Source organism: Pradoshia sp. Z3_51, assembly GCF_058215915.1.
In genome coordinates, this window is sequence record NZ_JBZAJC010000001.1 from 173,014 (window position 1) to 230,684 (window position 57,671).

55 protein-coding genes and 2 pseudogenes (2 of these 57 only partly in view) are annotated in these 57,671 nt (G+C 36.3%); 12 read left to right on the forward strand and 45 right to left on the reverse strand.

Annotation, left to right across the window (positions count from 1 at the left end):
• The 6 genes from AC4BHA_RS00770 to htpG all read right to left on the reverse strand — a co-directional run.
• Window positions 1-308, reverse strand: partial view of an alpha-mannosidase gene (locus AC4BHA_RS00770; protein ID WP_139891902.1) — the start only. The gene continues 2,800 nt to the left of window position 1, outside the view; only the first 308 of its 3,108 coding nucleotides appear in the window; the start codon lies at window positions 306-308; its stop codon lies off the left edge, out of view.
• A 17-nt stretch (window positions 309-325) separates the two neighbouring features.
• The gene (locus tag AC4BHA_RS00775; RefSeq protein ID WP_066103704.1) at window positions 326-2,206 is read right to left on the reverse strand and encodes a beta-N-acetylhexosaminidase; all 1,881 of its coding nucleotides are present in this window, start codon (window positions 2,204-2,206) and stop codon (window positions 326-328) included.
• Between the two features lie 26 nt (window positions 2,207-2,232).
• Window positions 2,233-2,862, reverse strand: coding sequence for a YesL family protein (locus AC4BHA_RS00780; protein ID WP_139891901.1), 630 nt, complete (start codon window positions 2,860-2,862; stop codon window positions 2,233-2,235).
• A gap of 39 nt (window positions 2,863-2,901) precedes the next feature.
• Window positions 2,902-4,218 carry a glycoside hydrolase family 125 protein gene (locus tag AC4BHA_RS00785; protein WP_066103700.1) on the reverse strand — a complete coding sequence of 439 codons (1,317 nt, stop codon included), beginning with the start codon at window positions 4,216-4,218 and terminating at the stop codon, window positions 2,902-2,904.
• 11 nt (window positions 4,219-4,229) lie between these two features.
• Window positions 4,230-6,929 (reverse strand): alpha-mannosidase, encoded by a 2,700-nt coding sequence (locus AC4BHA_RS00790; RefSeq protein ID WP_490557975.1) that lies wholly within the window; start codon window positions 6,927-6,929, stop codon window positions 4,230-4,232.
• A gap of 525 nt (window positions 6,930-7,454) precedes the next feature.
• Window positions 7,455-9,335 (reverse strand): molecular chaperone HtpG, encoded by a 1,881-nt coding sequence (gene htpG, locus AC4BHA_RS00795; RefSeq protein ID WP_490557976.1) that lies wholly within the window; start codon window positions 9,333-9,335, stop codon window positions 7,455-7,457.
• A gap of 255 nt (window positions 9,336-9,590) precedes the next feature.
• Here htpG and AC4BHA_RS00800 point away from each other — a divergent pair, with 255 nt between their 5' ends.
• Both AC4BHA_RS00800 and AC4BHA_RS00805 read left to right on the forward strand, forming a co-directional pair.
• Entirely contained in the window at window positions 9,591-9,773 is a 183-nt protein-coding gene (locus AC4BHA_RS00800; RefSeq protein ID WP_066103696.1) for a hypothetical protein, read from the forward strand.
• A gap of 14 nt (window positions 9,774-9,787) precedes the next feature.
• Complete coding sequence (locus AC4BHA_RS00805; RefSeq protein ID WP_066103694.1) at window positions 9,788-10,036, forward strand: spore coat protein; 249 nt, start codon at window positions 9,788-9,790, stop codon at window positions 10,034-10,036.
• A 226-nt stretch (window positions 10,037-10,262) separates the two neighbouring features.
• Here AC4BHA_RS00805 and AC4BHA_RS00810 read toward each other — a convergent pair whose 3' ends face one another.
• The 10 genes from AC4BHA_RS00810 to AC4BHA_RS00855 form a co-directional block, all read right to left on the reverse strand.
• Window positions 10,263-11,372 (reverse strand): site-specific integrase, encoded by a 1,110-nt coding sequence (locus AC4BHA_RS00810; protein WP_490557977.1) that lies wholly within the window; start codon window positions 11,370-11,372, stop codon window positions 10,263-10,265.
• 99 nt (window positions 11,373-11,471) lie between these two features.
• Window positions 11,472-11,894 (reverse strand): hypothetical protein, encoded by a 423-nt coding sequence (locus AC4BHA_RS00815; protein WP_490557978.1) that lies wholly within the window; start codon window positions 11,892-11,894, stop codon window positions 11,472-11,474.
• A complete protein-coding gene (locus tag AC4BHA_RS00820; protein ID WP_490557979.1) occupies window positions 11,884-12,519 on the reverse strand; it encodes a hypothetical protein in 636 nt (211 codons plus the stop codon). Before AC4BHA_RS00820 ends, AC4BHA_RS00815 begins: the two co-directional genes overlap by 11 nt.
• An 80-nt stretch (window positions 12,520-12,599) precedes the next feature.
• A complete protein-coding gene (locus AC4BHA_RS00825) occupies window positions 12,600-13,709 on the reverse strand; it encodes a site-specific integrase (RefSeq protein ID WP_490557980.1) in 1,110 nt (369 codons plus the stop codon).
• A 13-nt stretch (window positions 13,710-13,722) separates the two neighbouring features.
• A complete protein-coding gene (locus AC4BHA_RS00830; protein WP_490557981.1) occupies window positions 13,723-13,908 on the reverse strand; it encodes a helix-turn-helix domain-containing protein in 186 nt (61 codons plus the stop codon).
• 226 nt (window positions 13,909-14,134) lie between these two features.
• Window positions 14,135-15,595 carry a recombinase family protein gene (locus tag AC4BHA_RS00835; RefSeq protein WP_490557982.1) on the reverse strand — a complete coding sequence of 487 codons (1,461 nt, stop codon included), beginning with the start codon at window positions 15,593-15,595 and terminating at the stop codon, window positions 14,135-14,137.
• Window positions 15,586-16,998, reverse strand: a complete 1,413-nt coding sequence (locus AC4BHA_RS00840) for a recombinase family protein (RefSeq protein ID WP_490557983.1) — start codon at window positions 16,996-16,998, stop codon at window positions 15,586-15,588. Before AC4BHA_RS00840 ends, AC4BHA_RS00835 begins: the two co-directional genes overlap by 10 nt.
• Entirely contained in the window at window positions 16,995-17,177 is a 183-nt protein-coding gene (locus AC4BHA_RS00845; RefSeq protein WP_490557984.1) for a hypothetical protein, read from the reverse strand. The genes AC4BHA_RS00840 and AC4BHA_RS00845 overlap by 4 nt, the downstream gene beginning before the upstream one ends.
• 171 nt (window positions 17,178-17,348) lie before the next feature.
• Window positions 17,349-17,507 (reverse strand): hypothetical protein, encoded by a 159-nt coding sequence (locus tag AC4BHA_RS00850; protein WP_490557985.1) that lies wholly within the window; start codon window positions 17,505-17,507, stop codon window positions 17,349-17,351.
• Window positions 17,508-17,841: 334 nt separating this feature from the next.
• On the reverse strand, window positions 17,842-18,051 hold the full coding sequence (locus AC4BHA_RS00855; protein WP_490557986.1) for a hypothetical protein: 210 nt from the start codon (window positions 18,049-18,051) through the stop codon (window positions 17,842-17,844).
• A gap of 389 nt (window positions 18,052-18,440) precedes the next feature.
• On the opposite strand from AC4BHA_RS00855, the gene AC4BHA_RS00860 reads away from it, so the two are divergent.
• The 3 genes from AC4BHA_RS00860 to AC4BHA_RS00870 are packed head-to-tail and all read left to right on the forward strand — an operon-like array spanning window position 18,441 to window position 20,617.
• Window positions 18,441-19,571 carry an ImmA/IrrE family metallo-endopeptidase gene (locus AC4BHA_RS00860; RefSeq protein ID WP_490557987.1) on the forward strand — a complete coding sequence of 377 codons (1,131 nt, stop codon included), beginning with the start codon at window positions 18,441-18,443 and terminating at the stop codon, window positions 19,569-19,571.
• Between the two features lie 9 nt (window positions 19,572-19,580).
• Window positions 19,581-20,069 carry a DUF4411 family protein gene (locus AC4BHA_RS00865; RefSeq protein ID WP_490557988.1) on the forward strand — a complete coding sequence of 163 codons (489 nt, stop codon included), beginning with the start codon at window positions 19,581-19,583 and terminating at the stop codon, window positions 20,067-20,069.
• 29 nt (window positions 20,070-20,098) lie between these two features.
• Entirely contained in the window at window positions 20,099-20,617 is a 519-nt protein-coding gene (locus AC4BHA_RS00870; RefSeq protein WP_490557989.1) for a hypothetical protein, read from the forward strand.
• A gap of 310 nt (window positions 20,618-20,927) precedes the next feature.
• On the opposite strand, the gene AC4BHA_RS00875 is transcribed toward AC4BHA_RS00870, so the two are convergent.
• Both AC4BHA_RS00875 and AC4BHA_RS00880 read right to left on the reverse strand, forming a co-directional pair.
• On the reverse strand, window positions 20,928-21,140 hold the full coding sequence (locus AC4BHA_RS00875) for a DUF3006 domain-containing protein (protein ID WP_490557990.1): 213 nt from the start codon (window positions 21,138-21,140) through the stop codon (window positions 20,928-20,930).
• Window positions 21,141-21,761: 621 nt separating this feature from the next.
• A pseudogene (locus AC4BHA_RS00880) lies at window positions 21,762-22,580 on the reverse strand (ComEC/Rec2 family competence protein); the annotation flags it as partial.
• Window positions 22,581-23,066: 486 nt separating this feature from the next.
• On the opposite strand from AC4BHA_RS00880, the gene AC4BHA_RS00885 reads away from it, so the two are divergent.
• Complete coding sequence (locus AC4BHA_RS00885; protein WP_490557991.1) at window positions 23,067-23,300, forward strand: hypothetical protein; 234 nt, start codon at window positions 23,067-23,069, stop codon at window positions 23,298-23,300.
• A 283-nt stretch (window positions 23,301-23,583) separates the two neighbouring features.
• On the opposite strand, the pseudogene AC4BHA_RS00890 reads toward AC4BHA_RS00885, so the two are convergent.
• The 4 genes and pseudogenes from AC4BHA_RS00890 to AC4BHA_RS00905 form a co-directional block, all read right to left on the reverse strand.
• A pseudogene (locus AC4BHA_RS00890) lies at window positions 23,584-23,681 on the reverse strand (Arm DNA-binding domain-containing protein); the annotation flags it as partial.
• 407 nt (window positions 23,682-24,088) lie between these two features.
• A complete protein-coding gene (locus tag AC4BHA_RS00895) occupies window positions 24,089-24,577 on the reverse strand; it encodes a prolyl-tRNA synthetase associated domain-containing protein (RefSeq protein ID WP_066103692.1) in 489 nt (162 codons plus the stop codon).
• Between the two features lie 309 nt (window positions 24,578-24,886).
• Complete coding sequence (locus tag AC4BHA_RS00900; RefSeq protein WP_490557992.1) at window positions 24,887-25,306, reverse strand: hypothetical protein; 420 nt, start codon at window positions 25,304-25,306, stop codon at window positions 24,887-24,889.
• A 206-nt stretch (window positions 25,307-25,512) separates the two neighbouring features.
• Window positions 25,513-25,959 (reverse strand): DUF6376 family protein, encoded by a 447-nt coding sequence (locus AC4BHA_RS00905; protein WP_066103687.1) that lies wholly within the window; start codon window positions 25,957-25,959, stop codon window positions 25,513-25,515.
• Window positions 25,960-26,342: 383 nt separating this feature from the next.
• Between AC4BHA_RS00905 and AC4BHA_RS00910 the strand changes: the two genes are divergently transcribed.
• The 4 genes from AC4BHA_RS00910 (at window position 26,343) to AC4BHA_RS00925 (ending at window position 29,514) form a co-directional block, all read left to right on the forward strand.
• The gene (locus AC4BHA_RS00910) at window positions 26,343-26,765 is read left to right on the forward strand and encodes a hypothetical protein (RefSeq protein ID WP_066103686.1); all 423 of its coding nucleotides are present in this window, start codon (window positions 26,343-26,345) and stop codon (window positions 26,763-26,765) included.
• A gap of 556 nt (window positions 26,766-27,321) precedes the next feature.
• Entirely contained in the window at window positions 27,322-28,218 is an 897-nt protein-coding gene (locus AC4BHA_RS00915) for a sulfurtransferase (protein ID WP_490557993.1), read from the forward strand.
• A gap of 224 nt (window positions 28,219-28,442) precedes the next feature.
• Window positions 28,443-28,664 (forward strand): hypothetical protein, encoded by a 222-nt coding sequence (locus AC4BHA_RS00920; protein WP_490557994.1) that lies wholly within the window; start codon window positions 28,443-28,445, stop codon window positions 28,662-28,664.
• Entirely contained in the window at window positions 28,594-29,514 is a 921-nt protein-coding gene (locus AC4BHA_RS00925) for an aldo/keto reductase (protein ID WP_490557995.1), read from the forward strand. Before AC4BHA_RS00920 ends, AC4BHA_RS00925 begins: the two co-directional genes overlap by 71 nt.
• Window positions 29,515-29,575: 61 nt before the next feature.
• On the opposite strand, the gene AC4BHA_RS00930 is transcribed toward AC4BHA_RS00925, so the two are convergent.
• The 16 genes from AC4BHA_RS00930 to AC4BHA_RS01005 all read right to left on the reverse strand — a co-directional run bounded on the left by AC4BHA_RS00930 (window position 29,576) and on the right by AC4BHA_RS01005 (window position 46,582).
• A complete protein-coding gene (locus AC4BHA_RS00930; RefSeq protein ID WP_490557996.1) occupies window positions 29,576-30,730 on the reverse strand; it encodes a thiolase family protein in 1,155 nt (384 codons plus the stop codon).
• 65 nt (window positions 30,731-30,795) lie between these two features.
• Entirely contained in the window at window positions 30,796-31,767 is a 972-nt protein-coding gene (locus tag AC4BHA_RS00935) for an NAD(P)H-dependent flavin oxidoreductase (RefSeq protein ID WP_490557997.1), read from the reverse strand.
• A gap of 1,094 nt (window positions 31,768-32,861) precedes the next feature.
• Entirely contained in the window at window positions 32,862-35,456 is a 2,595-nt protein-coding gene (locus AC4BHA_RS00940) for an ABC transporter permease (protein WP_490557998.1), read from the reverse strand.
• Window positions 35,453-36,136 (reverse strand): ABC transporter ATP-binding protein, encoded by a 684-nt coding sequence (locus tag AC4BHA_RS00945; protein WP_490557999.1) that lies wholly within the window; start codon window positions 36,134-36,136, stop codon window positions 35,453-35,455. Before AC4BHA_RS00945 ends, AC4BHA_RS00940 begins: the two co-directional genes overlap by 4 nt.
• Window positions 36,137-36,237: 101 nt before the next feature.
• Complete coding sequence (locus tag AC4BHA_RS00950) at window positions 36,238-37,230, reverse strand: sensor histidine kinase (protein WP_490558000.1); 993 nt, start codon at window positions 37,228-37,230, stop codon at window positions 36,238-36,240.
• A gap of 1 nt (window position 37,231) precedes the next feature.
• Complete coding sequence (locus AC4BHA_RS00955) at window positions 37,232-37,915, reverse strand: response regulator transcription factor (protein ID WP_490558001.1); 684 nt, start codon at window positions 37,913-37,915, stop codon at window positions 37,232-37,234.
• Between the two features lie 496 nt (window positions 37,916-38,411).
• Window positions 38,412-38,867: a HutP family protein gene (locus AC4BHA_RS00960; protein ID WP_066103676.1), complete on the reverse strand. Its 456-nt coding sequence runs from the start codon at window positions 38,865-38,867 to the stop codon at window positions 38,412-38,414.
• A 357-nt stretch (window positions 38,868-39,224) separates the two neighbouring features.
• On the reverse strand, window positions 39,225-39,605 hold the full coding sequence (locus AC4BHA_RS00965; RefSeq protein WP_490558002.1) for a Replication termination protein: 381 nt from the start codon (window positions 39,603-39,605) through the stop codon (window positions 39,225-39,227).
• 355 nt (window positions 39,606-39,960) lie between these two features.
• Window positions 39,961-40,602: a GntR family transcriptional regulator gene (locus AC4BHA_RS00970; protein WP_490558003.1), complete on the reverse strand. Its 642-nt coding sequence runs from the start codon at window positions 40,600-40,602 to the stop codon at window positions 39,961-39,963.
• A 112-nt stretch (window positions 40,603-40,714) separates the two neighbouring features.
• Entirely contained in the window at window positions 40,715-41,998 is a 1,284-nt protein-coding gene (locus AC4BHA_RS00975; RefSeq protein ID WP_490558004.1) for a TRAP transporter large permease, read from the reverse strand.
• Window positions 41,999-42,015: 17 nt separating this feature from the next.
• Window positions 42,016-42,507, reverse strand: coding sequence for a TRAP transporter small permease (locus tag AC4BHA_RS00980; protein WP_490558005.1), 492 nt, complete (start codon window positions 42,505-42,507; stop codon window positions 42,016-42,018).
• A 124-nt stretch (window positions 42,508-42,631) separates the two neighbouring features.
• Window positions 42,632-43,636, reverse strand: a complete 1,005-nt coding sequence (locus AC4BHA_RS00985; protein WP_490558006.1) for a TRAP transporter substrate-binding protein — start codon at window positions 43,634-43,636, stop codon at window positions 42,632-42,634.
• A 103-nt stretch (window positions 43,637-43,739) separates the two neighbouring features.
• A complete protein-coding gene (locus tag AC4BHA_RS00990) occupies window positions 43,740-44,120 on the reverse strand; it encodes a RidA family protein (RefSeq protein WP_490558007.1) in 381 nt (126 codons plus the stop codon).
• Between the two features lie 10 nt (window positions 44,121-44,130).
• Window positions 44,131-44,838 (reverse strand): 4-carboxy-4-hydroxy-2-oxoadipate aldolase/oxaloacetate decarboxylase, encoded by a 708-nt coding sequence (locus AC4BHA_RS00995; RefSeq protein WP_490558008.1) that lies wholly within the window; start codon window positions 44,836-44,838, stop codon window positions 44,131-44,133.
• Window positions 44,838-45,569 carry a PIG-L deacetylase family protein gene (locus AC4BHA_RS01000; protein ID WP_490558009.1) on the reverse strand — a complete coding sequence of 244 codons (732 nt, stop codon included), beginning with the start codon at window positions 45,567-45,569 and terminating at the stop codon, window positions 44,838-44,840. The genes AC4BHA_RS00995 and AC4BHA_RS01000 overlap by 1 nt, the downstream gene beginning before the upstream one ends.
• Before the next feature lie 35 nt (window positions 45,570-45,604).
• Window positions 45,605-46,582 carry a VOC family protein gene (locus AC4BHA_RS01005; protein WP_490558010.1) on the reverse strand — a complete coding sequence of 326 codons (978 nt, stop codon included), beginning with the start codon at window positions 46,580-46,582 and terminating at the stop codon, window positions 45,605-45,607.
• A gap of 261 nt (window positions 46,583-46,843) precedes the next feature.
• Between AC4BHA_RS01005 and AC4BHA_RS01010 the strand changes: the two genes are divergently transcribed.
• Entirely contained in the window at window positions 46,844-48,001 is a 1,158-nt protein-coding gene (locus AC4BHA_RS01010) for an MFS transporter (protein ID WP_490558011.1), read from the forward strand.
• Between the two features lie 105 nt (window positions 48,002-48,106).
• Here the strand turns inward: AC4BHA_RS01010 and AC4BHA_RS01015 are convergent, their stop codons facing one another.
• The 7 genes from AC4BHA_RS01015 to AC4BHA_RS01045 all read right to left on the reverse strand — a co-directional run bounded on the left by AC4BHA_RS01015 (window position 48,107) and on the right by AC4BHA_RS01045 (window position 56,599).
• Window positions 48,107-49,855, reverse strand: coding sequence for a glycoside hydrolase family 3 protein (locus AC4BHA_RS01015; RefSeq protein WP_490558012.1), 1,749 nt, complete (start codon window positions 49,853-49,855; stop codon window positions 48,107-48,109).
• Between the two features lie 18 nt (window positions 49,856-49,873).
• Window positions 49,874-50,716: an HAD family hydrolase gene (locus AC4BHA_RS01020; RefSeq protein WP_066103672.1), complete on the reverse strand. Its 843-nt coding sequence runs from the start codon at window positions 50,714-50,716 to the stop codon at window positions 49,874-49,876.
• Window positions 50,717-50,792: 76 nt separating this feature from the next.
• On the reverse strand, window positions 50,793-51,839 hold the full coding sequence (gene uxuA, locus AC4BHA_RS01025; protein ID WP_066103670.1) for a mannonate dehydratase: 1,047 nt from the start codon (window positions 51,837-51,839) through the stop codon (window positions 50,793-50,795).
• Between the two features lie 20 nt (window positions 51,840-51,859).
• Window positions 51,860-53,278: a glucuronate isomerase gene (uxaC, locus tag AC4BHA_RS01030; protein ID WP_066103668.1), complete on the reverse strand. Its 1,419-nt coding sequence runs from the start codon at window positions 53,276-53,278 to the stop codon at window positions 51,860-51,862.
• 33 nt (window positions 53,279-53,311) lie between these two features.
• Window positions 53,312-53,956 carry a bifunctional 2-keto-4-hydroxyglutarate aldolase/2-keto-3-deoxy-6-phosphogluconate aldolase gene (locus AC4BHA_RS01035; protein ID WP_066103666.1) on the reverse strand — a complete coding sequence of 215 codons (645 nt, stop codon included), beginning with the start codon at window positions 53,954-53,956 and terminating at the stop codon, window positions 53,312-53,314.
• An 88-nt stretch (window positions 53,957-54,044) separates the two neighbouring features.
• Window positions 54,045-54,905: an SDR family oxidoreductase gene (locus tag AC4BHA_RS01040; RefSeq protein ID WP_066103664.1), complete on the reverse strand. Its 861-nt coding sequence runs from the start codon at window positions 54,903-54,905 to the stop codon at window positions 54,045-54,047.
• A 284-nt stretch (window positions 54,906-55,189) separates the two neighbouring features.
• Window positions 55,190-56,599 carry an MFS transporter gene (locus AC4BHA_RS01045; protein WP_066103662.1) on the reverse strand — a complete coding sequence of 470 codons (1,410 nt, stop codon included), beginning with the start codon at window positions 56,597-56,599 and terminating at the stop codon, window positions 55,190-55,192.
• 767 nt (window positions 56,600-57,366) lie between these two features.
• Here AC4BHA_RS01045 and AC4BHA_RS01050 point away from each other — a divergent pair.
• Window positions 57,367-57,671 carry the 5' portion of a CidA/LrgA family protein gene (locus AC4BHA_RS01050; RefSeq protein WP_490558013.1) on the forward strand. 85 nt of this gene lie beyond the right edge of the window, so only the first 305 of its 390 coding nucleotides appear in the window; the start codon lies at window positions 57,367-57,369; its stop codon lies off the right edge, out of view.

The following is a 57,671-nucleotide window of genomic DNA, read 5'->3' on the forward strand; positions in this document are numbered from 1 at the left end:
AATAAGGACTCAAAACCAGAGTTATTTCCTCCTCCTGTTTTCCCAAAAGAAAATAGTCCGACAATTTGTTTATTATTATATGGGAGGTGGCTATCGACATTAGCATGTATCCACATGTAACGATCTCGTCCCTTCCAATAGTTGCCTAACCTCATTTGATGATGTTCATCGTATTCCAATGGTGGAAAGGCACCAATCCTACCATTGTCACTGCAGGTGTTAAATTGAGGAATATCATAGCAGTCACGGTAACGATACTCCCCTAGTTCTTGAATACGTGCTTCAAACTTTCTTTCGGTTAAAAACATGTTTTCACTCCTATGTTTTAGATTGAAAAATTACCAGCAGTGACAATTCGATGATATATATTCCCACCTACTAATCCATCTACAATCTCCCAAGGTCCATCGTGAAGCAGTCGTTTTTCATCTAATTCATTAATTTGATCAATTCTTCCATCAAGCCACTCATTGAGACGATATTTTATGGTGTCAATTCTTGTAATAACCCCCCCATAGCGGATATCAATAACTTCCCAACCGAATGGTTTATAGGCTGTAAACCAAATATCACGATGTTTTTGACGGAGCAGGTCCACGTTAGTTTGAATCCAATCGAGTTTAGGTAAGAATGAACGGATCTGTTCAACATCCTTTTTGTCATAAAGCTCCTTTAACTGAAGGCCTATTTCCGCCTTCACACTCAACACTCTAGCCAGCTGCCCATAAAAGTCGAATAAATGCTCCCAATCAGGATTATGAAGTTTAGCCTTTTCAATCTCATAAACTAGCTTATTATAATGTTCGCCAAGCCCTAAACCTCGAACATTCTCATCATAGAGACCGATTAAAATATCTTGATACAATAATATCTTCGAAGTCATGGATGTGTTCATATTATTCTCCATGACTCCTGGCGTTTCATCCAAGTGTTTCAAAATCATAAAATCTTCAAAGTGTCCTTGACAGCAAAATGCAAAGCGGTCGCCGACTTGTTCATTCGTTACTACTTGGTGATAGGTATGTTCAGCAAATAATTGAAGGATCGGATAAGCCGTTGAGAAAGGTGTCTCTGCTCCATTATCACCCCAGAGTGTAACAAAGACTTCCTTAACTCCTTCTTTTTTACATGCGGCCATAGCTGCTTCAGTAGTAGCAATTGCTTTTCCGTAATTCGGTGCAATTCCATTCCATGTCCATGCACCGCCAGCGAAAATTGGTAGGCGACCTAGATCTTTATGATGTTGGATATATTCTTCATATACCTCCTGCTCTTTACGATAATAATTCCAATAGACAAGGTCTACATCCGGAATTCCACCTAAAATTTCTTCGCTAATATGACCTTTTTCATCATGGTATTTACTATCCTTGGAGAATAGAGGGAAATACATATCACTCCATATCATTGGTTTATAGCCATACTTTTCGGTAATTGCTACAACCTTTTGTATGTGGCGGTTCATAATTTCAATATGATTCACATAACCGTGGTTTTCCAAATACCTTCCAAGTCCTAACTGGAAAGTTTCATCCATTCCAATATGAATACGTTTCGTATGGAAAGCTTCAGAAACGGCTTTAATACAGTTCTCCAAAAATTCATAGGTCTTCGGCTCATCCACCAATAGGATATCATCGGTATCTCTAAATTCAGAAGCATAGTTCCACTTCAGCGCTTCCCGTAAATGCCCTAATGTTTGGATACATGGAATCATTTCAATTCCAAGTTTATTGGCATAATTATCACATGCTTTTAGCTCTTCAATTGTGTATCGTCCTCGCATATAACCAAAATAAGGATGCTCCTTAACTTCATAAGTGTCCTCTGTGTAAAGCATCAATGTGTTAAGTCCCATAATTGCCATTTTTTGCAGCAGCTTTTCCAATTCAGTAACTGTTGGGACGGCATTCCTTGAGGCATCAAGCATTACACCACTCATTTCAAAATTCGGGTCTTCTGATATATCAAATTCATGGTTTTTCTGATAATTCTCAATCCACAAACCTAAAGCACGAAAAAAATGTACCGGCTGATCATAGCTAATTTCCCCGCTACCGTTTTGATTAGCAACCCTAAGCTGTCCACTTTCATTTTTCACCTGAATGGGATGCCCTTCCGTGGAAAGCTCTATATTTAGATGCTTAGACAGAATCTCTATACCATTTTGTACTGAATTTACATCTCCCTTAATATGCAATTTCAAAATAAACTCCTCCTTAAAGATTGTTTTTAGTAACCTTTATTGCTACTTACTTGACTATCTAAAGCTGTAAATCGGCTAAGACAGATTCTCATCATCCAAAAGGCAGGCGCAACTGCAGACACAAATAGAATAAGACCTGGATACTCATTAATCATATAGCCAATCAGGATAAGGCCAATCAAAATGAGTATAGTAGAAGGCAAGCTGGTCGCTGCAAACAGAAATGACTGTTTAATGTAATCCCTATTTGGTAGTTCATAATGAGCATAGATTGCAAAAAAGTACCCAATCGCTAAAAATAACACGCATACAAGAATGTATAAGAAGATAGAAAGAAAACTAGCCAAAAAGCCTGTCATCACTTGGTCAACTATTCGAATATCAATAAACAGGAAAAGTCCGATGCCATAGAAAATCAAGCCATTTACATTACTTCTTCTCCATTCTTGAAAATAAATCTGCTTAAATGTTTTTAAAACAGGTACATCCGTTTCGTTTCTAATCCATTTTCTTAATATCGTAAATAAAGCCACCGACGCAGGGAAAAATCCGAATATGCCTAATCCAAGGATAGTAAACGCAAACCAACACCAATTGACTAAAATCACTCTCCAAATCCACTCACAAACACCAATGATCCATGGCACTTTTTTCATTGCTTCATCCCCTCAAATGAAAATTCTCCTTCAAGATACTTATTGATTTTTAATCAATTGGTGATAAAGCGGGCTTCCTTTTACCGCTTTCCCCGTTAAACTTAATACAAATTCACTAAACATTGTGTTAGCCCAAGCAAACCAATCTCTTGTAAATTCTTCTGGGCAATCGGCGTTAAAGCCCTCATGCATATACGCCGTTCCGCCATCAGTTGTTTTAAAATAGTCTAGTATCATTTGTTTTTCGCCTTCAACCGTTGTCGTCATTCCTTGAATTGCAAGTGCAATATGCCAGATATAATGATCAGGTGTATGTGGACTTCCGATTCCATTTGCAAATTTCCCTTCATAATAATATGGATTATCCCTACTTAATATAAATTGGCGTGTATTCGCATATACTTGATCTTCATATGGCATGTATCCTAAATAAGGAGCAGCCAGCAGGCTTGGAACATTCGCATCATCCATTAAATTGACCCTGCCCTCACCATCCGTTTCATATACATACATGTCACCGTTAATTGGGTGAGAGAACTTGGCAAAAGTTTCGATTCCTTGTTTTATTTCATTGCGAAGATTCAGACATTCTTTGCTTAATATTGGTAGGTTCAATACTTGATTGCTGATTTCAGCTGCATATTCAAGTACTACCACTGCAAACATATTAGAGGGCACTAAATACCCGTAAGTACAAGCGTCATCACTTGGACGGAAGGCACTCCATGTCATTCCGGTCGGTACAACATGTCCTCCTTTTCCATGACGTATTAATGTGTCGGACTGACGAACTTCTGCACGTTCAAACCGGTATGGTGAATGATTTTCATGATCCTGCTCCGTTCTCCATACATGAAGAATTGTTTTCATAACATCCTGGAACGATTCTTGTAAAAACGCAGTACGTCCTGTAGACTTCCAAAATAGGTAAGCCAGTTGGATTGGATAGCACAAAGAATCAATTTCATATTTTCGTTCCCAAATATGTGGGGTCATCGTTGTTATGTCGGTTTGATAACCTTTGCCGTTGGCACTTTCATTAAAAGCATTAGCATACGGATCATGAAGTATAAAAGAAAACTGTTGGCGAATTACTCCTTCGATTAAATCCGCTAATTCTTCATCTTCTTCTGCTGCCAGTAAATAGGGCCTTACTTGTGCAGCTGAATCGCGGAGCCACATTGCCGGAATATCACCGGTAATTACGAAGGTTTTGCCATCTTCCTGTTTTTTTAAAGTCGTTGTAAACGTATTAACAAAACATTGCTCAAACATTCTTTGTAATTTTGCGTCTTCCGGAAAAAAGTCATTTACATGTTTGATAAGTCTCTGCATTGATTTAGGAATAGTTATCATCAATTCACACCCTATCCTTTTCTTTTAAATCCAAGTGTAATGATTTCTGCATTTCCTGCTTCATATTGATTTTCTGTCAAAGTTGTTGAATCTTCCAAGATATTACTCTTGTAGGATTGATAATCTTTGATAGATGCTTTTAAAATCGCATTCTTTTCACCAGGATTAAACCAGCGAATCATGATATCATCACGATCTTCCGCTACTTTCATAGAGGACCATGCTAGTCCCTTGTCTTCAGATTGTACAAATTGATGTATTGGTGGCCTTGTACCTTTATGTATAGTTGGTTGAACAATAACAAGAGGTACTTTAAATTGGTAAGCATCAACAAAAGCTTGTGATTTAATCACATCTTTTTCATGTGACAGTACTTGCCACTCTGCTGTCTGGATTCCTAAGCATTGTGCTTCAGGTGTCGAAAAATATCCCCAGTCTCCGAGCTCAGCTACCGAACGGAGAACAGTAATTGCGATCGTACCGTCTTCTGGCAGGATTTCATATTCTTGAAGACCATGGGTTGCCACGGTTAAGCCCATTTGCTCATCTGCTATACTGCTAAATCGCTGCTGATGGTGACAAAAGCTAGGATTATCCCATTCTTTTTCTGGTTTATTGGGACGAGTAACAATTTCAAATATACTATCTGCTTTGTGAGTTTCTGTCTTTAAACCAGTTGGGAAAAGCACACGGAGACGATGGTCTGTTGCTTGATTATCAATGGTCAGCGTAAAAACCGGACCTTTCATTCCTTTTGCCAGTGTGACAACAGTTCGTAAAGTAATTGTTGTCATTTCATCAGATCTACCTGCCTCCCGTTCTTTATGCCAAACTAATTGGTTCCTTTCTAAGGCTAATCGCTCATCCGCACATGCTGGAATTGATAACGTATGAGTATACTGGAGTACAGTTTTGAGTTTACTTTGTTCCAACCATGAAAATTCGGCTGCTATCCCCTTTGTATTGATGGAGGCATGCCCCTCTGTTTCCTTAAACATATATTCGTTTCCAATATCACCAGTGTCTTCATATATACCAAGATGATGAAATACTTCTTCCGTTAGTTTATTCATTAAATCAAAGCTTCCATCTCCATGAAAATGTAAATGAACATACTCATTTTCCATTTCAAATCTATCATTCTCAGTTTCTCTTGTTTCAGCTAGATGTGCTGGAACCTTTTCTGGTAAAAGGTAGAACGTTTTATAGCCAAATGAAGGAATTCCTTCAGCGAAGAATGATAGCTTAGCCCGTTTAGCAAAAAACGGCTGTCGAAATTGATCGTCTGGTAAATCATATCCAAATTCAATAACAGGTTTTTCAAGGTAATAATCTATTGCCTTTCCTTGATTATCTACGAGTTTATAATAAGGTAATTCTCTTTCCTTAAGATAATTTGGTATTTCTTTAAAATCCATTTGAGAAAAAAATATTTTATCCAGATCGATTTCTTTTATGACTACTTCATTTTTCTCCCAACCGGTTGTATTAATTACAAGGAGTGGGATCCCGCCATCCGGTGTTTCAGATGTATCAATTCTTTCAGCAATCTCAGCAGCAAGTTCCTTAACAAATACATCTCCCATCTGCGAAACTGTTTCAAAACGTGTGACCATTTCACGATGGACTTCATCTACACTGCAGCCACAAATGCTATCATGTGGGTGATTCTTCATCAGTGTTTTCCACATAAAACGGATATATTCTCTCGGGTAATCCCCTCCGGCCAAAAGGTTAATAGCTGCAAGTGGTTCCACGACTTTTTCCAGCAATATTTGACACCTCGTATTCCATTGCTTTAAATAAATACGGCTTGATGCCGTGTTGACAAGGGTAGACCAGCCATCTGTTCGCTGGTTGCGAAGCTCACCTTCAATGATTTGCAGGTTATTGGGAAGTGAGACTTTTAATGCTTGTATATATTCAGCAAAGCTGGAGTGTTTAAATGTATAATCTGGATATAGAGCACCGGCTGTTTCAATTGCTTGCGGTATTGTTTTTTGCAATGGCTGATGGTCGCAGCCGTTCATGAATAATAATTGATTAGTCGAGGCATATTTCTCTGCATCCTGGATTTTTTTATCCCAAAATACCTTTGCTTCTTCCAAATCAATTGGTATTTCATTCCCATTCGAATACCAATTCGCAAAAAGAATACCTAAAACACTAGAACCGTCTGGCGATTTCCAAACAATCTCGGAAAAAGGAGATTCAAAGTTTGGTGTATCCGATACTGTATTATTAAAGCCAGTAGGCTTAACACCTCGCCCAAATGCTGCTGTATCAATGCCCGCCTGTTTCAGAATTTGAGGTGCCTGTCCATAAATCCCGAATGTATCCGGAAAATAGCCAATCTTTGAAGCATGGCCATAGACCTTCGTATCATACAAACCAATCTGCAAGTTCCTGATATTAGCTTCAGAACTGGTTAAGAAAGCATCCTGCAACACATACCAAGGACCAATATAAAGTTTTTTATCTTCAATCAATTGTTTTACGATTTCAAAATTTTCAGGGTGGACTGCAAAATAGTCCTCTAAAAGGATTGTCTGGCCGTCAAGATGAAACGATTTAAATGTATTACCATCCTTCTTAAATTGCTCAATGATATTATTCATGAGTTTGATAAAGTAAAAACGATGTTTTTCAAAAGGTAAATACCACTCTCTGTCCCAGTGAGAATGAGAAATTATATGGGCAGTCTTATTCATAAAGACTTTTCCTCCTTTGGTGATTTACACTCAACAAGAAAGCGCTGTCATTTTTTTGTAAATAGATTCCTTCAATATCTACAATAAAAAAACCAAGTTCTTCTAGCAATAGAATAGAGGAAAGTCATAAAGTTATTACAGTAGATATTAAATTAGTCCAGTGAATTTGTTATGTAGTTTAACTTTATCTTTTAGATACAATTTCTTTGGATTATTAAAATGCATTATTCATACCTTCCTGTATAAAGAAAATTACAATTATGAAAATGATGGAAATCATCCAAAATGCAAAGGCCTAATCTTCTATAATGAATGGTACAGAGAATATTTATACGATGGTTATCTTAACTGCTGTATACGCTCCTTCCTCTACTTGTCCTTCTGTATCATCACATCTACAATGTGCTTATACGAACAAAAATTTATTCTAATATCCTATATATAATAGAACTGGAAAAGATGCTATATATATAAAAGCATCAGTCTACCCATCTCCTAGGGTAGACTGATGCTTTAAGGTTATGATTAAACCATTACTTTACAAATATTATTTGTAAACTCAACTGGGTCATTGATTGGCAGTCCTTCTATTAATAAGGCCTGGTTATACAATAGCTCAGTATATAAATCCAGCTTGGATTTATCCTGTTCATAAGCTGCTTTTAAAGATTGGAAGACTTCATGATTTGTGTTGATTTCCAATACTTTATCTGCCTTCACATTTTGATTATCAGGCATAGCATTCAAGATTTTTTCCATTTCAATCGTGATTTCTCCATCAGCGGATAAACAAACAGGGTGTGTTTTTAAACGTTTGGAAGCCCGGACATCCTTCACTTTGTTTGTAAGTAATTCCTTCATATAATTGAATATCTCAGTATTTTCATCTTCTTGTTCATCTGTTTGCTTGTCAGAAGAATTACGGTCAATACCAAGATCTCCGCTGGAGACAGATTTAAATTCCTTCTCTTTATAATTCATGATCATTTTTACGGCGAACTCATCAATATCTTCAGTGAAGTATAGGATTTCATACCCTTCATCTAAAACAAGCTCTGTTTGAGGAAGCTTTTCTATTCTTTCATATGAATCACCGGTTGCATAATAAATGTATTTTTGATCCTCTGGCATTCTCGACACATACTCATCAAGAGTCACCAATTTCTTCTCTTTGGAAGAGTAGAACATTAGCAGATCCTGTAAAGCTTCTTTATTTGCTCCAAAATCACTATACACGCCAAATTTAATTTGACGGCCGAAGGATTTGTAGAATGAATCGTATTTCTCACGGTTATTTTTTAATAATGATTGAAGCTCACTCTTAATTTTTTTCGAAATATTTTTTGCAATAAGCTTTAATTGTCGGTCATGCTGCAGCATTTCCCTTGAAATATTCAGTGATAGATCCTCTGAATCGACCATCCCTTTCACAAAGCTGAAATGGTCAGGAAGTAAATCAGCACATTTCTCCATGATCAGAACACCGTTTGAATACAGCTCCAGCCCTTTTTCAAACTCCTTGGAGTAATAATCGAAAGGAATATTCTCAGGGATGTAAAGAATTGCATTATAACGGATTGTTCCGTCTACATTGATATGCAAGTGTTTAAGCGGCTTATCAAAGCCGTAATGCTTTTCATGATAGAAGCTTTCATAATCTTCATCCGTTAATTCACTTTTATTCTTTTTCCAAATCGGAACCATACTATTGATGGTTTGTTCCTCAATAATATTTTCATATTCATCTTCGCTGCCCTCAATTAGGTGCTTCTCTACGGTATCCATTTTGATTGGATAGCGAATGAAATCGGAATATTTCTTGATAATGGATTTTAATTTATATTCATCTAAATATTGATCGAAATCTTCTTCCTCTGAATTTTCTTTAATCGTAAGAATGATTTCAGTACCGATTGTTTCCTTTTCGCATGGAACAATCGTATATCCTTCCGTACCTTCTGATTCCCATTTATACGCGGTATCAGAATCAAGCGCTTTACTGATTACTGTCACTTTATCAGCTACCATAAACGCTGCATAAAAACCAACGCCGAATTGTCCGATAATATCATGGCCATCTTTTGATTCATTTTCACTTTTAAAAGCTAAAGATCCACTTCTAGCTATCGTACCAAGGTTATTTTCAAGTTCTTCTTTGGTCATCCCAATACCAGTATCCAAGATGGATAAGGTTCTATTTTCTTTGTCTGCACTTACTTTTATGTAATAACTTTCTTTATTAAATGTTAAGGACTCATCTGTTAATGCCTTGTAGTAAAGTTTATCAATCGCATCACTGGCATTTGAAATAAGTTCACGCAAAAACACCTCGCGCTGAGAATAAATTGAGTTAATCATCATTTCCAATAATCGTTTGGATTCTGCTTTAAATTGCTGTTTTTCCATTTTCGTCTTTTCCCCTCCATCGTGTTCTGTAAAGAAAGAATATCCGGCAATTAGCACTCATGAATATCGAGTGCTAATTGCTATCTATTTTTAATTATTCACAATTTTAATATGGTGTCAATATTTGTAGGATAACTTGTTCGTGTAAAAGTAAAGTGAAGTGATTCACTGATAAGATCAACAACCTTTTAGAAATGCATATTTTATGTGGTTTTAGCAGATAGTAGGAGTGTATTTTTATTGAGGAGTGATAATATGCCAAACTTAAATGAATTAGAACTTCAGAACCTGCGTCATATGATCGGCTCGCATGGCACCCTAGCCACTAAGCTTGATTATTATGCACAGCAATGTACAGACCCAGAAATCATACAACAGCTACAAAAAGATGCTCAAGACGCAAGAAATCATAAAGAAGACCTAATGAAATTTTTATAAAAGGAGGATTTGTCATGCAGGAAAAAGAAATGATTAATGATTATTTATCAGGATTAAACAGTAGTCTTACAGGTTATGCGTCTATTATTGCACAGACAGAAAATCAGGAATTAAGACAAAAGGTTCAAGATATGAGAAATCAAGATGAACAAAGACAATATCAAGTCTATTTACTGGCTAAGCAAAGAGGCTATTATAAACCAGCACAGCCTGCAACCGAAGATGAAATCATGACCGTCAAGAATGAATTATCGCAGGGATAACAGACAGGTCTTTATTTAACCCTCTTCTTGACAGGGTGGGGGTCGCTGGTTCGAACCCAGTCGGGATCATACATTTTAAGAAGGCTTAAACCTAAGTGTATCAAGGGTTTGAGCCTTTTTTCTATTATTGAGTAAAAGCCCGATTTCGCCTGTATATTTATAAATTGCACAAATACTGCACAGAAGCTGCACACGACCCTGCACGAGCCCAGAGTTTCCAATGGGTTCAGCTGTCTCCATTATTTCCGTTAAATCCAAAATGTTCACCAAACCGATCCGCTGTTCGCTTCTGCATTTCCTCATTAGTATGGGAATAGATATCGAGTGTAATCCCGACCCTGGCATGTCCAAGCCGCTCACTAACGACTTTAGGATTCTCTCCCATCCGCATAAGTATCGTTGCATGAGTATGCCTAAGATTGTGGAATGGCATATACGGCACCTTCGCCAGTTTGATTAAACGCTGATATTTTCTCAGAAGATTGCGTGGCTCCATATACGTACCAACAGAAGAGGAAATCACAATTCCCAACTCATTCAGTTTCTGCCTCTTCTTATATTCTATTAATGCATCTCGTACACTAGGAGATAGAAAAACCTCTCGTACAGAATGAGCTGTTTTCACTTCTTTCACATATAAGCCCTTAGCTTTCGTCCTCACCAATGATTCAACCACATGAATCACACCATTCTCCAAATCGATATTATTCCATCGAAGTGCCAATAGCTCTCCACGCCTCATTCCAGTGAAGATGGCCAGCAAGAAGGGAATCAATTCACCCTCTCGCTCACAGACTTCCAGGAATGTTTTCGCTTCTTCCACCGTCCATATTTGCATACGCTGTTTATGGACCTTCGGTGGTGTGGCATCACGGGCAGTATTACTCTTAATCAATCCCCACTTCACTGCTTTCTGCAGAGCTTTGGAGAGAAGGTTATGCATCTTCCTCACCGTTGCATTTGACAATCCTTCCTGAAGCTTGGCAGCATAAAACTGATCAATGTCATAGGTTGTAATTTTGGATAACAACGTTGATTTAAAGTACGGAACCAAATGATATCTTACTATTGGCTCTGCTTTCTCATATGTCGGCAGTTGGACTTCATGCTTATACGTCTTATGAAGCCAGGACTCTATATATTCATTAAAGAGCGTCTTCTCAGGCTCTGTATATTCTCCAGTACTGATTTGTAATTGAAGCTTCGCCTTCTCTTCCAACGCTTCACGTTTAGTTTTAAAACCACTGCGATAAATCTGCTTTCTCTTGCCGGTGCGTGAGTCTACACCAGCATCAATTCGAAATGACCATACCTTACCAACTTTCTTAACTGACAATAAAAGACCTCCATTTTAGTGGATGGAGGTAGGGTTGGTAATAGTATGGACATTTTTACAAAAATATTACCTTTTCATTAAAAACTGTCGAATGCCTAACTATGCTTGTTCGACATCTGTTTTACTCTTACTAGAATTAACATTTTGGTATTCTATATTTCCATAAACTTTTTGGATTAATTCTCGATAAGACCGTCTCTTTTCAGCTTCTGAAAAATTGCCTTCGTCTAATATTTTTTGCAATGTATTTAGTTCAGTCATAACTTCAGAATTTAGACTTTCTTTCTTGAATAAGATATCAAGTCTGACCAAAAATATACCAGCAAAAAACCAAAGTAAATCATAAACATTTTTTATTGCATTTGAAATTTTTTGCAATTCTAATCCTATTAAAAATTGTTTTACACCTATTAAAAAAAACCCAGCAACCACTCCATATGATGTTCTCTCTGGATTTTTCATAAACAAAGTATCCAAAGCTTTATATCCATATTCAGTAATTTTATCAAAATTATCCTTCATTCCACTCTTCCTTTAATTGAAGCGATTTTCTAAAACCACTAATAACTTCTGGGACATTCTCTTTAAAGAAAATTCCATCTCCATTTCCATCAAACTTATCCCTATTTTGATAAATGAACTCAATCATTTCTTTAGCTTCATACTTGTTTGATCCAAAAAATCCATATTTAACTCTAAAACTGATAATCATTTGATATAAAAATAATAATATAGAAATAAATACAATGCCCACTATAAATGCCTTAGATAAAGAGAGTAATACCGTTAATAAAGTTAACAATATTATTGAAAAAAATAGAATGATATATGTTCTATAAATATTTTTTAACTTTTGCTCTAAAAATATCGATGAAACTTTGACTCCTTTAATCCTTTGACTGATATCTTTTTTATCATTTTTTTCATTAATATTAATTATTAAAGTGCTCATGATTGTGTTGATGTTACGATTTAATAACCTTTCGAAAAATCTACTAGTTTCTAACTTTTCGTGTCTTTTTTGCAGGAGAATAAATAGTTCTTCATATTTGTCACTTAAATCTTCATACGACTCATCAACTTCTGACATTTTTTTAATTTTCTCGAATTTATTAAAAACTTCCGAAAAATCATCTTTATCTGGCATGACCGACCTCCTAAATATCTAATAATGATAGTTAAATTTTAACACAAAACGTTCGTTCTAAGGGAATATTTTCCTTTTATTTATAGTATTTTTTCAAATTTTTTTACTACATCTCTTTGCATCTCTACATCCATATGTGAGTATATATCCAATGTAATCCCCACATTAGCATGTCCCAACCTCTCACTAACAATTTTGGGATTTATACCTTCTTTCATTAATATTGTTGCATTGGTATGTCTCATTCCATGTAATGAAATCCGTTTAACTCCTGCCTTTTTTATCAAATTATCAAATGTTCTAGCCAGATTCCTTGGATGAAGTGGTTTCCCATCCACTGTACTAACTACTAAATTGAAAGATTGATAGGCCTGACCCATGCGCAGCTTCATTTTCTTTTGCTCAATTTTTAGTTCTTTCATTAACCTAATCAAACTGTTTGGAAGAAGAACTTCACGAAATGAATTGGAGGTTTTTGGAGTGGAGAAGAAGAGACCTTCTGATTTTGTATAAGCCAGTGATTCTTTCACTTTAATGACGGCATTCTCAAAATCTACATTCTCCCACTTTAGCCCAAGTATTTCTCCTCTCCTCATTCCAGTGTGAAGTGCCAGTGAAAAAGCCACCTTCCATCTTAATTCGTCACAGGCTTCCAAGAATCTTTTCGCTTCCTCTGCTGTCCAAATTTCTTTTTCCTTCTTAACAATAGACGGTAATTTTACTTTTTCAATCGGATTTTTTAATATCAGTTCCCAATCTATGGCTGTTTGAAATGCCTTGCTTAACACATTTTTGATTTTTTTTATCATAGATGGTGACAGTCCGCTCTTCGTTTTTTCTGAGAAGAACTTCTGGATATCGTATGGCTTAATAGAATTCACTTCTCTCTTGCCAAACACTGGCATAATATGAACCCGTACCACACATTCTGCTTTCTCAAAAGTTGTCGACTTGACCTCATGTTTATATACTGTTTCCATCCACTTTTTCAAGAAAATCTCCATTGTTTCTCTCTTCGACTGAAGATAACCTTCTGTTTTAATTCTTATCATAAAATCTGCCTGTGCCTGTTCAGCTTCTTTCTTGGTCCGAAATCCACTTTGATATTTCTGTCTGCGTTTTCCGGTTTGAGGATCTCTGCCTACATCAATTCTGAACGACCAACTACTTCCTACTTTCTTAACTGACAAACCATTCTCCCCCTTATAGCGCTATCTTGTTTGTATTATTTTTAAGCCATTCCATAAACTCATGTGCCATTACCCGTTTGTTCCTACCAATTCGAATAGTAGGGAAATCTGTTCTTTCCATTAATTCATATGCAGAAGCACGCGATATTTTTAAGAAAGCTGCAATCTCGACAGCTGTTAAAACCTCAAAGTTATTCATGTATATTTCTCCTCGTTTATAATGGTTTAAAATTTCGGTTATCTGTCCAAACTAATAGTTATAGTTCGGTTATTTATCTGTATTGGTATACCAGTATGGATGAAATATCGAAACGATAGCTATGAAATGCTTGATATTCATAAGCATTTTCGTTAGCGTTTTAGCAAAGTCTGCAACACTGCTATTTCCTTTCGATACTTCGTCCAATTACCATCGTAAGTTTCGGTTATTCATCTTGATCATCGAAAATATCTCGGAGAATATCCGTTGTGGGGATAATAATCGGTGGTTTTGATGGGGAAACTATAATGGTTTCAATGAAATATAAGATGATTAATCTCAGCTCATTATTAGCTAGTGAATAATCAAAGAGATCGAAACGCTTCAGGAAAGTTCTATTCTTTAAACTGTCTATCATCGACTCAGTAAGCTCTTGTTTTGACCAAAGAAGGACTCTGTTTTCGACAAGTGAATCTCTTTTTTGGATAATGATATTCATTATTTCTCTTTTGTTATTGTTTTCTGCATACTCGGCTTTGCTTACTAATTTATTTAACTTTTCTTCAATGGTAGCTAGCTCAGAATCAATAAACTCAAGATGGTGATGAAGACTTTTATCCACCTTTTTTTGTATTTCCTCAGATTCTAGAATGCGCTGTACTAGCTCACTGATTTCTGAGTAGATCATTGTATGAATATCACCTATTTCGATTTTGTAAGCACATTTTTTACATACATAATACCTGTAATCATATTTTTTACCGTTACGGTGAGTTGAAGAGTTTCTGGCCTGCAGCATTTCTGAACAGCATTCACACTTCAATTTATTTAGGAGCAAAAATGGAGTATCCAAACGTCCATATCGCTTTTGCAAATCCGTATTTAGGCGAATTAAATTGACCACTTCTTTTGGTACAATTGATGGGTGCGAGTTAGGGTATAAATAGGCTTGCGACACATTCCCTTTGTGAATATGCCAATGCAGATTCCCCAAATAGATAGGATTTTTTAAAATGGTCTCTATCGTACTCACTCCCCATTCTCCCTTTTTAGGAGACGGAATTTGTTGATGATTCAATATAGCAGCAATCTTTTTCATGGATACACCCCAACTGTGCAAATAGAATATGAAAGATACAACTTCAGCATTCTGGTCGAGTTCAAGTTTCTGCTGGGTCTGTTTATATCCATACGGAACTTTTGAACCTGGACGATGACCATCGGTATTCTGTAAATAATCCTTTAAAGCACCCACAGCTCTTTCAGATTTAATTTCTGATTCTTGGCGGTATTGTAATAGCTTAAATTGAACACTCATATCATTTGGGTCCCAAACCTTTTCTGATTCAGTCGTATAAATATGGATGTCTCCAAAATGTTCATATAAGGGACTATAAAAATCCAACACAAAGGTATAGCCCGTACGATCCATACGAGACTCCTCATTAAAAATGATGGTATTAATCCCTGTTTCTATCATCTGGTTGCGCAGAAACATCAGCATTTTTCGTTGGGCTGCTGCTTTGGTATAGGCACTGGTCACATCCTCAATGACTATATATTCTTCTGGAATGTGGATGTTTTTTCTTTGAGCGAATTCTAGAATACGGCTCTTTTGGATTTCAACACTGTTATTTTCCTGTTGTTTATATGATGAGCGGCGAATATACGCAAACGCTAGCTGCATGACTTTTCTCCTTCATTTAAGTAGATTTCTTTGTCCATTCCCTTTAAATAATCAAATTTATAGAGTTTTACATGTATGCTGTTTTCAAAGAGATAGATTTCATCAATGAGGAGATCCTTCAACAAATTGATATTGATAAGCGCTTGATCCTTTAAAGCATTTTTAACCAATTCATCAAGATATTTATTCTCCATTAATATTCTCTGCTTATCCATCATTCTTTGCTGCAGTTGTCCGTATTGACTTCTCAATTCCATTAATGCTTGATATTGTGGAAGTTGAGTCCAATCTGAATCAAGCTCATTCGAAAATAATAATTCTTCTTGAAGTTCATCCATCATAACGTCCAGTTTCTTAAGCTCTTTCTTGATTTCACTCTCTATTAACCGCATTTGTTTCTTTGAATCTTTAACCAGTCTCTCTGAATCCAAGTGAACAATGGCATCATTCACCACAATATCTAGGGTTTCGACCAACTCATCCATTGTCCAGGAGACCCTTTTCTTTTTATGAGATGATACGCAAGAGAATGAAGAATGGGTCCTGTCTGGGTTCACTTTCAGCTTTAATGTTCGACTGCAAATGCCGCATCTAGGCATCTTCACAAATTCCATTTTTAATTTCGCTAGATCATTGGCATAGTTTACTACCAGCGGTTTAATTCTTTTTTGTATTTCGTAATAGTCTTCCTTTGTCAGGTAAGAATCGACATGCGGCAAATCAAATTCCCTCTCATATAAATCCATACCGGCATAGAAAGGATCAGTAGCAATTTTTATCACTTTCTCATCATCGATTTTTAATGCCTTCCGGTAAAAAAGAATGAATTCTTTCATTTCGTCAAAGTTCTGAACCTCATGTAAATCAGCAAAAAACTTCTTTAGCAAAACTTTCAGTTCCTCATGCTGTGTATATGTTTTTGTCTCTTTATTTTTGACAAAACCAAACTTTTTTGGCGGATATCTGCGATAAGACTCCTGTGTTCTTCTCGTTATATTTTTCCCTTCCATCTCGCCAAAGATATTTAGTATCCCCTCTACTAACAGGTCATTTGAATAAGCTAAATGGCCATTTGCCGATGAGGTATAAATGATATTTATACCGTATTTTTTGCATAAGTCGATAAAAAGCATAGCCTCATAGTAATTCCGAAAAGAACGCGTCCGGTCATATAAATAAACTGTTGAAACCTTATTATCCTCAACTAATTTAATCAATTCCTGCATTTTCGGACGCTCTTTAATAGATAGCTTCAAGGCAGATAAACCATGCTCTTCAATAATGTATATTTCCTCTTCTTGCAATAACTCTCGATAAGGTCGATCAAACTCAATTTGAGTATCTAACTCCTGACCTTTTGTACTCACTCTGCGATAAAAAACATGGAGTTTTAAATCATTCACTGCTTCTTGTCTCCTTTGGTATTTAATTGTTTTTGTTGTATAGAATGGACAACTTTTGCTTTTAAATGGACTGGTAGTTCTAGCTCTTCTAACAAAATCCGGTTGATTAAATAGTACATCCACTTATCAGCGTGCCTATTATCTTGATTTGTTGACGATATCTTGATGACTTTACGCATTCATTCTCACCTCTCTTGTATCATTGACAAGAGATAGAAAAGGTTATACCTTTCCGAATACGCTAATCAAAATCCAAGTCGGTAAATAAACATAATTGAACGGATGAATCTTTACAATCTCTATCCACGTACACTGTCACTACTCCGGCCTCACTCCCTGGAAATGATGCCTCAGTTAGTTTTTCTGGATTCATTTTGTCGCTCCTTTTCATAGACTAAAAAGGATCGTAATACAAATTTGGAGATAAGCTCTTCCTCTAATACTCTATTAAGATCTATCCGATTCATAATCTCTTTTTCAACCGCTTTGTTATCTTTGACATTAACCATGATGATTTCTTTCCTCCTTCTACTGTTTCGGTAGTTCATCTACCAACAATAGAATCGAAACCACTTGAGACAAAAAACACAATAGGTATATAGAATCATTTGTTTATCAATTGAAACAGATATAATGGTTTGTCTTTGAATTGGATGTTCGATGATTATTTGAGAGATTCAGAGAATATATTGCGGATATGGCTTTAGGTAATTGAGGGTTACGACTATGCATAACTACCTACCCCTATCTCAAGAATTATGACGATTCAAGGATAGAGGAGTGATATTTTTCAATGGATAATAACTTTAGTGCAAAGTCGGGCACCCAGATGATGCTGCTGTTTCATACCTGAATTTCTTCAACCCACCACCCGCTTAAATGACAAGCATACGTTATTTCGCCCACGTATAGTGGTAAGCACCATCGGCCATAGCCAATCGAAATACCTACCGAACCGTTTCTGCAAGAAGCCGTTCCCGCTCCTCTAAGTCTCACAATCCGGTCATAAACAGCAGAAAGACCTTGCCTAATGATTGCTACGTTGATTTTCAACCTCGGCTCAACTCACCTGACCTCTTATTTAGCGTGACTTAAGGGTAATCCCACGATTATTTGAATGTCTCTCCTCTAGTTTCATACATGCCAGTACTAGCAACAGCAGCTTTTTGACAGAGGATGCATCTCTGACCATGGCTGGATTTATTCTTTGTACAGTTAATAAAACCTTTTAAGATAAAGCGTGCAATACTTTACTATAGGGAATTCAACTACGCGGGGAATATTTTATATAGCGTTTTTTAATACCTATATTATTTTCCAAAAAACTTCTTAATTTTACTTTTATTACCATACTATTTGTATTATTATTGGACTATATAGTAGAAAAAACGGGATTAGGTTAGTTAATTTACTATAATAAAGAGTTTTAATAGGGTGAGATTATGACTTATGTTGAGATAAATCCAAACATATTAAAATGGGCTAAAGAAAGATCTAGGAAAGGAGAATCTTTAAAGGACTCTTTTCCAAAGCTAGATATGTGGTTAACCGGTGAGGTAAAACCTACTTTAAAACAATTAGAAAAATATGCAAAAAGCACTTCTACACCTTTAGGATATTTTTTCCTAAATGAACCACCAATTGAGGAATTACCTATTCCTCATTACCGTACATTGGACGATGATGCACCTAAAGGTGCCAGTCCAGAATTAATTGACACAATTCATCTCATGCAACGCAGGCAACAATTTGTTGAAGAATTCTATAAAGAAAATGCTAATTTGGAACTTAATTTCGTTGAGAGCTATAAGGGGAATGACCCAATTGAACTAGCTAAATTAATCAAAACAAAATTGGATCTTCCAGATAACTGGGCATCTAAAATAGGTAACTGGCATGATGCACTTAGGTATTTGATTATTAAATGTGAACAACTTCGTATAGTTGTAATGATTAATGGAGTTGTTGGGAATAATTCACACCGAAAGTTAGACGTCGAGGAATTTCGTGGATTTGTATTAGTAAATAAAATAGCACCTTTAGTATTTATAAATGGTGCTGATGCAAAAGCTGCTCAAATATTTACTTTAATGCATGAATTAGCACATATATGGGTGGGACACAGTGCTATAGTTGAAGCTTCCCCACTTTTCAATGAAGATAACAATATTGAAATACTATGTAATAAAACTGCAGCTGAGCTTTTATGCCCAGTTCAAGAATTTATCAATGTTTGGGATAGGAATCCTAATCCAACTGAATTCGATTCCATTGCGCGATTTTTCAAGGTAAGTACACTTGTAGCTGCTCGTCGATCTTTAGAACTAGGATTAATAACCAAAGATGAATTTTTTTTATTCTATGATAAATATAAAGAGAATTTAAAAGACAAAGGGATTTCAAGTAGCGGAGGGAATTTTTATGCTACTACTGGTGCAAAATTAGGAAATTTATTTTCGCAAATCATAATTTCCGAAGTAAAGTCGGGAAATATCCTATATAGAGATGCATGCCGATTAACCGGGTTAAAGGGAGATACTTTTAACAAATATATGGATTATATTGAGAGGTAATATGTAATTATGTATATATTAGATGCTAATGTTTTTATTTCAGCTCACAGACAATATTATTCTTTTGATTTTGCTCCAAGTTTTTGGGAAGCATTAGAAAATTCAGCTAAGAATTCTGCACTTTGTAGTATCGACAAAATACATGAGGAACTTACTAGTGCAGCAGAACCCGATGTACTACATGAATGGTCTGGCAATCAATTTAGGGATTACTTTGAAAGGACCGATAGTACAGATGTAATTGCAGTATATGCTCAATTACAACAATGGGCGCATTCTAACGATCATTTTTTACCAGAAGCCAAAAGTGAATTTGCTTCCAACGCAGATGCTTGGTTAATCGCATATGCTAAAGCGCGTGGAGGTACTCTAGTAACTCATGAAGCCTATAATCCTGCTAAAAGGAATCGTATACTTATCCCAATTGTATGTGAAGCATTCAATGTTTCTTATACAAATACTTTTGATATGTTGAGACAATTAGATATAAAACTATAAATATATTAGTACTAGGAAGGAGTTTTGAAATGAGCGAGGAAATAAACGGAAAAATAAAATTATCGACCGGCTCTCCAACTTGGTCTCATACCAGTTCCATCGATGCTAAAGCATTAAAAATCATGCATAATGAAAAATCAACATCCTATGAAGAGCGTGTGTTAAATATTTATTATGAAATTGCACGCAGAACTAATAATATCCCAGGTATAAATGAATTATCTTTTAGAGTATTCAAAAATTACTATGATCCCTTTATCAGTGACCTCGAACAAATGATAGAAAATCGAGACGGTAAGGAAACAGGTAAAATTCAATATGACTTACTTCCAGGGAAAACTCAAACAAATATGTTCGAATCCGAAAATCCTGATTTTGTCAAAATAGAAATGGAGCGTACTATTTCAGAACATATATACCAGGTGTATATACTACAGGAGGAAAAATACCTAACAAAAATTGCGGACGTAATAAAACAAAAACGCCTGTCAATTAGCTATAACGATGGCGATAACTTTGGTAACATTCCAATATTAGAAGTTTGGTAATAAACTTATATTTTTGACCCTACCTCCACCACCGGTATTCATTCATACACAGACTGCACAAAAATTGCACAGAATTCTTGTATAAATAATCACTGGCACCCTGATTTAATGGACTGTTTGGAGTCTATTCATGTATAATAAGCTTCCCTTTTTCTTATTCAACTAAAGAGGCTAGATGAACACTAGAATATAAAAAGAAACGCTTGGATATCTAAGCGTTTCTTTTTACTACATTTTCTCCACATTACCTGAACTACTACTTAGCCTATGGCCTTGGGCTTTTTCCAGCGCAAGAAAGTAAAGTCAGTATTTATTCAAATAAGTCTTCCATTAGAGCTTGTACACGTTTTTTCCTTTTTTCAGTCTCCGTTAAATCAAGCACATAGTTGCCGTCCTTTTCAATAAGTACATCTCCTTCTTTTACATCAACGGGTAATTTAGTTAAGTGAATATCCACCATACTTTTATCAGGTTTCTCACAGACAGCCAGATTACCTTCTATTCGATCAACAATTAATCTCATCTTTTGTTCCTCCTTTCTTGTTTCTTGTGGTGTAAAAGAGGTTTGTATGTTATATATGTCTTTTCTTCTTTCTGAGCGTGATATCAATGGTTACCGGGGCCCCACCAGCAGCTCCTATATCAAATTGGAGTATCAACCGTTTCCTATTAAATTGTATCCTTTTATTTGTAATAAAATACGACTTCCACCTGTCATTTCAGTGGCCGGCTAACTATCTTTTCCTGATTATTAGTCTCATTCGTTGCATAATGATAAAGATGACCACAAAAGTAGCCACCTTACTTATACAAACCATTATTTTTTTACTGGCGTAAATGACGTACTTGCCTTATAAGTTTTCTTATTATATGTTGCCGTAACATCCACTTTAACTTTATATCCAACTGCAGCTCTACCTATCTTAACAGATAGTGGAGTTCCAACTTTCCCATTATAAGTGGTTTTGGTACTCTTATAATGAAATACTGCTTTATATTTGCTACCACTTGGTAAACCTGATGTATTTAGCTTAATCGTACTATTCTGTTTTGGCTTAGTGCTACTAATTGTTGCTTTCAACTTATTAGTAACAGGTGTTGTTGTACCACCTTTAGCAGATGGTTTAGTATTGAAAGTAATCTTGCTTCCGTCTGAGGTCGCCACTATAGATCCTTGCGTATCAGTCCGGTAAACGTCTACTTTATTTTTCTTTAATCTATCCAAAATTGTTTTAGTAGGATGGCCATAATTATTTTTCTTACCCACACTGATTATAGCGTATTTCGGCTTAACCTTTTTCAAGAAATTTTCGGTTGTTGATGTTTTAGCACCATGATGACCAACTTTTAATACATCAGCTTGTAAATTCTGTTTGGAATTAATCATATCTGTTTCAGACTTAGTTTCTGCATCACCTGTGAACAGGAAAGAGTTCTTATTGTATGTGAGTTTTAAAACTGCACTCCAGTTATTCAAATCAGATTTACCATAAGTTTTAACAGGTGCTATGAAGGTAGCATTAACACCTTTTAAAGGTATTTTTGTTCCTTTTTTAGCTTCTTTAATCTTTAATCCTTCTTTTTTTACAGCTTTTAAAAAATCTTCATAAACTTTCGTTGTGTGAGCAACTTTAGGGGCATATACAGATTTAACTTTATAAGCATTTAAGACATCATTCATACCGCCCATATGATCAGCGTCAGGGTGAGTAGAGATTAACACCTCAATATCCTTAACCTTTTGTTTCTTTAAATAATCAATCGTCTTTTTACCATTGCCATTTCCCGCGTCAATAACGATATCATCACCATTGGCAGTCTTGATATAAACAGAATCTCCTTGACCGACATCAATAAAATGGACTTTCATGTTTTTAGTTGCCGCATCTACTGGTTGGTTGATGAGCAATGTTGATAGAGCAAGAGATATGGACATCAACCAAGTAACAAACTTTTTGTTCATATAGAACGTTCCTCCTATAAAAGTAATATCATATATTACTATTTTACTACAAATTAAATGTATTTTTCTAGGTGATTTCAATAAAAGAAGGAAAAGGATGAACAAAATATAAAATCCTACTCCAACTAATTATCATAGGGGAAACAAAACTTTCTGTTGGATTTAAGATTGGTGTTGTTTATATTTTGAGTGATAATTGGAGTCATGAGAACTGCAGCTGCTATTGTTGGCGGGATTTCTGGTGTAGGTGGTAAGCAAGGCTGCGGATAACTTAGACATTTTGTATACGAAATTCAAAGCTATTTAGCAGGCGGAAGGTCCTCGATGATTGGGTCAAGTTTGGCTGTCATAAATATAAGACCTAGGTATGACGACAGGCTTGGCTCCATCTACGATAAACACGCGCCTTCAGACTTTACGAGTTATGTTTAAGTGTTTAGTCGAGGAAGAGATTATCGGCTCCAATCCGATAATGGGCGTTAGAATATGACAAAGCCTGCCGAACTTATCGAGGTATTAAATTTGGAGGAATTAAAGCAACTACTTGCAACGCCTAATCAGCGTGACTATGCACAATTCCGTGATTATGTATTAATGCACTTTTTTATGAGAATAAACCCCACCGCCATACACAAGTTATTCATTCGTATACATACTGCACAAAAATTGCACAGAATTTCTAGAAACAATGGAATTAATCGATTAAGCTTGTATAAATAATCACTTTCACCCTGAATTAATGGACTGTTTGGACTCTATTTATGCATATATTGTGTATAAGATTCGGAATAGTAAATTGACAGGGTGGGGGTCGCTGGTTCGAACCCAGTCGGGATCATACTTTTCAGGAAGGCTTAAGCCCATGTGTATCAAGGGTTTGAGCCTTTTTTCTATTTTTAGTAAAATTAATATTCCATAAACCGATTCGCCTCCTAATAAGAATCTTTGCATGAATATGCCTAAGATTATGAAGTGGCATGGAACCTTCGCCTTTTTAATTAAGCGCTTCACGTTTTGTTTTAAAACCACTTCGATAAATCTGTTTCCTCTTGCCAGTAAGTGTGTCAGCACCGGCATCTATCCAAACGACCATACTTTACCAACTTATTAACTGTCAATAAAAAAACCTCCATTTTTGTTGATGGAGGTAGGGTTGATATTAGTGTGGATTTATGAAATAGAAGCATAGTTTGTACTGTGAAAGTTATCTTTCTCTATAGCTTCATATGCAGGATTGAGGGTTGTCCATTCCCTTCCTAACCGCTTCCATATATTCCTCCGCCTAAATATTATTGTATCGGCGTATGGACTGTACTGTCCAAGTTCAAACTAAATCGATATCTTCTAATTGATCCAACTTCACTATCACTACCGTCTAAACCGCATGATTACATTTTTGACTTCAACCTACTAGTCCAAATTTATGTTAATTTTTTATTTAGTGCTTTTGCATTTAAAACACACTCGATTATTTAAGTTTAATCATTCACTAAATTTGGTTGGTTTTATTAAAGTTCAACTATCGTGTACTCATACCCGATTGTAGTTATAAATTTATACATATCTTCTGTAGACATAAATAGAGTTTTAGTGTTGTCATTAGGGTGGAACGTTATTAATCTTTCTGAGAGCATCTCTTTATCTAAATAGACTTTTATGTCGTGTTCATCATTGTTTAGCAATCCAAAAATAGAAACAAAACCAGGAGATAACCCCATTTTTTCCATTAACCGTTCGGAAGAACCAAAGCTTATCCGTTTTTCATTGAGAATAGTAGCAAGATGATCCATATCAAGACGCTTTGCTCCATCCATTATAACTAAATAAAACGCATTCTTTTTTTTGTTGGTAAGAAAGAGCGTTTTAGTGCGCACCCCTTCTTTCCCATCAATATATTTGTCTGCTTCAGCTGTTGTCCAAGCAGGAGGGTGTTCAACTACTTCAAATGGAATATTCATTTTAGTTAAGGTATTATATACAATTTGATATTGTTCCATAAAGAATAGGCCTCCATCATTACAGTTCTGAATATTGTTATTATATTAAAATATTTTATCATAAAAATCCCGAAGTATTTGCCTTCGATAAATCAATCTTGAAAAATCTTATTAATCATTTTAAATAATGATCACTAAGCTAACCAATAGACCATAACAAAAGAAACTGCGATCTGATGTGAACCCAAGAAGTTAGATTGGACTCTAACTGGGGTTTCAGTACAGATCGCAGTTCCTTTAATTTTATCAAAGCTACACTACTAGTATAATTAGAATCTATAACCATTAAGTTTGCTTCGCTTATTTTAGCTACCGATTAATCAGAAATAGAAAAGCTAGTACTACAATTAATAATGCAATAAAAACTGACATCCACCCGATCTTCACCCTTATTAATAAACGGTCAACAATAAAGAATGAGATGGCAGAAATAAGACCAAAAACTTGTAACATTGATCCGAGAACAACATGAAATAAAAAGGAAGCAATTTCACGAATTACCCCTTTTTTTGAAAGCTTCCTGCTAAACCAGTCACTAAATATGGATGTCATAACCCCGTAGGTAATAACAATCATAAAATTTATATAATATAAATTATAAAATAAATCCCCTTCAAAACCCGCTGGTATTGAAAAGATAAGGGAAAATATTAAACTACTAACAACGGCCGTTACTATTTTCCTCTTTAAAATAATCGATATTTCCCCTATTTTATCTTGTTTGCTCAAACATAGCACCCCTAAGAAAGATTAGTATTTAATATAAATATTCGATAATCCATCATCTATACCCTTTTTCATTAACGTGCCCCTTTATCTCCATAAGAGGTTTAACAAAAAAACATAAATCCTTCCTGGTCAACGGACTGATAGTAGTACAATAAAAAACTGGCTACAGGATTTTAAATCCTGTAGCGCCTCAGTAGAATATTATTTTATTCGCTTAATTTCTTAATTTGGCTTAACAGATCATTATAAACAGCGATTTCCTCCAATAAACCAATTTCCGAAAGTAATTCTGAACTTAATGTGCCTGCCTCTATATTTTCTAAATACAACTCAATACCACTTGCTAGTTCCATATTATGCTCTACCACTTGATTATGAATATCCTCTAACATAGCCGGTGCTTCAAGTATATTGAATTCTTCTAATTCATTTTGCATTTCTGTTAATAACTCTTCTAATTGAATTTTTGAATTTAAATCGTTTATTGCTGCTTCTGCTACAGTTGGTAATTCATTTGCAAATTGATTTACTTCATCAATGTAATCCGTAGCCTCCGTAACATAATTTAAAGAATTTGACACTTCCTCTATTGTCGAACAACTCGTCAGAAAAATAGTCATTGGTAAAATAAGCATTGATAATAATTTTTTCATTCTTTTTCCTCCATCCATTCCTCAGTATAAACAAAATATATATCCTAATCGACTCATACTGGCCAAGTATATTTCATACCATTATCAGTCATCCAATTTATTAATTTATGGAAGAATCACTCTACTCAATGTAAAAACAACATTTATCTTTAACAAAAGCTCTTTTAAGAATAATAACAAACCTACTGATATCTTCTAGTTTAACACACTAACCGATTACTCCATTTATTCTCGATCCAATCAAAAGCAAACATTCAACTATAACAAAACAATCTATTCCATGATTGTATATTTAATGTTAAAGAATTATTGCCCACACCCTTAATCAAACCAATAATATACTGTCGTTAGCCTATAAAAAATTGAATTAGGAGTGTATATTAATGGAATATTATGATCGACAAATCCCCGGGCTTCCCAATCTTCCGTTTCCTATTCCAGGATGGCCTGGAACATCAACAGGATGGCCGAATACCAATACTGGAATGCCCGGCACAGGTGGTTCACCAACTGGGGGCACACCCCCACCTTCACAGAATACGATTAATATGTATCAATATCTTCTACAAAACCCGTCAAAAGGCCAAGAGGTTCTAACATCAGGTACATGGGTTGGTTCAGGAACTGGAACAACTTTTGGGGTGGGCTGTGATAGACGCTGGACAATTATGCTTTTAAATAATGGTCGTTATGTATTAATGTGGGTCCTATCAGCAAGTCCGTTTGGTAATACTACAGGAATCATTTTTCCTACTTTTACTTTTGCCTCTTTCCCTACATCTAGTATATTAGCTTATAGTTGCTAATTATTAATTATCTAGACATATGTAAATACCACGAATCTCTTAATATGACCGTAAAAAGTCAACTATCTGTCCACCGATACTATAAGTAAATCACTTGCGGTGGATGGATATTTTCTCTCGAAGTATACATACCATCGCAATATAAGATTATCCAAACAACGAATGAACCCTAGAATCGCTTATTATCAAACTACTTAATCAAACCTAAAAACTTTCAGGTACAGAATTCTATTTATCGGACTAGTATTTGTAACGTAATGCATTTTATATGTATTTCTTTAATGATACTTTTACGAAAGATAAATGAAGGAAAGACTCCCTGTTTGACAGCTTATGAGACAATCTCCCGTTGAGATAAGTATGTTACGTATCAATGTTTTAGAAAGGCATCAAATATCAATTTTTCATAAACAGTGTCAAATAATTATAGACTTTCCTGATAGTTATTGGGATCTAAATTAAATTGTCACTGATGTTAGATAAAAAGCTAATTCATAGTATTTACATAGAAATTATTATATATTTAACAGAATAACTTATATAGGAGGAAATATACATGCAAACAATTCCTATTATTGTTTCTACAGAATGGTTATCAAGCCGACTTGATGACCCTAAATTAAGATTAATAGACGTAACTACTCTTATGAAACCCTTAGAAAATGGCAGTATCACACTCTCATCAGGTAAGGAATCATATGAACATGAACATATACCTGGGGCGGTGTATGCAGATTTAATAAATGAACTATCTGATTCCGCTTCTGATTTACCATTCACTGTTCCTGATAGAGATTATTTCATAGAAAAGGTTTCAGAATTAGGAATCGGCGATCAGGAGACTTACACTGTAATCTATGACCGAGGAGCGGTTGTTGGGGCTCCATTTTTTGCTCCATATTGGGCATCTCGTTTAAGATGGCAGCTTAAATATGAGGGCTTAGACAATATTGCCGTTTTGGATGGCGGTTTGCCAAAATGGATTGAAGAAGGTCGTCCAACTTCAACCGAAAAGGCATTCTATCCTAAAGCTTCATTTAAAGGCAACAGAAGAGATGAATTGTTGGTAACAATGGATAAGGTTTTAAAATCTCTAGATGACGATTCTGTTATTCTAATCAACAGTCTCTCTCCAGAGGATTTTCGCGGTGAAACTAAAAGTTATCCTAGAAAAGGCCATATCCCAGGCAGTGCCAATGTATTCTTTCGATGCCATACGGATTCAGCAACAAAAACCATCCTTTCCGATGAAAAATTGAAGGAAAACTTTGCGGATATCGGTGTATTTGATTCCAATAAAAAAGTAATTACCTATTGCGGTGGCGGAATTGCTGCTACCTGGAATGCTTTAATACTAGAAAAATTAGGTATCCAAAATGTCGCGGTGTATGATGGCTCCATGAATGAATGGGCCTCCATGCCTGACCTGCCATTAGTGACTGGGAGTAAATGATAGATTAATTGATAATTAGAGAAGACCCTCAAATTTTGGTTTGGGGGTCTTTTATTTCAGGTTGCAAGGTTGTATTGAGAATCGGTTGGATTATTGAGCGATTTGGCTGGATTTTGCATGGAATTGGCTGGATTATCGGTTAGATTGAACAGTTAGGAAGGATTCTTACTCAAAGATAAAGAAATATGTATGCAGAATGATATTCCGAGAATGGAGTTGGGGATTTGAATAAAGAAGATAAATTTTTAATGCATACTGGTTCTGCAACTTCAAAAGCTACTTCTGCATATTTAGATAGGTATGGAGTTATAAAAAGAAATCTTTATCATTTTTCAGTCTCTCCAATCGCCATTGGCACACATTTAGGCAATATGGATGAAACAGACTCTGAACTTTATCAAACTTCGATTGGAAAATGGAATCAATTTTTTAGATACAGCAATTAATTATCGAGGAATGCGATCAGAACGTGACATCGGCCTAGTTTTATCTCGTTTAATTGATAATGGAACAATAAATCGTGAGGAAATAGTGATTTCTACTAAAGCAGGAATTATCCCAGGAGATATTGATATAGGGCTTGTACCTAAAGATTATTTACAGAAAATACTACTAGATGCAGCAATAGTTAAAGAAGCCGATTTACATATCGTAGGAAATCAGCGACACGTTTTGGCTCCTTCCTATTATCAATTCGCAATCGAACAAAGTAAGAAGCATCTCAGGATAAATACTATTGACATCCATTATATACATAATCCCGAACTCTCACTGGTGGTTTTAGGAGAGGAAGATTTTTATCATCAGCTTGAATCACTCTTTTTATTTTATGAGGAACAAGTATCCAGGGGAAATATTCGTTATTACGGGTTTGCTACTTGGAATGGATTATTATGCGATCCTGAAGAGCAAGATTATATTTCATTGGAGAAAGTCATGAAAACGCTTCTAAAAATTGTTGGCGTAAATCATCACTTTAAGTTTCTACAATTCCCCTATAACAAAATCATTCACTATGCGAAAACAAGACGAAATCAACAAGTAAATCAACAATTTCAAACTGTTTTAGATGCCGCGAAGGAATTTGGGTTAACCACAGTGACCAGCGCTCCATTTAACTTGGGTAAATTAATAGATAAAGATAGTACTCCAAACGATCATTTACTATCCATTTTGGGAGAGCAAAACATTAGCTCAGTAATGGTGGGGATGAAACATCTCAACCATGTGATTAACAATCTCAAATTAATACAGGAAGACCCTAAAAACGTTACTAATAAACCATTTCAATCGTAAAAGGGGCATAAACAAACTGGTTTATGCCCCTCTTACTCATACTCATCTTATTTAAAATAGTTCACTCTACAATTCTTTCAATAATAGTAGCGTTCGCCATTCCTGCTCCCTCACAAATGGCCTGTAAACCATACCGTCCTTCTATTCGTTCTAATTCATGCATTAACGTAATCATGACGCGGGCACCACTCGCTCCTAATGGATGACCCAGTGCAATAGCTCCTCCATTAACATTTAATTTTTCCGGGTCAGCTCCAAGCTCCTCCATCCAGCATAGAGGAACAGGTGCGAATGCTTCATTTACCTCATATAAATCCATATCATTAATGGTCAAACCGCTCTTTTTTAATACCAATTTAGTAGCCTCAATTGGACCTGTGAGCATCAAGGTCGGATCAGAGCCTATTACAGTTCTGGAGATAATTTTATAGCGTGGTTTTAATCCCAATTGGGTCGCTTTCTCTTTTGACATAATTAGAAGCGCAGCAGCCCCATCACTCATTTGACTCGCGTTACCCGCATGAATGACTCCGTTTTCTTTAAAGACGGTTGGCAGTGTGGCTAGTTTCTCCATTGAGGATTCACGACGCGGTCCCTCGTCCTGAGTGACTATAGTTTTAGTTCCATCATCATTAACTACTTCTACTGGCATGATTTCTCGTTCGAATCGTCCTTCATCCTGTGCCCGGATAGCCTTTTGATGACTTCTAATTGAAAATTCATCTAGCTGATTTCTGCTAAATCCCCATTTTTCTGCTATTCTCTCTGCAGATAAACCCTGGTTAATTAATTCATAACGCGAAGAAAGTTCTTCGCTTGGTTTTGCATGTAACCTATTTGATCCCATTGGCACTCGCGTCATACTTTCAACTCCGCCTGCAATTACAATATCCATATCACCGCTTAAAATAGCCTGTGCAGCAAAATGAACTGCCTGTTGACTTGAGCCGCATTGACGGTCAATCGTTGTGGCAGGTACATGGATTGGGAAATCAGCCATCAGTACAGCTGATCTTGCAATGTTTATGGCTTGTTCTTCAACCTGAGAAACACAGCCAATAATAACATCTTCAACGAAACCACTAGAAATCCCAGCTTTCTCGGTAAGTTTACGTAAAACCCCTGCAAGTAAATCATCCGGACGAACTGAACTAAATACACCCCTTCTTTTCCCGACTGGAGTTCTGACTGCTTCCACTATAACCGCTTCTCTCATTAGAAGTCCCCCTTTGAATTCTCTATGAAAATAAATGTCTATTATTGATTAGTAATAATTTCGTGCTATACCTTTGATACATGTCCAGAGGATAATTCACAGATTGCTTCCTCATATTCCTGGTGCAAGGTTATAATAATAGACTCTATTGGTTGTATATCTTTAATCGACCCTACCCCTTGGCCAGCAGACCAAATGTCCTTCCAGGCTTTTGCATCATTTTCTTTACGAACCACATTCATTTCGCTTTTTCCCGGTAGATTAGCAGGATCCAATCCAACTCTTTTAATACTTGGGATAAGATAATTGGCATTCACACCACTAAAGGTATCCGTATAAATAATGTCGCTGGCATTCGATTCAATTAACATTTCTTTATACCCTTCTTTAGTAACCGCTTCCAAAGAAGCGATAAACCGAGTTCCCATATAAACAAAATCAGCTCCAAGCGCTTTTGCTGCTACGATTTCTTGCCCGTTTGATATACAGCCTGCCAAAATAATGATTCCATTCCAAAATTGCTTTACTTCAGCTATAAAGGCAAACGGATTCAATGTACCTCCATGACCACCCGCGCCATTGCAAACAAGAATTAATCCATCCACTCCTGCCTCAGCTGCTTTTTTCGCATGTTTAATGCTAATAACATCGGAAAATACCAGTCCTCCATATTCATGGACAATTTTAACTTCATTAACCGGTTTACCAAGAGACGTAATGACGATAGGTGGTTGGTATTTCTTAATTAATGCTAAATCACTTTCATAACGATGATTAGTAGAATGAACAATTAAGTTTACTCCCCAGGGTGCAATTTTTTTGTTTGTTTGTTCCTTCTGCAATTTCGTATGCCCTTCCTTGATTACTTGAAACCATTCCTCCAATTGTTCCTCAGTTCGTGCATTTAAGGTTGGAAAAGTACCAACCACTCCGGATTTACAGCTTGCCAGTACCATTTCAGGAGTAGAAATAATAAACATTGGTGAAACAATAATCGGCAAAACTGTTTGATCCGTTATTTTTTTAACTTCTACCATTAATTCTCCACCTCCATGTTTTTATCAATTTATAAATTTACAAATATCCATCTCAGGTTTTCAGTAAAATAAAATCATATTTTGAGAAAAGATTATGTAACACCTCAATAAAATACTGATAATACCAATCTACTTTGGATGACGTGTACAAAAGAGATAGAGCACCGCCAACAAACTACTCTCTCGCCCAATGTTTTCGAATGACACTGATGATAGAACACCTATTTATCATCCTGACCAAAGTAACTTAGTTTCACTACATCGGTATCAAAATCGGCAATTGAAGCAGACGTTTTAACTTCATATAATACTTTTTCAACAACAGTTAGATATTTCCTTCAAATTAACCGTAAAATGATCGCGTTTTCTGTTTAACCCTCCATACACATGGTCCTGCCTTGATATTTATCAAGCATGTTATTCATAGTGGTCTCACCAACATTATGCGGAAAACACACGTAAAGCAAAATTCTACAAGCCAATTCATAGAATTTTATTCGTTAAGGCATTAAGGATGTTCAAAAACTCCTGATTTTCTGAACAATTCGTTAGCGTATGTTCTAATAATCGATGGTGTACTTGACGTAGAGAGAAAGATAAGTTTGTATTTAAGTCCTACAAAGTATCGTAATAGACTTGTAGATGTTCATGTTACTTTCGCATGCCATCGTGAATTAGTATTAGAAAAAAAGTTAGAACATATAAGGTCGACAAGAACATACCCGAAAAAACGATTTATAGTAATTGTGCAAGTAACTAATTCTTTGGAAAGAAAATTTTAGAAGTAGAAGCTTTAGACATAGCCTGGCGTAAATCTATATTTTAGTGAATGTATCAAAAAACAGTACTTATTCTTCAAGTACTGTTTTTGTACAATTAAACCAACAGCTTATGATATTAATTGTGTTTAGCGGCTAATAGTTAGCAATGTAATTTGAATTGTTATATTCCAATTATATTTATTAGTAATGAGATTACGGGACCTATTGTTGTTCAAGTGAGATTGAATACGTCGTCTAACGGTGTCATACTATAACAAAATAACCTAGTAGCATTTCTCTACTAGGTTTACGTCTTAAACCCTATTTACAAACTTATATACTCTCCTGTTTTAAAGCATCAATAATGTTTTCCTTCTTCACTTTTGAACTCGCATATAACATGGTTGTGCTAACCATGATCAATACAGCCACGATCATGTATATAAAACTCATCCAGGGAAGTGTGAACGTTAAATTGAAGCTATTTATAAGTGCAATGTAGATCAAATACATCACACCGATACTGATTGGTAGCCCATAGAGTAGTGATTTTATTCCATAAAATATACTTTCGTAAGAAATCATTTTATTAAAGCCTTTGGGCGTCATCCCAACTGATTTCAGCATCGCGAATTCTCGTTTACGAAGGGAGATACTCGTCGAGATGGTGTTGAATATATTGGCGATCGAGATCAAAGTAATTAATAAGATGAATCCATACCCAAATACGGATATCAGGAGAACCATCTGTTTTGTTTCCTGCGTACTTTTTAACACATTGTACATGTAAATATCACTAATTTTCATGTCCTCAATTGCCTGTTCAGTGGCCATCGGATTCGTTGACTTGAGATTAATCCACAATTCAACATCTTCTCTGCTTTTCAATTGATCCATGACTTGTTCAGAAATAATCATATTCAACTCGCTTACATCTGTTTGTTCGGCTCCCATAGGAAGTTGATCCGTTAAGGCAGCTATCTTGATCTTATTGATCGGTGTCTCTTTTCCAGTTTCCCAATCTATTTCATCAAGGTCAATGCTTTGGCCAACGTTTGCTTGAATGGCCTTTGTCTCGCCAAATTTGTGTTCTGCTTCATCTTGATGTGAAATCTTATCAACGACAATGGCAGACAGGTCGTTTGAGTTAACGAGTTGTTTGTACTCTGCACCTACACTTTTCGCATATTCTTGCAGGTCTTTTTCATTTAAAACGTGAAAATCAATGGAATATTGGACTTTCCCTTCTTTTATCAAACTTGGTTCATCTTTCACCAGGTCTTGTATTTCATTCCCGATGACATCCTCATCAATCCACGAATACAATTGAAAGTTATTCATGACATTCCATTCCGTTACATCATCAAGAGTAGCAATCGAGTCGATAACCTGATCATCTATGGAGTCACTACCGGTCTTGCTCACTTTAATATCAAAATTCACATCCTGTGAGAGTCCATACAATTTCTGTAAATTTTCTGTAAAATATGACATACTCAAGAAAAGAACGATACTAATGACAAGTGAAAAGACCGTTGCTTTGTATCTACGTTTATTTCTCTTTAAATTCTTCAGACCAATTTCTGCTTCAAAGCCGAAAAGTTTGCTAACCAACTTCGATGTTTTCACTGCTTTATTTGTAAGTTTAACTTCGTTTGTTTGTCGGATCGCATCAATCGCAGATATTCTTGATGCTCTTCTTGCTGGTAAATAGGTTGAAAAGAAAATCGTTAGGATCGAGACGGCACAGGTAATCAATAGCGATCCTGGTGTAATCGTCACCGTCAATTGCTCCGTTAAGCCAAAATTGGCCTTAGAGATCATCGGATTAATAAACAGTACCATACTAGCGATTGCTACAAGTCCAAACATGATGCCAAGTGGGATACTGATTAAGCCAATAACCATCCCTTCAAAAAATACCGAATTTCTCTTCTGTCTGGCGGTAGCGCCCACGCTTGAGAGCATACCTAAATGACGGGACCGTTCGGAGACAGAAATCGCAAAGGCATTATAGATAAGCGAGACTGATCCAACAATAATGATGCCCATAATGACTACTGACAATGACAGAATAGTGATACTTAATTTATCGTTATTCGTTACACCATAGAAACGCAATAAATCATGATTAAATTCAATGGACTCCAGATTAATGTTCATTTGCTCAGCTAAATCCTGTGCGTGGGTAAACAAGGATCGCTTAACATCGTTTAATACAACTGTGGCATGAACGATATCATTGGCACCCAATGTACGTTCATCTACATAACTGATGACGGTATATCCCGGTGCCCCTGCTGGCTCCCATGTCGGTTGTTTTATAAAGCCTACAACCTTATACCTTTTAGCTTCTGTATGTTCTAGTGTTTCAGCAAGCTCACCTTCATCTGTTTCCAGCCGGTCCATCTGACTTAGTGACGGTGCATCACTTACCTCGGTGCTCATTCTTTTGCCAACATCGAGTGTTAACGTGTCTCCAATCTTGTATACTACTTTGGAGTTCGTTGCTATTTCCTCCGAAATAACAACTTCGTTGTCTGCATTCGGAAGTCGCCCTGAACTTAGCTCAATTGGAAATTGCTTAAAACCTTGTTCATTATATTCCTTAATATGTAAATAGGGTTTATTCGCATTATCTCCCTCTTTTAACAGGGCGTACCCTCGATCTCTTGATACGACAAGTGTTTGAGTGTCCTCATCTGCTTCAATCGCTTTGAGTTGAGATTTATTCACATCTTTATAAAGGACATGCCATTCTCCATGACTTGTTATCGTTTGCCTTTGCAATAAATCCATAAACGAAACCACAAGTGTAGAAACAGCTGTCACCATCATTACGGAGATTATGACACCGATAATGGTCACTAGTGTTCGCCGTTTGTTCTCCTTCAAATGTCTTACTGTTAATTTGTTAACAATATTCACGGACGAATCACCTCATCTTTGGCAATCCTTCCATCTTCAATGGTAATGATTCTATCGGCTTGTAGCGCAATCCGCTCATCATGAGTAATGATAATCAGCGTTTGATTAAAGGTTTTATTAAACATTTTTAATAAATCAATGATTTCTTTACCATTCTTACTATCCAGGTTACCTGTTGGTTCGTCTGCTAGCATAATTGCAGGATTACTAATCAATGCTCTTCCAATCGACACCCGTTGTTGTTGTCCACCAGAGAGTTGATTCGGTAAATGCTTTAATCGATTAGCTAAATTTAAAGTCTTCACGATATCCTCAAATTGATTCTTATCCACCTTATGTCCATCAAGTAGTAGGGAAAGCTTAATATTCTCTTCCACCGTTAAGACCGGAATAAGATTATAGAATTGATAAATCAAGCCAATTTGTCTACGTCTAAAGATCGCCAGCTGCGTCTCATTTAGATTATAAATATCCGTGTTGTCCACGAACACTTTGCCACTTGTCGGTCGATCCACACCGCCAAGCATATGTAGAATCGTTGATTTCCCTGAACCTGAAGGACCAATAATAGCGATAAAATCTCCTTTGTTTACTGTAAAAGATACATCATCAAGTGCTTTTACCGCGCTTTCACCTTTACCATACGTTTTAGATAGATGTTCAATTTTTAATATTTCCATTGTAAGACCTCCACTTGTGGTATGAGATCAGTATATCTGTCGAACATGACTTTAAAGTGACTGTAACATGACTATTTAGTCACATAACTTAATGCAATGATTTATCTATAAAACTTAATATGAAACTGTGTACCCATTCCTTTCTCACTCTTGATATTGATATCTCCGTTCTGACTTGTAATAATACTGTGAGATAATGCTAGGCCAATACCGACACTCTCTTCGCTTGCATTCTTTCCTATGTAGAATCGTTGGAAAACATAGGGTAAATCTTCCTTTGGAATTCCTTTTCCGCTATCAGCAATGATTATTTCGGTATACAGTGCGTTTTCTGCAAAAGATATAGAGATCTTCCCACCCTCTGGCGTATGCTCTACGCAATTTTTTAATATGTTGATAAGAGCTTCAGCGGTCCAATTATAGTCACCAAGAAAAGATACGGTGTCATCACCTTTAAGCGAGACCGTTTGTTCCTTAATATCCATCGGAATCAGAACAGGCTTGAGTGATTTTTGAAACAATGTTCTGACCGAAATAGGATCTTTTTTGAACTGAACTGTTCCTGCATCGATTTTGGAGAACTTTAATAATGAAGATACAAGCCATCCAATTCGTTCGAGTTGAATCCGTATATTACGTGTGAATTCCGTTCTTTTCTCAGGAGGTAGTTCGGGTTCACTTAATAAATCTGCCATGACTGTCATAGAGGTTAGGGGTGTCTTAAGCTGATGTGATATATCGGAGATCGCATTCGTAAGCTGGACTTTATCATGTTGTAAAAGAGCACCATGTTCAGACAACATGAGTGTCACTTTATAGATATCGTTCTTTAGAATACTCAGTTCACCTTCCTGATTATCACGAACGTCTAACGTATAATTCCCATTACTGATTTGGCGTAAATAGCTAGAGAGATTCTCAATCTCTCTATATCTCAATCTCGTAAATGCCAAACTGCATGTAATAAGTAACGCTGAAGTGATACAAGTAAGCACTGCGACAGGGAGTGATATCATTGCCGATATCACAATTGCTACGAGACTGATCAAACACATCGTAACGAATAACCACCGAATCTCTCTATTTCGAAGCATACTAATCACCTACCTTATAACCTAGACCGCGCACTGTTTTAATAATCTTTGGATCTTGAGGGTTGTCCTCTAACTTTTCTCTTAATCTTTTAATATAAACCGTTAATGTATTATCATTCACAAAATCACCTGCTACATCCCAAATCCGTTCTAATAAAAGATTTCTTGAAAGAATCTGCCCAAGATGCTTCGCAAAAATAAGCAATAATCGGTACTCTAAGGCAGTCAATGAAATCTCATTGCCATTCTTATAAACTTTCCCTTCTAGCGTGTTAATCTGTATATTTTTGATTTCAATGATCAATTTGGTCTGGGTCTGTTTATGATATCTTCTTAAGACGGAATTAATTCGCGAGAGAAGTTCACGGATTCGAAAAGGTTTAGTGATATAATCATCCGCTCCCATATCAAGCCCCATTACAACATTCACCTCATCATCTATCGCTGTTAGAAAAATAACAGGAATATCACTCCGCTCCTTCACGATCTTACATAATTCGTATCCATCACCATCAGGTAGGGATAGATCAAATAAACATAACGTAAATTGATCTAATTGTTCAGCTATCACTTGTTTAGCAGTGACCGTATCATAACAAAGTACCGCAGAAAAGTGATCCTGTTGCAATGAATATTCAAGTCCTGAAGCAATTGTGCGATCGTCTTCCACCAGTAATATTTTCATTTGAAGATCATCCTCACTTATTGTTACTTTAAACCTTACCTTAATATCAATAAAGCAGCAAACCCTATTTTCTAAGGAAGTATCGGCTCCTTTAAATTAGTCTCAATGTTATTAGCATCCTAATTTATTCTTTTTTATCTTTTTCTCTAAACATAATTCCCTATGGATCTCCACCAATCTTACTTGAATGTCCTTAGTATTTAAGACTTACTAAACATATTTCTCCATAAAAATGGGAACATATTAATTTACTTGGAGGATACGCTTTTAACATGAAGAAAGTTGCAAGCTTAAATTCACTCCGTCCTCTTGTTCAATAAAATAAAGTCGGTGATTCCTTAGCGTAGGAAAAATCGGCTTTTATTATGTCGAGATTTGCTTAATGTATGTTTTGTGCTTTTGTTGATGGAATTCCTACATGAGAATAAAAAAAAGACTTCACCAGGAAGATATATTCCTGATGAAGTCCTCTGTATATAGTTACTGGTAATACTGACTATAAATGATTAAAACCAAGGCCTAATGTTTCCTGTTCAATCCCTTTTTCCTCTGAATCAGACCGTCCATAAATGCAAACACCAATCCATTCATTGCCCGTGCTTATTTTTTTATTTTTACCTCTTACTATGCCATAGGTTAAATCAACTTTTTTAAGTAAGTCACCTACTTGAATGGTCCCTCTGCCGACTCCTTGTACTGCCTCTAAAATGGTATGATATAACGTATTTCGTTCATTGTAGGATTCCGAATTTATAATTCCCTTTGTTTTTGCACTTGCTTCAATGACAGAGATGACTTTATTCAAGTCGATAGATCCTATACTTCCCACAGTATACCGGCAATTTTCCATGTTTAACTGCTTCTTTATCATTTCTCCCGCTTCATTGTTATGTAAGAGTACCAATAAAGAAGTTAACTTGCCCATCGTGAAATCGTGATCCTGTATGATCATCCTTAGCACCCCCTCAGTTAATAAAGCAATTGCCAAGTGAGAAAAAAATGCCCTAACCAGTTTAATAATCACAACTTAATATTTCATTCATCCATGCTTTTTATACATATAAACAACGGAATTCTTTAGAGCTAGCTAAATTGAACATTTTTATCTCATTACTATATATGTATTTTTATTCGAATCGATTTAGTTATATTTTTTCCGAAATATAAAGAATCTTATTAAATGTTTAATAGCAACCTTTAAAACATAAACACGGAAACAATAGCCGGTGCCCATTCTGTCCACGCAAAACAGACCAATTTGCTATGCAAATCAGTCTAGCTTTGGAAGCATCATTTTATTTTTTTAAACTTATAGCTTCTTAACTGGGCCAAAATGATCCTCTAAAGCAACCTGCAGTATACCGATTGAACGTTCCAGCTCTTTTTTCATTAATTTTCGATAAATTTCTAATTCTTCTTTCCCTTTGTCCGTTAAATAATAAATAAAAACTTCCTGAACATTCTCTTCCGGATCGCCAAGTATTTCAGTTCTCTTTTTTACGAATCCGGCTTTATACAATTCTTTATAGGTCTTATAAATTTCCGTATGGGTTGGCGAATAGCCAAATGGTTTAAATTTTTCTCTTAAATCATTTAACACCATTGAACCATAGTCCCTTGGATGAGAAGCAATCTCCAGTAGATAAAGCTTTAAAAATGCTTTTTGTTTTAATAAGAACCCTCTGTTCATTCCCCTCACCTCTTACATTAAACATCCCTTTTAATCTTATAGTATCAAATTTTTGCTTTCTTGGTTGGTTTTGTGATTTTTTCTTGGTGGCTGGGTTTTTATAAATTACCATGAAGGTTTGGAACATAGTTCAAATAGTTACTATGTGGAGTTAGCTTCCTTATAAAATCAGAAATTTTGTCATTTTTTAGATCAATCAAATCGTCCTTTCTTAATGGTGTTTAAATGGGTTTTATTTGAGCAGGAGATAACTTTTTCATCTGTTCGAAACAACATAAAAAAGCCTTAACCCGCTAATTACACGGATTAAGGTTTTAGTTTATAAATATTAAATTATATTAAAAGAATGATTTCCTTACATCAAAAATGAATAATTATGATCAATTGTATTTCTGATATTAGCCACATGTTCTTTTAATTTCTCTTCTACTTTGTGCGGATCTCTTTCCTGAAGAGCCTTCAAAATATTGGAATGCTCCAAAAAAGAATGTTCATTACGTCCGGGTACTAGGAGGGTCTTTATTTGAAGACGCTTTAACTGCTGCTTAATAATTTTGACCATAGCTATAGCCTGCTCATTATCTGAAGCATTATAAATTATTTCATGGAAAAGCAGATTTTGACCCGAATACCCGTCAAAATCATTTTGCTTCAGAAACTCTTTCATATTTTGGAGAATGTGTTCCAGCTGCTCGAGATCCTCATTTGTGATATTCTCTGCAGCACTGAATCCAATTAACCCTTCTAGCACCTCGCGGATTTTTAGATAATTGATGATTTCACGCAAAGAAAAGGATTTGATCGTAGCGCCTTTATTTTTTTCAAGCACAACCAAATTCTCTTGCTCCAGCTTTAATAATGCTTTCATAACTGTATTTCGACTGACTCCTATCTCAATGGCCAAATCATTTTCAATTAATTTTTGCGAAGGATGGAAGGTACCTTCCAGAATTCTCTCTTTTATATATTCATATGCTATCTCAGCAGGTCTTTTCAAACACAGAAGCCCCCTCACCAATTTAATAGTATCTATTATCTTTATTTTATATCAGCCAAGCCAAAATGTTAATTAGACCACCTGAATACAAATATGGAAATCACTTATCAAACTATTTATCTAAAAAGCTTGGCAGCCATGTAGTGAGTACTGGAACATAGGTCACGAGAGCCAATACCAGAATAGATACAAAGATAAATGGAATTACCGCTCTAATCAATTTTTCCATCTTTACTTCCCCTACACTTGAGGCAATAAATAATCCAGCTCCAACAGGAGGAGTTAATAGACCAATTGTTGCGTTCAAGCAAATCATAACTCCAAATTGAATTGGATCAATTCCGAAACTATGAACCAGAGGCATAAAAATCGGTAATAAAATAATTAATACGGCTAATTCGTCTAGAAAAATACCGGTGATCAATAAAAATAAATTTACCAATAAAAGAAACACAAGCGGGTTTGAGGATATATTCCCCATCACTTCTACCATTATTTGAGGAATCCGTTCAAAAGATAGAATCCATCCGAACAAGCTAGCTGTTGACATAAGCAAGGTTACTACTGCTGTTGACACTGTAGCATTTACTAATATTTTCGGAAACGCATTAATATTTAATTCACGATAGAAAAAAACACCTACTACTATAGCAATAACACATGCAACGCCGGCTGATTCCGTCGCTGTAAATATACCTCCCACTGTACCGACTATAATGGTTAATGGTACAAGTAAGGCAGGAATTATTTTAACAAATGCCTTTGTAATATCCTTTAAAGGTGCTTTTTCTGATCTTGGATAATTAGTCTTCATTCCTAAAAAAATAATCAGAATAATAAATGATAGAGCTAATAATATTCCTGGAATTGTCCCAGCCATAAACATATCATTAACCGATACACTAGCGCCAACCGCATAGATAATGAATAGCATACTGGGAGGTATGATTGGGCCTAAGAGTGCCGCAGACGCTGTTGTTGCGGCAGCAAACTCGCGTTTATATCCGGCACGTTCCATTTCCGGTACCATGATTTTACTCATCATAGCTGTTTGTGCAGTCGCTGATCCGATAATTGATGCCAAGAACATATTAGCAATTACATTGACATACGCTAATCCACCCCGGAAGTGACCCACGGCTTTTTTTGCAAAATCAATGAGCCTTATTGTAATACCCGAGGCATTCATCAATTCTCCAGCAACCATAAATAATGGAATGGCCAATAAACTAAAGCTCTGGACACCTGAAAATAATTGTTGAGATACATTGTTCACCAAGAAATATTGACCGGTAAAAAATATATAACAGAGACTAATAATCCCTAATATCAGTGCAATCGGTACACGTATAAACAATAATAGTAAAAATACAATCAGAAAGATAATGATATCCATCCTGTTTTCTCCCCTCCCTATGCCTTTGTTCCTTTATAGGTGAATGCCTGTACTAAATGGTTTAAAGCATGGATTGTTAAGCAAAACAAACCAAATGGTATAGATAAATATGGTAAAAACATAGAGATTTTCAATCCAGGAGATATTTGCGTTAATACAGACGGATTCGAGATCCATTTTACAGCCATATATGTAATAACTGTGGAAAAAAGTATGACAAAGGCATAGCCAAAAATTAAAAACATACGTTGTATCTTCACACTGACTTTGTCAAAAACCAGATCCAATGATGCCGCCTGTTCATTTTTTACACTCATGCTTCCCCCTACGAACGTTAGCCAGATCAGCATATATATAGCCAGTTCATCTGTCCATGTTAACGGGCTGTTAAAGAAATAACGAAAAGATACACCGAGTACGATACTCCCCAGGATTACACTCATCAAAATAACGGCAATCACTTTTTCCATTTTGAAAAGCGCGTCACTCAGCGATTTTAATATTTTCATAAACCTTCCCCTTTCCATGACCTTGAACATGAATCATTAACATAGGGAGGCCAATTTTTTAGTAATATCTATTTAATCTGCCTCCCTATTATTTAACAGAACATCATTTTCAGGTGTCTTGAGTTTATTGATTTGCTTCAATAAATGCTTTTATTGTTTGATTAGATGAGTACTGTTTGTATACTTGTTGACTCACATCTTTGAATCCGGATTGCTCCGGCAAATCGGAAACTTTTACTCCAAGCTCCTTAATTTCATTCAATAAGCTCTCATTTTTGCTAATGCCTTCCTGGATACCCCAATCAATTGTGTTCGCCCAGGCATCAGAAACCAATTTTTGATCTTCCTCACTTAAGCCTTCAAGTATCTTTTTGCTCCCCATTACGATTTCAGGGAATACAATATGGCCAGTCAATGTCAAATGATCAACAGCTTCATAGAATTTTTGCGATACCGCTGCATCCAAGTCTGTATCTACTGCATCAATCACACCTGTCGAGAGAGAAGTATATACCTCCGGAAGTGGCATAGATGCAGGGCTTGCATTTAATTCCTTATAATAAGTTTCAAAAACCGGGCTTCCAGGAATACGGATTTTTACTCCTTTCAAATCTTCAACACTTGTAATCTCTTTATTGGAGAAAATATGACGTTGACCAGCAAAGAATAATCCATAACCCACCATATTTTTTTGTTCCAAATCCTTCATGATTTGTTTAGCTTCTTCCGATTGAGTTGCTTTAGCTGCAGCTGATAAATCCTCAAATAAGTATGGCATAAACCATCCATTTAACGATTCTGATAGACTGCTCATTGTTCCATTACTTAAAATGGCAAAATCTAATGTACCTGATTCTACTTGTTGTGCCATATCCGCTTCTTTGCCAAGCTGATTTCCCGGATAAAGATCTACCTTCATCCTTCCATCAGATGCTTTCTCTAATTCATCAGCAAATTTCTCAGCAACTTTAAACTTAATATGCGATTCTGCTGCCTCATGACCTAATTTAAATGTGTATGATTTACCTCCGTTATCACCGGTTCCTTCCCCACCGGTTGTATCATCCCCACATGCACCTAAAATTACAGCCAACATTGTAACCAATAACATTATTAACCACTTCTTCATTTGCCCACCCCTTTAATATGATATATAGATTTAATAATATTTGAATATTCAGACTAATAATCTCGTAATTAACCTTAATTGTTAAGTAAAATAGATGGATACCTTATAAAACCGCAGTCATTTCGATTTGCACACGTAAACCCTTCTTTAGGCTCTTTTCTGTCGTGTGCCTTGCCGGGCGATTATTCGGATCCGGAAACATTCTCAGCCATTCTTTATTAACATTTTCTTTGTACTTACGATCAGTCATGTATACACTTAAATGGGCAATATGATCGGTTGTTCCTCCTGCCGCTTTCATGATTTCCTTAATGTAATAGAATAAATTAGCTATTTCCTGACCGACATTATCTGGAATGTCTCCTGTTTTGGGATCAGAACCAATAATCGCTGATGTATATACCATATTCCCAACTTTAACTGCAGTTGGAATGGGATTTTCATGTTCAGAACCTTCAATATGAATAACTTCACGATTGGTCATATAAGTTCTCCTAACTCTTTGTTTTTATAAAATCTTCCTCGTTTTCGTAGTACACTACACCTTCTTTTTCTAAAACGGGTCGCAGATTGTAGAAATCCAAACTGATTTGTCCTCTATCAATTTTTGCTTTTGTGCCCGCTTCTTTCTCAAGACGGGCTTTTGATTCTTCCAAAGTCGATAGAAGATCATCTTTCTTTACGACTACCACTCCATCATCATCTGCCATAATTAAATCTCCGGCTTCCACTGTAACACCTCCGCAAACAGCAGGAGCATTCACCCATCCCCCCCTAATTTTTGTAGTTCCTTGAGATAATACGGATCGAGTCCAAATTGGAAAGCCTAGATCACGGATTTGACGTACATCCCGAATACCGGAATCAATAATGACTCCTTGAACGCCTTTTTTCATCAAAGCCGTAACAATCAATTCCCCGATCATACCCGCAGTAAAATGTCCTTGAGTTGTAATGATGACGATATCTCCCGGTTTGCATACTTCAATAGCAGCATGAATCATTAAATTATCACCCGCTTGGCAGGTAACGGTCACCGCAGGCCCGACAATTGTCTTATTTGTTATAATCGGTTTAAGGCCGGCATCCATGATATTTTGCTTTCCTTGCGCTTCATATATGGTTGATACATCCAGTTTGCGGTATTCTTCCAATACGTCATCCTGAGGTCGAGCAATGTGTTTGATTACATATTTCTCCATTAAACAAACTCCTCTCCAACATACGGGAAGAACCGGGTAAAGGCCTCTGCCTGTTTATATGAATTAATTCCAGAGCAACGACGGGCATGGTTTCCTCGCATTTCTGCTTTATAGCCATAATAATTGATAAGATGGCGCTGTGCTTTAAAGCATTCCATAGCTGCTTTCTTTTTCTCATATACGTCTGTAATATCCAGGATTACGTCAGGTTTGAAATCGGATATTTCTGATTGATGAGGTTCAAAACCAAAAATTTTCGCCTGTTTTGCTGTCTCTGTTCCATCCATTCTTACTCCATTTGATGTGGATAGTACGCCTGCATCGAAAACAAATTTAGATACAGCTTCGTGATCCGGATTAAATGCATCTCTTGGTCCATGCGTTATAATGATTTGTGGTTTTACCTCTCGAATTTTACGGACAATGCGTTCCATTCTTTCATCATTGAATTCCATATGATAATCCTCGTAATCCCATATCTCTAAATTCGTAACCCCTAGACATTCTGCTGCTGCTTCAATTTCTGTTTTACGATGAAATTTTACATTTTCTAAAGTTTGACCTTCCACATTCCATAAATCATTTGATTCACCACGAGCACCATAGCTTAGGATCACTAAATGTACATTTGCTCCTTCAGAAATGTATTTTGCAATAGCTCCACCTGCACGCCACACAAAATCTGCAGCATGCGCACTGACTACGAGAACATTTGTTTTAGAATCTATCATATTTTCCCTCTCCTTATCTCCGCTAATTAAAGCGTTTACATTTTTTCAGATGGTACTTTTACTATAGGTGTTCCATATGTATGGAAGCTTTCAATCGTTTTATTTCCCCAAGCTTGACCTCGCTTGCGCTCTTCTTCTGTCCATGTAATTGGCTCAAAGTCCGGTTCTAACACTAAATATCCGCCAGAGCAAAGTTCAATTCTATTGCCACCTGGTTCATATACATAAATAAAATACGTTTGATTGATTGCATGTTTACTTGGTGCAAATTCGATAAATACATTTTGGTCAACAAATAAATTGGCTGCTCTCCAAATACTTTCATTGGTTTCAACCGAAAATGCCAAATGATGAAACCTTCCTTTTGATTGTGTATCATCTTTCGAATAAACAAGCTCATATGATTTGTTATTACATCGATACCAAACTGCCGGACGTGTACCATCATTTAAACGAATTTGTTCCGTTAGTCGCATATTCAATACATGTTCTGCAAAATCTCCATCTTTCTCCGGATCTGATGATAGAAAGTTGATATGGTCTAAATGTTTCACTGCTGCTCCTCGACCAAGATACTTTTGAGGCTGATTTTTTAAAGTAGGACGTAAATGCTCAGGTGGAGTATATTTTTCTGTTTCAAAATAGAGCTCCATTAAATGACCATCCAACCCTCTGTATTGATAAGCCTTACCGTGTCCAAAGTCACCTTCAATCCAGGTTCCTTTAATTCCCGACTTCTCTATCGCTTGAACACGGCGCTCCAATGCTTGAGGACCTTTTACACGAAAAGCCGTGTGTCCTACTCCCGGTTCTTCAGCTTGAGTGAGAATTAGGGAATACTTTTCATAATCCCCCCAACAACGGAGATACGCTTTTTTCTTCGTTCGTTTCACAATTTCCAATCCAATGCTCTCAAAAAAAAATGTGACACTTTCATCCAAAAACGGAGTAAAAAGTTCAACGTGAGCAATATGTGCAATATCGTCCATACCTTCTTTAAATATCTCCCCCATAGCTACCCCCTTAATATTGTTAAACAATGTTATAAAACAATTATATTTTACAATTTTCAAAAAAGTCAATTTATTTTGGAATATTTTTGAAAATTTTTCTGATATTCCTATGGTGAATCGTTCAGTGTAAAGGAATTAATTTATCATAATCTAATAGACAGATAAGAAAATCTCTCATAGGAATTTACCAATTATTTGACAATTAATAGAAACAGAACCATAATATAGTTCGACTAAATTCTACAATCTGGAAGTGTAAACATGCGTTTATGTTCTATTCTTATTTTCTCTCTCCTTTATCAGATTGGTATAAAAGGAAACACGATACTGGTAACTCTTTATGCTCTTCATTTAGATGCAAAATCAACCATATTAGGGCTTATTATTGCTTCAGGATCGCTCTTTCCAATGCTTTTTGCTTCATTGGCTGGCCGCTTGGCTGATCGGATGAAGCTGAATCTTTTATTGGTCATTGGTATGGTTGGTACAGGTGTCACCCTGATGATTCCTTATTTTGCTCCTTGCAACTTATATGGGTTAATCGGAGTTCAATTATTGTTTGGATTATTTCAGATTATAACAATCGTCAGTATGCAAAATTTAATCGGCGGAATAAGTACGAATGCAAATCGTACTAAGAATTATGGTTCTTACACATTATCAGTATCTATCGCAAATTTGATAGGACCTTTGGTAGCAGGTTTCACGATCGATCATAGTAGTTTTGAAGTATCATATTTATTAATTGGAATATTCTCCTTAATTCCTGCTGTCTATTTTATATTTGCAAAGGATCAAACGAACAAGAAGGAACAGTCTAAAGAAATACTAGTTAAGACTTCGATAGAATTAATTGCTGATAAGAAATTACGGAAAGTTTATATAACCAGTGGGATTATCTTAACTGGAGTAGGGCTATTTGAATTTTATTTCCCAGTATATACAGAATCACTTGGACTATCTTCCTCGACAATTGGGATATTAGTCAGTATGAATGCTGCAGCGTTTATTATTTCGAGATTATTAATGAGTAAGCTTCAAACTAAGTATTCTCCTGAACAGATTATTGGTGTTTGTTTATTTATAGCTGCTATCGCTTTTTTCTTCCTGCCTCTCATGAAAAATATACCATTTCTTGGATTTGTATCGTTTATTTTAGGATTAGGACTTGGATGCTGCCAACCTTTATCTATTGTTATGGCTTATAGTGAATCACCATCCGGTCATACAGGTCAGGTGCTTGGGATTCGGTTAACCGTAAACAAGGTAGTCCAGTTTGCTGTACCGATTATTTTTGGCAGTATTAGCTTCCTCGGCTTCTATTTAATTTTTTGGTTTAACACAGTCGTCCTATCATTAGGCGGAAAGACATTATTGAAGAATTATGATTCTTATAGAAAAGAACATATAGAATCTTAGAATGAGGTTGGCTAAATCTAAGTAAAACCAGGATAATAAAATAAGCGCGAATCCTCACGCTTGTAGCGTTGAAGATTCGCGCTTTCTGTTTGGATTAAATGTGAATTAAAGTCTTGTATCCCATTTATTACACCAAACAAGTTCATTTGGTGTACCGTGGAACTCAGATTCCCCCATGATTTTATCAACGACAGCTTTAATTGTGATTTCAGTATCTTTGTATGCATTAATATAGCATTTTACCATTGGCACATCAGTTAAGTGTGTTGTAAAGTTCAATGATACGAATACGGTTGGAACTTCATGTACATACCAAGGGATCTCGTTTGCCATAGCCGTTTTCCATCTGATGCGATAGTTGTTTTCTGCACCATAACCGATGACATTGGCAAATACAAGAGCTGCATCTACTTCTTCACGGTATTTTAATGTAGGGCCTTTAACGCGAGTATTACCTTCGTTAACAGTTACTTCAAAGCCTCTGCTTTCAAGCTCTTTCACAATATAGTTAAGAGTTTTATCATCGCCTTCATAAATGCCGCCTTTTTCACCTTCTAAGAAATACAGGCGAATACGTTTATGTGTTTCTGGGCGAATTGGCAATTGATCCAATGTGTTTTTAACAAGCGTAATTCCTTTATCTGCAGCTTGTTTAGCACGCTCGATATGATCTTCACAGCCAATTACTTTTAAGTCTTCTTCATTGCGGAAGATGGAACCGTCTTTTTGCGCTTTGTGCAAGCCTAGTGTCGCTTTAAAGCCCAGGATTCTTTCTAATGCATCTTGAAGTCGTTCTTCTGTAATGATTCCATTTTTGTAACCATTTAACATGAAGTTGTAGTCTTCATCAATATCGTTGAAGAACAAGAACATATCACAGCCTGCTGCAATGGATTGCGGTACATATTCTTCACGTCTCATCGCTGCTGTCATACCAAGCATATGAGATGCATCAGTCAAGACTAGACCGTTGAAGCCTAATTTGCCTTTTAGGAGACCATTAATTAATTCTGGCGCTAACGTAGCTGGCAAGATATCACGGTCTTCTAATTCAGGTACTAATGCTTTTTGATATTCTGGCAAAGCAATATGACCGGCCATAATAGAGTGTACACCGTTCTCAATATGATTACGGTATACTTCACCGAAGGATTTTTCCCATTCGTCTACAGATAATTCATTTACGCCCATGACTAAATGCTGGTCGCGTTCTTCTGTTCCATCACCAGGCCAGTGCTTAATGCAAACACCAACATTACTTTCTGTTAACCCTTTAATGTATGAATTTGTGTGCTTGATAACCGGTTCAGCAGTTGTACCGTAAGCACGAGTATTTACGATTGTATTTCTCCAGTTTTTTAGGATATCCACACATGGGTCGAAGTTCCAGTTAACACCAACCGCATGCGCTTCACGACCACTTACATAACCGGCATCAAAGGATAATTGTTCATCACCAGAAGCTTCACACATAGCAGCTGAGGCCACATATGTACCATCGTTTACCGCACCATTACCGCCTGCATCACAGTTCGCTGCTACTAGTAATGGAATTTTGGAATCCTTTTGAAGTTCGTTGATAAGTGCTTGTACTTTATCGGATGTAGCCCCCATATAACGAGCCCCGCCGATATGGTATTTTTCAAGCAGTTCTTTGTTTGTGAATGTATTACCGCTGAATTTATCATCACCAAAGAAGAATAGGTTAATAAATAACTGACCGATCTTCTCTTCTGTAGTCATTCCAGCGATTGTATCTTTAACCCATTTAATATCTTCATCAGATAGATTATATGGCTTTGCTTTTAGATCAACCTTTGGCATTGGGATGTTTTTAGCAATTTTTTGAATCATCTGGACTTCCTCCAAACCTTATTTTAAGTTATCGTTGAATTCCTTAATCAATTGTTCTTGGTATTCTCCTGCAAAGCTGCCGTCTAAGAATTTAGCCAAAGCTTCGTTTTGAAAACGATCCCAAGAGAATTTCTCTTTACCAACAAGAATTGGGTAATAAAGAACGTCATTTACCTCAGCAGCAGATAAATCTCCAGGAGCATCACCGATCATCAATACACGAGTGTTTTCATAACCGAATTTTTTCAATTGCTCTATGCAGTAAGCTTTAGTACCAGCTTCTTGTCCAAGCATGACATCAACATGTACGTTTAGTTCATGTCTTGTCCATTCATCAAGTACAGCTGCACCATTCGCTGATGATACAATCGCTACATCTGCTACATTATTAGCAGCTGCTAAGCCTTCTTTAGCACCTTCAACAGGTTTATCATTTCCAGCCAGTTCTTCCTCAATCGTACGATTAACCGCATGGCTCCACTCTAAAGCTTTCTTTAATTGCTCATCATTTGTTTCAGCAATCGCTCTTTCAAGTGATGGATTGGAAAGTTCATTCGTTGTTTCAGCCCATTTTTTGAAAGAAGTGATATCAGGCATTTCAATGCCTTCTTTTTCTAAAGCTTCGAAAGTAGCGACAACCCCTTTAAAGCGGTTGATTCCTCTTGTTCTTGTGTAAAGGTTGATATCATTCCATACTTTTAGGAAACGATCTTTAATGTGATGAAGCTCCCATACATCTACTGCACGCGGTCCAAATGCTTCTTCGTGTTTTACACCCATCGTATCCATTGCGCAACCATCGGAATCAACGCATACTAAAAAGTCTTTTGTTTTAACAAATTCTTTGATGTTGTCCTTCATTTCTATACTCTCCTTCTATATGAATAAGCCGATACGAATTCTTACTTGGAAGATTCGCATCGACTTATTTTAATCATTAGCGATTATTTTTATTTACTGCTTCCCATAATCCAATTAGGTAAGTAGCACCTAATGCACGATCATATAAACCGTAACCAGGCTTACCAGTTTCGCCCCAGATCATACGACCGTGGTCAGGACGGATTGGTCCTTCATAGTTGAAGTCTTTCATTGCTTTAATCACTTCATACATATCAACAGAACCATACTCAGATGGGTGAGCACTTTCTTCGAATGACATTCCGCCTGTTAATTTAACGTTGCGGGCATGTACAAAGTTTACGCGGTCTTTCTTACCAAAGTAACGAAGCATTTCTGGGAAATCGTTATTTGGGTGAGAACCAAGTGAACCGCTGCACATTGTTAAACCGTTATATGGGCTGTCATATAGGTTAACGAATCTTTCTAGGTTTTCTTTGTTTGTGATGATACGTGGTAATCCAAAGATATCAAATGGCGGATCATCTGGGTGGATTGCCATTTTTACGCCAGCTTCTTCTGCAACTGGAATAATTTCTTTAATGAAATACTCAAGGTTTTCCCAAAGTTTTTCATGATCAACATTTTTGTAGTGATCAAATAATTGTTGCAGGTCTTCTTTTTTATAGCTTGAATCCCAACCTGGTAAAGAAAGTTCACCTGTTAGTGGATCCATTTTCTTAGCTACTTCTTCTTCGAAGATAAGAGCTGTAGAACCATCTGGAAGACGGTATTCTAAATCTGTACGTGTCCAGTCAAAGATTGGCATGAAGTTGTAGCACACAACTGGGATACCAGCTTTACCAAGGTTACGTAAAGTCGTTTTGTAGTTCTCGATATATTTGTCACGAGTTGGCAAACCAATTTTGATATCTTCATGAACCGGTACGCTCTCGATAACAGAGATGTGCATACCAGCATCTTCTACAGTCTTTTTCAATTCTTCGATTTTATCCATCGGCCAAGCTTCACCAACCGGGATATCATAAATAGCTGTTACAATTCCTTTCATACCTGGAATTTGACGGATGTATTCCAAAGGAATACTATCAGTTTTTCCATACCAACGGAATGACATTTCCATAGTAAGTTTCCTCCTAAAAATTATTGAAGATCTATATTAAAATAGTTCTTAGCGTTATTAAAGCAGATGTTTTCAATTAAGTTTTGCAGCAATGCCGGATCATTTGGAATTTCGCCAGATTCTACCCAAGTACCTATTAAGTTACATAGAATGCGGCGGAAGTATTCATGTCTGCTATAAGAGATAAAGCTACGTGAATCTGTCAGCATCCCTACAAAGTGACTTAATAATCCTTGATCAGCTAAAGCTGTCATTTGGCGAATCATGCCTGGTTTAGTGTCATTGAACCACCAACCAGAACCAAATTGGATTTTACCCGCGATTCCTTCTTCGTTTGTTTGGAAGTTTTGAATCGTTGTACCAATCAGTTCGTTATAAACAGGATTCAAATTATACACAATTGTTCTAGGCAGGGAATCCCTGATTTCTAACGCGTCTAGCAGCGCATTTAATGGTGCGGCTACTTCGCCTTGATCACTGATGGAGTCAAAGCCTGCATCAGGTCCTAATCTTTTGAACATTTTTGTGTTGTTATTGCGGATTGCACCAAAGTGAAGCTGCATTGCCCAGCCTCTTTCTGTGTAGGCCTTTGCAAGAGCAATCATGATGGCTGTCTTGAATTTATTTTCATCCTCTAGGCTTACAGCTTTACCGCTACGGCCAGATTGATAAATTCCATCTAATTCGCTTTCATCGAATTCAGCAAATGGAACCTCTGATAGGCCATGGTCAGAAATTCTGCAGCCTTTTTCGTGGAAATATTGAACTCGATCCAATAGAGCCGCAATATAATCCGCATAAGTTGCTAATGATTTGTCAGCAACCTTTTCAAGAGTCTCCACGAATGGAACGAATGTAGCTTTATTGATTTCCAATCCTTTGTCAGGTCGGAATGAAGGAAGAACCTTCACTGGGAAATCAGGCAATTCAGCGATTTGCGCATGATACATAAGATCATCCGTCGGATCATCTGTCGTGCCAATTACTTTTACATTTGAGCGTTTGATGAGTTCGCGAACAGAAAAATCATCTTGCTGCAACAATTCATTACAACGGTTCCAAATGCTTTCCCATGTTTGTTCGTTTAATAATTCTTCAATACCGAAGTAGTTTTTTAACTCAATATGAGTCCAGTGATACAAAGCGTTTCCAACTGTATATGGAACAGTTTTAGCCCAAGCCTCAAACTTCTCCTTCGGATCGGCATCACCAGTAACATACTTTTCAGGAATCCCATGTGCTCTCATTGCTCTCCATTTATAATGGTCACCTTCGAGCCATAGTTCAGTTATATTTTTAAATTTACGATTCTCTGCAATATCCTTTGGGGATAAATGGCAGTGGTAATCATAAATAGGCATATTCTTAGCGTATTCATGATACAACTTCACAGCTGTTTCATTTTGCAATATAAAGTTTTCATGTATAAATGAACTCATCCGCTTTACCCTCCTTTATGTAGCAGGTCTTGATTATTTATTTTGAAGTGTTGCTAAATGGTCCATAAACTCTCTTGCAACTGCTTGGACAGAGCTGTAATCTCCATCTTTCACATTCTTCGTTAAGGCACTTCCGATACCTACTGCAAATGCACCAACTTCGATCCAGTCAGCCAAGTTATCCTTGCTAACACCGCCTGAAGGCATCATTTGAACATGTGGAAGTGGTCCGTGTACATCCTTAATGAAGGATTTGCCAAGAAGGCTTCCAGGGAACATTTTGATAACATCAGAACCGTATGTAACAGCCTCCATTACTTCAGTTACGGATCCGCAACCTGGTAAGTAAGGAACACAATAACGATTACACATTAATGAAATGTTTTTATCAAAGTGTGGACTCACGATATAGCGTGCACCCTTCATAATAGCAAGACGAGCTGTAGCTTCATCTAATACTGTTCCAGCACCAATGATCATGTTGTCATCATTCATGCTTGCAAGTTCAGCAATAACGTCACCTGCATCAGGTGTTGTAAATGTAATTTCTAAAGAACGAATACCGCCTGCATATGCTTGTTTAGCAATTTCAACAGCTTCTTCTTTTGTCTTACCGCGAACAACTGCTACAACATAGCCTTTGCGCATTTCATTTAATACTTCAAATTTTGGTAACATAACATTCACACTCCAGTTTTCGAGTCGATATCAACAAAACAAATAGCGATAGATTAATCGCTATTTGTTTTCAATTTTTTAGCCCTAATTAAACACCAGAATATGCAGAGAACGCACCATCAACTGGGATGATTACGCCATTAACAAAGCTGGATGCTTCATGGCTTGCAAGGTATAACATTGTTCCAACAAGCTCTTCCGCTTCACCAAAACGATCCATCGGCGTATTGCGAAGGATTTTCTCAGAACGCTCAGTGTAAGAGCCATCTTCGTTTTTCAACAATTTTTCATTTTGTGCTGTAACGAAGAATCCTGGAGCAATTGCATTAACACGGATTCCAACTTTAGACATGTGAACCGCTAACCATTGTGTAAAGTTACTTACTGCAGCTTTCGCACCGCTGTAAGCAGGAATTTTTGTTAATGGTGTGTATGCATTCATAGAAGATACATTGATGATTGTTGCACCTTTACGATTTACCATATCACTTGCAAATTCTTGAGAAGGTAATAAAGTACCTAAGAAATTCAAGTTGAATACGAATTGAACTCCTTCTGGATCTAAATCGAAGAAAGTGATTGTATCTTTCAATTGACCATTCAAATCTTCTGGGAATAAATATTCTTTAGTAGTAGTTCCAAGTGGATGGTTACCACCAGCACCGTTGATTAAGATATCGCAAAGTCCTAATTTTTCTTTTACAACTGCGTGTGCAGCTTTTAGGCTTTCTTTATCTAATACGTTTGCTTCAACACCAATCGCAATTCCGCCTTTTTGGCGAACTTCTTCAGCTTTCTTTTCAGCATTTTCTAAAGCGCGGTCAAGAATGGCAACTTTCGCTCCACATGCAGCCAAAGCATCAACAAATGCTCCGCAAAGGATTCCAGCGCCGCCTGTAACAACCGCAACTTTATCTGTTAAATCAACTTTAAAAGGTAAAGTAGTCATTTCGTCATACCTCCATATATTTGCATTGAAATTTTCATAAACACTATGTATACGTGTTATTGCATGCTTGTATACTAGCATACTTGACGAGTTATATCAATAATTTATTTTTCTAAATTTGAACATAACTCATACATTAAATGCCCATTACTTATCATGCTCTACCAGATTCAAAGTATGTACGTAATTCATTAAATACTCTTCCTTTTACATCCTTTTCTTCTTTTTACAAATTCCCCAATAACAAAAAAAGATAGCCCATTTAAGAGCTATCTCTTTACTAATTATTTTTTACGTCTTTCAGCAATATCAATTGCAAGTTGCTCTGTACGTTTCTTGTTTAATGGGTACAAGAACATTAGGATTAAGAAAATAACTGCATAGAACAACGCTGGTGCTAATGTACCAAGTGCATGAATTCCATTTAACGTACCTTCTGTTTGTGTTTCAAGTGCTGCATTGTAACCAACTGCAGCGATCAAGAAACCGCCAAGACCACCAGCAACGGCTTGACCTACTTTACGAGCGAAGGAGTAAACTGAATAAATCGTTGCATCTTCACGTAAACCAGTTAAGAACTCATGATAATCAATAACATCCGTTACAAACGCCCAAATAACAACGTTTAAGAATGCTGTACCAAACATACCAAGTGCTGCAATCCATACAAATGTCATTGCATCAATATCTTTCAGCATGAATAGTACGAAGTAAATGATAGCCGCAAATCCCATACCAATAGAAGCAATTTCTTTTTTACCGAAACGAGCAACTAATGGTTTAACCAACGGCATTGCTATAAATGCTGTAACTGTAGTCATAACACCAACAAGACTTAACGCTGCAGTGCTAGTGAAATAATCTTTAAATAGGTATACGTTTACTGCTCCCATAAGCATGCTGTTTGTCATGAATAATAAAGATGCAGTTAAAATCCAAATAAGTGGTTTGTTTTGACCGATCGCTTTAAGCGTTTTACGAAGATCCATTTTTTCTGCATCATTTGTTTCAGGAACGATACGTTCAGTTGTTAATTTGTAGCAACCGATGTAACAAGAAATTGCCAACACACCAAAAATACAAGCAGCCATGAACATACGATTTGCATCGATTTTGTTATCAACAAAGACAATCATTGGTCCGACTGCATTGATGATCAAGCTCGCAAGCATCATACCAGCTGTTCTGTAAGTAGATAAAGAAGTACGTTCAACTGGATTATCTGTCATAACAGATGCCATAGACCCGTAAGGAATATTAACTGTACTGTACAAAGTACCCCAAACGATATATGTTACGAACGCCCATGCCAAGTAGAAACCATCACCCATACCAGGAATCGTAACGAACATTAAAACCCCTGAGAAAACTAATGGGAATGACATTCTTAGTACCCATGGTCTAAATTTACCATTTTTAGTTGGTTTTCTAGTGTCAATAAAACGTCCCCAAGTTACGTCTGCTACTGCGTCCCATAAACGAGCAGCCATGAAGAGCGCACCAACTGTCGCTGCATTGATGCCAAAAATATCGGTATAGAATACCATTAAGTAAGCACTTACCAATAAGAAAAAGAAATCGTTTCCAAAGTCACCTAATAGATATCCAATTTTGTCCCTCATGCCGAAAGGACGAACATTAGGAGTAGGGTTTTCTTTTGGTGAGCCTTGTTTTTTCAAAGCTTCTGCACTCATTTAATTACCTCCAAATACTATAATAGTTATAAATGACGAAAATACCGCCAAGCAGGTTCAAACACTTACACTCCATACTTCCATCAATCTTTTGTAAACAGTAAAGGCTTCTTAACTGGTAGTATATACTTACTCCCAAATTTTATTTACATTTCATTTTGCTCATTATTTCACAAAGAAAAGTAAAATAAAATGCAGGAGGTAAAATTGTTCTAAAACTGATCATTAATATTTCGTGTAAAAATAAATTATAATTACTATTGCTCATTATTTCACAAACAAGAGTAAAATAAATGTTTGAAACTTCTTCTTGGTTCAAACTATGTTTCGTTCATTTACACTAGTATACTAGCATGCGCATGATAAGATTAAAAGACCTTTTTTTAATTTTTTATGAGGTAAAATAAACCAAACAAGAATCCTCACTAATTTTTCTGTTTCCGTTTTCATACGGGAAGCTTTAAAAAGATACTGGCTGGACATATACGGAATTACGTTTTTCTAGATTGTAAAGCTTTAAATTACTCCTCACCCTCTTTTTATCCTCTTATCTTTGCTTAAATTAGAAGCAATAATTAGAAAAGCTAAACAACAGAGCCTCTGATTTAACAGGATTCAAAAAGCTAATAAGATGTACTAGCTAAAGTACAAGTGCAATTTCCATAAAGTGCAAATTGTTTGACTTGTCAGAAGGGAAGCGTAATATCAAATTATCATTTAAATTTGGAGGTGAAGGTTACTTTCACTCTATAGTAGCCAATACGTTCATGAAACATTTAGTCATATGCTCGCAAATCGTTGTTCTTTTTCTTTTTTATTATATCGGCGTATTCATACAAGAGCTGTTTAGCATTCCCATCCCTGCAAGTATCATCGGGTTATTATTACTGTTAGTTTGCTTGAAATTCAAAGTGATTCCAGTTGAATACATTAATCGCGGAGCTGGTTTTTTAATTGGTTTCTTACCTTTGTTATTTGTTCCAATCTGTATCGGTGTTATAAAGTATCCCGAGCTATTCTCCTCTAAAGGTTTCATCATTATGTTTGTCGTATTTATTAGTACAATCTTTAC

Bases quoted from the DNA above. Each gene is read 5' to 3' on its own strand.
- AC4BHA_RS00780 (WP_139891901.1), bottom strand. From the start codon at position 2,862: ATGAAAAAAGTGCCATGGATCATTGGTGTTTGTGAGTGGATTTGGAGA.
- AC4BHA_RS00785 (WP_066103700.1), bottom strand. From the start codon at position 4,218: ATGATAACTATTCCTAAATCAATGCAGAGACTTATCAAACATGTAAAT.
- AC4BHA_RS00790 (WP_490557975.1), bottom strand. From the start codon at position 6,929: ATGAATAAGACTGCCCATATAATTTCTCATTCTCACTGGGACAGAGAG.
- htpG (WP_490557976.1), bottom strand. From the start codon at position 9,335: ATGGAAAAACAGCAATTTAAAGCAGAATCCAAACGATTATTGGAAATG.
- AC4BHA_RS00800 (WP_066103696.1), top strand. From the start codon at position 9,591: ATGCCAAACTTAAATGAATTAGAACTTCAGAACCTGCGTCATATGATC.
- AC4BHA_RS00805 (WP_066103694.1), top strand. From the start codon at position 9,788: ATGCAGGAAAAAGAAATGATTAATGATTATTTATCAGGATTAAACAGT.
- AC4BHA_RS00815 (WP_490557978.1), bottom strand. From the start codon at position 11,894: ATGAAGGATAATTTTGATAAAATTACTGAATATGGATATAAAGCTTTG.
- AC4BHA_RS00820 (WP_490557979.1), bottom strand. From the start codon at position 12,519: ATGCCAGATAAAGATGATTTTTCGGAAGTTTTTAATAAATTCGAGAAA.
- AC4BHA_RS00830 (WP_490557981.1), bottom strand. From the start codon at position 13,908: ATGAATAACTTTGAGGTTTTAACAGCTGTCGAGATTGCAGCTTTCTTA.
- AC4BHA_RS00835 (WP_490557982.1), bottom strand. From the start codon at position 15,595: ATGCAGCTAGCGTTTGCGTATATTCGCCGCTCATCATATAAACAACAG.
- AC4BHA_RS00845 (WP_490557984.1), bottom strand. From the start codon at position 17,177: ATGCGTAAAGTCATCAAGATATCGTCAACAAATCAAGATAATAGGCAC.
- AC4BHA_RS00850 (WP_490557985.1), bottom strand. From the start codon at position 17,507: ATGGTTAATGTCAAAGATAACAAAGCGGTTGAAAAAGAGATTATGAAT.
- AC4BHA_RS00860 (WP_490557987.1), top strand. From the start codon at position 18,441: ATGACTTATGTTGAGATAAATCCAAACATATTAAAATGGGCTAAAGAA.
- AC4BHA_RS00865 (WP_490557988.1), top strand. From the start codon at position 19,581: ATGTATATATTAGATGCTAATGTTTTTATTTCAGCTCACAGACAATAT.
- AC4BHA_RS00870 (WP_490557989.1), top strand. From the start codon at position 20,099: ATGAGCGAGGAAATAAACGGAAAAATAAAATTATCGACCGGCTCTCCA.
- AC4BHA_RS00875 (WP_490557990.1), bottom strand. From the start codon at position 21,140: ATGAGATTAATTGTTGATCGAATAGAAGGTAATCTGGCTGTCTGTGAG.
- AC4BHA_RS00885 (WP_490557991.1), top strand. From the start codon at position 23,067: ATGACAAAGCCTGCCGAACTTATCGAGGTATTAAATTTGGAGGAATTA.
- AC4BHA_RS00895 (WP_066103692.1), bottom strand. From the start codon at position 24,577: ATGGAACAATATCAAATTGTATATAATACCTTAACTAAAATGAATATT.
- AC4BHA_RS00905 (WP_066103687.1), bottom strand. From the start codon at position 25,959: ATGAAAAAATTATTATCAATGCTTATTTTACCAATGACTATTTTTCTG.
- AC4BHA_RS00910 (WP_066103686.1), top strand. From the start codon at position 26,343: ATGGAATATTATGATCGACAAATCCCCGGGCTTCCCAATCTTCCGTTT.
- AC4BHA_RS00915 (WP_490557993.1), top strand. From the start codon at position 27,322: ATGCAAACAATTCCTATTATTGTTTCTACAGAATGGTTATCAAGCCGA.
- AC4BHA_RS00925 (WP_490557995.1), top strand. From the start codon at position 28,594: ATGAAACAGACTCTGAACTTTATCAAACTTCGATTGGAAAATGGAATC.
- AC4BHA_RS00930 (WP_490557996.1), bottom strand. From the start codon at position 30,730: ATGAGAGAAGCGGTTATAGTGGAAGCAGTCAGAACTCCAGTCGGGAAA.
- AC4BHA_RS00935 (WP_490557997.1), bottom strand. From the start codon at position 31,767: ATGGTAGAAGTTAAAAAAATAACGGATCAAACAGTTTTGCCGATTATT.
- AC4BHA_RS00945 (WP_490557999.1), bottom strand. From the start codon at position 36,136: ATGGAAATATTAAAAATTGAACATCTATCTAAAACGTATGGTAAAGGT.
- AC4BHA_RS00950 (WP_490558000.1), bottom strand. From the start codon at position 37,230: ATGCTTCGAAATAGAGAGATTCGGTGGTTATTCGTTACGATGTGTTTG.
- AC4BHA_RS00955 (WP_490558001.1), bottom strand. From the start codon at position 37,915: ATGAAAATATTACTGGTGGAAGACGATCGCACAATTGCTTCAGGACTT.
- AC4BHA_RS00960 (WP_066103676.1), bottom strand. From the start codon at position 38,867: ATGATCATACAGGATCACGATTTCACGATGGGCAAGTTAACTTCTTTA.
- AC4BHA_RS00965 (WP_490558002.1), bottom strand. From the start codon at position 39,605: ATGAACAGAGGGTTCTTATTAAAACAAAAAGCATTTTTAAAGCTTTAT.
- AC4BHA_RS00975 (WP_490558004.1), bottom strand. From the start codon at position 41,998: ATGGATATCATTATCTTTCTGATTGTATTTTTACTATTATTGTTTATA.
- AC4BHA_RS00980 (WP_490558005.1), bottom strand. From the start codon at position 42,507: ATGAAAATATTAAAATCGCTGAGTGACGCGCTTTTCAAAATGGAAAAA.
- AC4BHA_RS00985 (WP_490558006.1), bottom strand. From the start codon at position 43,636: ATGAAGAAGTGGTTAATAATGTTATTGGTTACAATGTTGGCTGTAATT.
- AC4BHA_RS00990 (WP_490558007.1), bottom strand. From the start codon at position 44,120: ATGACCAATCGTGAAGTTATTCATATTGAAGGTTCTGAACATGAAAAT.
- AC4BHA_RS00995 (WP_490558008.1), bottom strand. From the start codon at position 44,838: ATGGAGAAATATGTAATCAAACACATTGCTCGACCTCAGGATGACGTA.
- AC4BHA_RS01000 (WP_490558009.1), bottom strand. From the start codon at position 45,569: ATGATAGATTCTAAAACAAATGTTCTCGTAGTCAGTGCGCATGCTGCA.
- AC4BHA_RS01005 (WP_490558010.1), bottom strand. From the start codon at position 46,582: ATGGGGGAGATATTTAAAGAAGGTATGGACGATATTGCACATATTGCT.
- AC4BHA_RS01010 (WP_490558011.1), top strand. From the start codon at position 46,844: ATGCGTTTATGTTCTATTCTTATTTTCTCTCTCCTTTATCAGATTGGT.
- AC4BHA_RS01015 (WP_490558012.1), bottom strand. From the start codon at position 49,855: ATGATTCAAAAAATTGCTAAAAACATCCCAATGCCAAAGGTTGATCTA.
- AC4BHA_RS01020 (WP_066103672.1), bottom strand. From the start codon at position 50,716: ATGAAGGACAACATCAAAGAATTTGTTAAAACAAAAGACTTTTTAGTA.
- uxuA (WP_066103670.1), bottom strand. From the start codon at position 51,839: ATGGAAATGTCATTCCGTTGGTATGGAAAAACTGATAGTATTCCTTTG.
- uxaC (WP_066103668.1), bottom strand. From the start codon at position 53,278: ATGAGTTCATTTATACATGAAAACTTTATATTGCAAAATGAAACAGCT.
- AC4BHA_RS01035 (WP_066103666.1), bottom strand. From the start codon at position 53,956: ATGTTACCAAAATTTGAAGTATTAAATGAAATGCGCAAAGGCTATGTT.
- AC4BHA_RS01040 (WP_066103664.1), bottom strand. From the start codon at position 54,905: ATGACTACTTTACCTTTTAAAGTTGATTTAACAGATAAAGTTGCGGTT.
- AC4BHA_RS01045 (WP_066103662.1), bottom strand. From the start codon at position 56,599: ATGAGTGCAGAAGCTTTGAAAAAACAAGGCTCACCAAAAGAAAACCCT.